Raw genomic sequence first — 57671 nt, 5'->3', positions numbered from 1 at the left:
TAAACCTTAATGCCATAGTGTAGCATTACGGCAATTGTTATATTTTGTACTTGTTTTAAAAGGTGCTTTTTAATACTTCATTAATAAATTTTCTTTTTGCCTGAGTAAAAAACATTACTTGTAGTAATAAGTAAAATATCATGCTAATTGTTAAACATAGTAGTATTTTAGTCATATATAAAAAGCTATGATATGTAGCGAAAGTAAATGCTATAGCCATTATTCCACCTAAAAATACTGGCAATAAAAACACTAAAATCAACTCTTTGCTTATGATTTTCTTTAAGGCTTCATTATTCATACCTAATTCATTTAATGTTCTAAATCTTTTTCTACTATGCTCTAAGCTGTTTATAACTCTTAAATAGAGTACTACTCCACTAATCACAAAAAAGATAAGGGCAATGTAAAACATAATAAATATAGTGAATTTACTAGCCACTCTAGAGTTTTTTATGTACTGTTGTTTGCATATAGGGTAACCAAAGTTTTTAGCTGCTTTTGATTGAAATTTTCCTTTTAAGCTTGTTGTCTTAATCTGTTCAAATTTCTGCATGAGATTATTTTGAATTTTAATTGTTTCTTCTAAGTTATAATAATTATAGGTATAATAGGTAACAAGATCTGCATTAGTTTCTTCTATAATTTTATTATAAAAATCATCTGTAACAACAATTGTACATCTTCCTATATTGCTTAGGTTACCAATATAAACTTGCTTTATTAGGGTTACATAGGTTATTGATTTGTCTTTGGTTGTGATTGATAAATTTTCTATAACGTAATAATCTTCAGTTTCCTCAATGTTAATAATACAAATAACTTCATTATTTTGTAATTGAAAGTTTTGATTAAAGTATTTGTTTGCACTACTACGTTTAATTATGTTAATATTGCGTAATTGTAATTTTTTACCTTTACGATTTGCTAATTCATATAGCTTAATAGCCTCACAGCTTTTATATTGCTGCAGCTTTATTTCACTTGGCGTAGCAAGTGAATACAACTGCTGTTCAAACTCTGCTTTATCACGTTCATCAAGGTTATAAGATATATGATAAGGGTACCTATTATTAGCAACATCATCTATGGTAACTGCTGTACCCACACTTAAACCAACTAAAAAAATAACAGCTAAAGCACCAATTGACAATACAAACAAAACCTTTCGCAACTGAAAAAAACGTTTATTTACCTCTTTTAAAGCTACTAAGTGTTTATAAAAATAAGCCTTGTTTTTACTTATTAATCTTATAACCAAATCTCCTCCATAGGCAATAAAAAAGAACAAACCACCTAAACTCAATAGTACATCTATAAATGCAGTGTAGGGTTTAAGTTTTAGGATGTTTCTAACAGTTAAAGACAGTATTATTATTGGTACTACGATAAAAAGCAGACTTATAAAAGCTAATAGAGGCTGTGGTTTACTTAGTTTATTTATAGATTGATCTGCTGTTTTAAGCTCTGATATACTTAATTTTTTAATACTAAACATACTAACTAGTAAAACTAAAATAAACGATCCAGCTAATAATGCTAAGGTTATTAAAAAAGAAGTTATATTTAGGCTAAAGGCTATGTTGGTAATAGCTAATAATTTTGTAATTATTAAATGATATAGATTTGCGAATACACTACCTGTTACTACACCTAAAAGCCATGCAAACAGCATGATAATAATATTTTCCACAACAATTATTTTAATTATATTTTTTACTGTCATGCCAAGGCTTATATATAAAGCAAACTCTTTTCTTCTACTGTTAATAAACTCCTTGTAAGCATAACTAAAAAACACAACTAAAAATACAATTAAAACCATAAAAGACATATTAATAGTGCCTAAATCCACTTTGCTTTTTACACAAAGTAATAACTCATTATTAAAATAAAAGCTACAAAACATAAATAATAAACAGATACCAAATGAGATACTTAAAAATATCGCTTTATAGCGCTTTATGTTAAACCTAATATTTTTAAATGTAATTGTACTAAATCTCATAATTAATATCTCTACTCTCTACTTGTTTTTTGAGTATTTCTTGGCAATTTAAGATTTTTTCAAAAAAACTATCATTGTTACCCTCTTTAACAATCTCAAATAGTATTTTCCCATCGCTTAAAAATATTACTCTATCACAATAGCTAGTAGCAAAAGGATCATGAGAAACCATTAAAATTGTGTCATTATGTTTATCTATTAACTCTCTAAAACAACTCATTACAACATTTGATGACTTTGAATCAAGATTACCAGTTGGCTCATCTGCTAAAATAATTGCTGGATTATTAATCACCGCACGAGCAATAGCCGTTTTTTGCTTTTGACCTCCCGATATTTGAAATGGATATTTATTTATAATGCTGTTTATACCAAAGGTATATGCTAATTTTTTTGCTTTAGATTCTACTAAGTTGCTACCCACTTTATCAATAATTAGAGGCAACATAATATTCTCTAGTACAGTTAAGCTATCTAGTAAATTATAGTCTTGAAATACAAAGCCTAACTTTCTTCTTCTTATAAGTGCTAGTTTACTTTTTCTTAAGCTACTTATCTTTTCATTATCTAATATAACTAACCCAGATGTTGCTAAATCCATGCCTCCTATAATTTTAAGTAGGGTAGATTTTCCACTGCCAGATGCACCCATTATTCCTACAAATTCTCCTTTATTAACTGTAAATGAAACGCCGTTTAAAGCCTTCACTGATGATGTACCATATTTGCCACCATACACTTTTACTAGCTTTTTAGCTTCTAAAATCATTTATGTTACTCCTTTATTCTTGGGGTTTTAATATTACAGTTAAATTTTAGTATCATTATTACTTTAATAAAATTGATTACTCTTTCATAAAACTTACACTTTTGAAAGGATTACAGCAATTTTTGTTAAAATATAATGGTTACTTCTGTTCCTATGTTTTCTTGAGATTCTATATTTAAGTGATGGTTTAGCTTTTCTGCAATACTTTTGCATAGATATAATCCCATACCAGTGGCTCTTTTTTGTTGTTTTCCTATCTCACCGGTAAAAAAAGGATTAAATACACGATGCAAGTCATGTTTGGCAATGCCTATACCAAAGTCTTTAATTTTCAGCTCAGTAGTATTATTGCGACTAGTTATCCTAAACAGGATAGTATTGTTAGTATTACTTGATAACTTGGTGTACTTAAGGGCATTAGATACTACTTGATTAATAATAAACTTGCTCCATTTATAATCCGTTAATACAACACAATTATGAGTTGATATTTCGATTTTTGGAAAAATACCACTATAAATAAATGATTTTTTATTATCGTTTATAATCTCTTTTACTAGTTTATCTAGTGCTACTTTTTGGGGTTTATAGTCTGTGGCAAAATCATCTAATCTAATAAAGTTGAGGCTATCATTAACATATTTAAGTAACTTATTGTTTTCCATAGCTATTTCATTTACTTCACTAACTATGTTTGACTTGTTATTTAACTTTTCAAGGATTAGATTTATTACTGTAATAGGTGTTTTCATTTCGTGAACCCATTTAGAAAAAAAGATGTTCTTCTCTTTGTTTTTTTCATTAATTTCTGATATCTGACCGATGTATTTTATGTGAATATTTGAAATACTATTTAATACTTCGTTATTAAAGCGTAAATTTTCTGCTGCTTCATACAAAGGATTTTCACAAGCTTTGGTAACATTATTTTTAAATGATTTAAACTGTAAGTAGTCTATAATTATTACTAGGGTTAGTATAAATGCTGATATTAAACAAGGGTATAAATATAGAGTGTTACTATCTAAAACTAAGGCAAAAAAAAGCATACTAAGTAAAGTATTTATAAACCATGCTATTATTATTAACTTTCTTTTATTTAGGTATTGCATTAGTGTTAAACACATAACCAACACCCCACTTTGTTTTAATTACATCCTCTAAACCAAGCTTTTTCAATTTCTTCTTAACTCTAGTTACGTTTACAGTTAAGGTATTATCATCTACAAATACATCTGTATCCCATAAACATTCTAAAAGCTCTTCCCGAGTTATCACCTTATTTTTATTCTCAAAAAAATTTTTTAATAGTTTTAGCTCATTTTTAGCTAGTTCCAGCTCTTTTCCTAGATATGAAATACAAAAATTGTTTAGGTCAAGCCCCAGACCGTTAACTCTATAATCGTTTTTAACTTTAGTATTATAGCTATTTGATCTTCTCAATAGAGATTTTATTTTTGCCAACAATATGCTAATACTAAAAGGTTTAGTAATATAATCATCTGCCCCAAGCTCAATACCCAATACCTGTTCCATTTCTTTATTACGGGCAGAAAGAATTATGATAGGAACATGAGACTGTTGCCTTATCATTTTACATAAGTAAAAGCCATCGGTATAAGGTAAATTAAGGTCAATTATTGCTAAATTGTAATCAAGCTGTTTAAGGCAATTTTCTACGTTAGAAAAATCATCTATCTTGTACACAAAATAGCCAGATTGCTCTAAATGATAGCTTAAATTCTTAACTAAAGCTATATCGTCTTCTATTAATAAAATTTTACTCATTTTATCACCTACTAGTTTCTATATACATAATTATATTAGATGATGCCATTAAACAAAAGCATAAAGGTGATTTTGCTTTTGCAAAACCACCTCCAGAATTAGTATCGAATATAAATTATCATCTAAGTTAAATGATTTACCAAATTAGCCATTTCAATGGCAGTTGTAGCTGCCTCAAAACCTTTATTACCTGCTTTTGCACCTACTCTTTCAATAGCTTGTTCAAGTGTATCAGTGGTTAAAACACCAAAAATTATTGGTTTTTGAGTTTGCAATGAAACCTGGGCTATTCCTTTCGACACCTCACTCGCTACCAAGTCATAGTGTGAGGTAGCTCCTCTAATTACAGCACCTAAACAAATTACAGCATCGTAATCTTTTTTTAGGGCAATTTTTTTAGCAATTAGGGGAATTTCAAATGCCCCTGGAACCCAAACTTTTGTTATTTCTTCATCATTAACACCATGCCTTTTTAATGCATCAATTGCTCCTGAAAGCAGTTTGCTACCAATAAACTCATTAAAACGAGCAACGATAATAGCATAACGTTTACCTTTTGATACTAATGTTCCTTGATATTCTTTCATAATTATTACCTCTATAAATGTAAAATGTGACCCATTCTTTGCTTTTTAGTTGTTAAATAACTTAAATTATTCTTGTTAAAGCCTGCTTCTAGCGGTACTCTTTTTGTTATTTTCAAACCATAATCACATAAACCTGATACTTTTTTAGGATTATTGGTCATTAGTTTTATTTTACTTAATCCTAAATCTTTAAGTATTTGAGCACTAATACTGTATTCTCGTAGTTCTGCTGGAAAACCTAATTTTAAGTTTGCATCTACAGTATCTAGACCCTGATCCTGAAGATTGTATGCCTTTAATTTATTTATTAAACCGATACCTCTCCCCTCTTGACGCATATATACAAGTACCCCTCTTCCCTCTTTTGCAATTCTTTTCATTGCCTCATAATATTGGCTACCACAGTCACATCTAATTGAGCCTAATGCATCTCCAGTTAAACATTCGGAATGAACCCTAACTAAAACAGGTTCTTTACCCTTAATATCTCCTTTGACTAAGGCAACATGGTGCTCACTATTTAAGGTATTTATGTAACCATGTATAGTAAACTCACCGAACTTAGTCGGCATTTTTGCAGAGGTAACTCTTTCAACAAAGCTCTCATGCTGTTTACGATATTTAATTAGGTCAGCAATGGTGATTAACAATAAGTTATGTTTTCTTTTTATCTTCTCTAAATCTTTGACTCTAGCCATTGATCCGTCTTCATTCATTATTTCGCAAACTACACCTACTGGTTTAAAACCTGCTAGTTTAGCTAAATCAACTGCTGCCTCGGTATGTCCTTCACGAACTAAAACTCCACCTTGTCTACTTATTAAAGGAAAAATATGACCCGGTTTAGTAAAACTTTTACTGGTTGCATTATCACTAACTAAGCACTTAATAGTATCAGCTCTATCTTTAGCTGAAACACCAGTGGCGTTACTTATACAATCTACTGACACTGTAAAAGCAGTTTTTTTAGGGTCAGAGTTCTTAACTACCATAGGGTGAATATCCAGTTTTTTTAACCTCTCAGCTGTAGTTGGTACACATACTATACCTCTACCATATTTGGTCATAAAATTAATTGACTCAGTTGTTACTTTTTCTGCTACCATTAAAAAATCGCCTTCATTTTCTCTGTTTTCATCATCTACTACAATAATTATTTTTCCATGTTTTAAGGCCACGATTGCTTGTTCAATAGTATCAAAAACCATAATTTTACCTCCTAATAAAAATTATTTTCTTTTAAAAACTGCATGTTTATTTCTTTTTTGTTAAATTGCAAAATTCTCTCAATGTATTTCCCCAATATATCACACTCAATATTCGCTTTATCACCCAGTTTCTTTTGACATAAAGTAGTACTATATTGAGTTGTTGGGATTATTGATACACTAAAATCATACCTATTAACCTCAGTTATAGTTAAACTAACACCATCGATTGCTACAGATCCTTTTTTAACAAGATATTTTATAATACTGTTTGAAGCTGTATATTTTATAATAATGGCATTGTCCTGCCAATATTGACTTGACTTAGTTACTGTTCCATCTATATGACCAGATATTATATAACCACCAATTCGATCTCCAACTTTGGCAGCACGCTCTAAATTTACTACACTGTTGATCTTTAAACTATTCAAGTTAGTTAACCAAAATGTCTCAGGCATAACATCTGTACAAAATGCGCAATTCTCTAACGCTGATACTGTTAAACACACACCATTAACACTAATGCTATCTCCTATTTTTGTACCATTCAGAACTTCATTAGCATTTACTACTAGACTTAAGCTAGAACCCTTTTTTGTAACTGCTCTAATTGTAGCAATTTCTTCAACTATTCCTGTGAACATATACATTACCTCACTTTAAATAACCAATAACAGCTATATTATTATTGAAAAATTGGTATTTAACTGATTTTAGGTTTATAGATTGCTGCATATTACTTATACCTAGATCTTTAATTGGACTATAACATCCACCAATGATTTTAGGTGATATAAAAGCAATAAGTTTATCACAGAGCTTGTTTTTAATTACAGATGTAATAATACGAGATCCTCCCTCAACTAAAATGCTCGCAATACCTAATTTACCTAACTTACTAAATAAGAATTTCAGATCAATACCTCCAAGACAACTAGGGCAAATTATTACTCTTACTCCTTTAGATTTTAATAACTCTAGTTTTAATTTATCTGCCATTACAGTTGTAGCAATTATACAATTTGAGTCTGCTAATACCTGTGAATCTAAAGGTATACTCGCTTTTGTATCAACAATAACTCGTTTACATTGTGCTGCCTTTTTATTTTTTAGCCTCGTTGTTAATTTTGGATTATCTGTCTTAACAGTACCTATTCCAATTAAAATAGCATCATTTTTATGCCTTAACTCATGAGCATACTGCCTTGCTTCCTCACTAGAAATCCACTTTGAATCACCTGTTGATGAAGCAATTTTTCCATCTATTGTCATGGCATATTTAATTGTGCAAAAGGGTTGTTTACTAACAATATATTTTAAAAAAACTTCATTTTGCTGCATTATTTCAGTCTCTAATAACCCTAAGCTTACTTTTACTCCAGCTTTTTGTAATTGCTGTATACCTTTACCACTTGTTAGTGGATTAGGGTCGATTATTCCTATATATACCTGCTTTATACCAGCGTTAATGATTGCCTCACAACACGGTGGGGTTTTGCCATAATGAGTACAGGGCTCAACCGTAACATACAAAGTAGCTCCCTTAGTAGGCTTTACAGCACTATTCAAGGCATTTATCTCAGCATGTAAACCCCCATATTTTTGATGGTATCCTTCGCCAATTATGCTATCATTTTTAACAATTACAGCCCCGACTAAAGGATTGGGACTTACAAAACCAGCACCCAGTTCAGCTAATTCAAATGCTCTCTTCATGTATAACTCATGATTCAACATATTACCTCCCATTTAACAATTTTGCTAAAGCAAAGTGTTACCTAATAAATTTATTAATAAAAAAAAACCCTTAAGCAAACGCTTTACAGGGCTTTAAATACTTCTAAAAGTATCTACTTAAACTACTAATATCAATCACAATTTTATCAAAAGTATATTTAGGCAAAAAAATAAAATCCTTAAATATACTTTCAGGATTTTATTGTTTAAAAAATATGATTAATAAACATATTTAAGCAATATAAATTTCTTTCATCCAGACTTTACTGTCGGTCTTGGAATTTCACCAAGTCAGCCATAAGGCTCGTGGACTTTAACCACCGGTCGGGAAACTAACCCTGCCCTGAAATTATTTAATTAACTATAAGATAACTTAAATCTCATGATTTGTCAATTGTATTTTTTGTACACCATTATTTTTACTTTTAGCTTTCATTACAAAAAATAAAATAACAACTAAAGATATTGCCACAGAACTTGTTATAAAGGCAATACTAATGCCATATAGTTCAGCAATTAAACCAACAGCTACTGCACTTATTACTTCTCCAATTGAGCCTGCCATTGCGTAAATTGATAATAGTGTAGCTCTGTATTCACTGCTGATTAAACAATTTAAATAGTCTCTAGTAAGTGGCTCACTTACACCTACAAAAAAGGTATAACAAATATAAGATATAACAGCAAATAAAACACTATTGGTTATTGCCAAACTAACAATTGATATTATAATAAATAAATGTAAAATTACAAGTGACGTTAAGCTGTTGTCTATAATTTTTATAATTTTGTGTACTGGTTTAAGTACAAAAACTATTAGTATATTAGAGATAACAATAATAGAACCTAAATAGTTCTCAGATAAGTGTTTATTCTCTATTAAAAATACACTCCAATATTCACTTATTGGAGATAAAGCAAATTCATAAATTGCAGCAATCAAAAACATTAAAACAACAAGGATTACTGCATTATTTATGTTACTGTTAACAATCGTATTTAAACTATGTTTATGAGTTTGTTTGTTTAGTTTTTTGATATAGCTTTCTTTCATGCTCATTAATACTATCAACAATGAAATAACATTAATGAAAATGAAAATAAACCACACAGTTTTTATTTTTTGTAAGCCTAGTGCACTACCTGCTAAGCTTCCTATTACAATAGCTAATCTTCTTAGTCTACTGCTTATAACAAACATATCTTGGGAGTGTTGCTCTTTACCAAGATGTTTTAATTTATCATATGCCCAGGCTTCAAAAGCTCCAGACATTAAGGTATAACCTATACCTCTTAATATAACTGCTACTAATATTAATTTTAGGTCTTTAGCAAGTAAATAGATAAAGCCTGTTAAAACAAAAAAACTTAAGCTTGCTATAATAGATTTTCTTCTACCAAACTTATCTGCTATGAATCCTGTAGGTATTTCAAAAATTGCCATACTTAGCTCAAATATCATTGAGACAATACCAATTTGTAAAAGCGTTAATCCTAGAACTCGATAATAAATAATTAACAAAGGTAAGATTAATCCTCCACTTAAACTACATAGAAACTTAATCACTGGGTAAACATGAACCTCTTGAGGTAAATCTGAAAAAAGTAGTTTTTTTATTTTACGTATCATTTTATTACTCCTTTAAGATATTATTAAGTTGTTTTTTTACTTGCTCTAATACCAAACTATTTTGCTCTAACACTTCTTTCATTTTTTCTGTATACAAATCATGAATAAACGCTTCAGTTGCTAAATTTACAAAGCTAACATTTGCCGAAAAAACAGCATTAGCAACACTGTTTTCAATATCGCCACTAAAAGCTAGTTTATTGTCAACTATTAGGTTAAAATCACGCTGTTTTTCACTATTCCATTGTTTATCAACATCATGTTCTAAGATGTAATTGACAGCTTCTTTCTCTCTTTTAGTTGAGTTTCCAAGGCAAATCAATACACAGTTTACTGACCTTAATTTAGCCTTTAGCAAAAATGGAGTAATATCACCTAAATCCTGCTGCCAAATATCTAAATAGACTGTACGTTGAGCACTATTTATGAGGCTAATTATTTTGTTTTTGATATTTTTACTACCTTCAACATTAATAAACTGTTTACTTTCACTATTTAGCTGTTTTAAGTTACTACTTAAATAGCTTAACTTTAGCTCTAGTTCTCTTTGAAGTTGTTGTTTAAGTTCGCTAAAATCACGGGCTGAAAATAAAACACTATCTCCTTCTATTTTATAAACATAACCTTTTTGTACTAAGCTATTTAGTGCAGCATAACAGTTTGCCTTTGGAACTGCTGAAAGCTTAGATGCTTTATAACCGGTTACTGCTCCAAACTGAACAAGACATATATAAACTTTGCTTTCATACTCAGTTAAACCCAATTGCTTTAAAAAACCAATGTTTTTATTCATTTCATCACTCCTGTATTGGTAGTTGCTTTAACAACTACCTTAAGTATAGTAATCAAAATCTAATATGTCAATTATAATATCTAGTGCCTACAGCAAAAGAAATAGCTGTAGGCACTATTAAAGTTTTTATAATGGTAAAATCACGCTAGTTAAACCAAAAGTCAGTACAGGCTTTTAGTATTTCACTTGTTGGTGTTAAAGTTGCTTCTACAATACTTTTACCTGTTTTTTTAAGATAGTATTTTACTAAATGATAGCCAACTGCATAACCAGCACAGTAAGGTACAGATACAGGCTCATATCCCTGCATAAGTGCTAATTCATCACCAAACATATAACTAGCTACTTCAGTAAAGTCACTAATATTAAGTGAATTTTTAAATACCTTTTTTATTTCATTAAGATTGTTTACATTAATGTTTTTTACCCATGGACCAATAAGTTCTTCCCCATACATTGAGGCGGCAAAGCTTTCAGCTAAGCCCTCTAAAATAATATACTCTCCCAAGTTAATATTCATTTTCCATGGTTCATAACATAGCCTAATTTGGTGGTTAAATTCATGGGCAATAGCTAATGGTAATCTCATTAAGGTATACTCATTTGGGTCTATTAACACCATAAAATAGCCAGGTATACCACCAAAACCAGTATAACCTTTATTTATTTTAATTTGAGCATTATTAGAATCAGCTATAAATAAACCAAAAGTAAGCTCTGTAATGTTACTCATGGTAAAATTAATGTTTGGAAACTCTGCTATACACTCTTTAATAATTTGTTCTGCTGTTTGCCAAGAATTATGCTGTTTTAATATCTCTACTTTTGTAATGTCTTTTTCACTAATTAAACTTGGTTGGATCATACCAGTCATACTTGATGCCATCACTACATCGTAACCACTTGAATTTGCTGTAAAAGGTACATTTAATGTTTGCCACATTACTTGAAATGGTTTCATGATTTCATATTTAAAATAATTATCTCTTTTATTTAGTGGTAAACTGTACATTTTTTTATACATTTCATAGGTTCTTATATTATTTATTTTCATATTTATTACCTCCTTGTGTACTAGCTTAAGTTATAACGTAGCGTTAATGTCAAAAACTTTTAGAAACATAATAGACATTTTGCTAATATGATTTGAATAAGTGTATTTGCTTTTGAGGAGGAGAGTATTTATAAGTAAAGGTAGGTTTATGTTGCTAACATATAAAGTATAGTCTTAAGACGTTTAAATTTAATACTGGCTATCAGGATAGCCAACTATGAGGGTCATATAGTTAGAAATGAAGATGTAACTCAGTAAGAAAGTTTCACTAAGAAGTGGTTATAAAGCAAAATAGCAATACTCAGAAGTTTTAGATAATATTAATAATCAATTTGGTTAGGTGGTAACACAAGACAATACTGTTTTAAGTCATGATACACACTATCTATTACTTTTACCAATTTGAAACCATACTTTTCATAAATTGCTACATTGTTTTTATTATGAGTTTCGATTGTTACAGGTATATTTTGTTTATGTGCCTGTTTTAAAACAGGAGTAACTAGCTTTTTAAAATAGCCTTTTCCCCTAATAGTTTTGTCTACTACCACTAAATCAATATGTAAATATTCATCTTTATTTACATACTCTCGTACCCAAGAAGAGGTCAGCATATTACTCATTTTTTTAATATTTTTGTACTTATAACTAGGCATATAAAACCTAAAATTAAGTAGATTACCTGCTCTAAATTTTAGGTTATTAATTATTTTGCTTATCTTGCTATATTTAATTTTGGGATTATACACTACTATTACAGCCTTATTATTTTCAAGGCTATTTATATGGGAAAACAACTTTAACCAGCCAACATAGGCTTTAAAGAACTTTTTCATGGTACATAATTTATGTTTATCTTCAACTAAAAGGTACTGATATAAAGGGTCATTATAAAAGTTATCAGCCATTAAATCAGCAATTTGATTTATATTTAAATACTCGCTCATTATCTCACCTATTTAAAATTTAATTTTAATAATTGTTTTATCATCTGTAAAGTTATATTTTTCTTCTAGTTCAGTAACTAAATGTATTAGTTCTCTACATGATAACGACTGTAATTGAGTAATGTAGTTGCTATTAAGTATCTTCTCTAAGCCATCTGTTGCCAAAATAATTGTATCATTATCTTGTAAATCTATATGCCCAAATTTAAGTAATTGCAAAGCTGATTCCTGACCATTTAATACGCCATAACAATACTTATGTCTACTATTATTGCAGATATCATTACGTACTTGCTCTTTTGTGTATTTATCTTTATGTATTCTAATTAATTCTGTCTGTTGCTTTGTGAATTCTAACAAGCTGTTATGACGAATTATTGCTGCAACACAATCTCCTATATAACAATAAAAAAGCCTCTTTTGCTGAATATAAACTAATACTGCTACTGTTCCAGCTAAAAAGCTGTGATTTAATTTTTTGTTAAAGCTTTCAACTGCTAAGTTTCCCATCTTTATAGCCTCTTGTAATACTAACGTAGTATTAACTTGTAGTTGCTCATAGTTATGAGTTAGATATTGATGAACTGTGTCAGCCATTATTTTAGTAGCTTGGGCAGCAGGGCTTGGCTTTGGATAACTGCCATTAACAATGTCTCTTGATACCCCATCTAGTACCATAAATAATTTATTATGCTCATCAACAAAAAACAAATCTTCATTAGGTTTAAAATAGTCTTTATTGTTTTTTATGCTTTCATAATCTATTTTCATTTTTACCTCACTCAAGTCCAGTTTATTTAATTATATCAAAGTTTATAACAGTTTAAATTACTAGTTAGCAAAAAGCGGCAGATATTGAATCTGCCACCACTTAAGCTGTTATTAGTTTATTAGGAAATTTGAGAATATATTTTTTTATAAGCTATTTTTATTATCATATTTAAGCTACTAGCGAATATCTTTTTAATAGGATTGAGCTTTACACTATAATAAAAATTGCTGTTTAACCAGTTACGATCTAGCCAAAATTTATAGTCGGCTTTCGATATATAGGTTTTACTTTTAAATCCTTGAAACATATATAAGTCATAAAACGTTGGTTGTGGTTTAATTTGTTGAGCAATATGCTGGTAAAATTTATTTGTTATATCACTTAACTTTTTATTTATTTTAGTAGCATATTTTTCATTATAGAATTTACTGTTATCAAAGTATATTGGTGACATAACTGACACATCACCAATGTAAGTACAACCCCAACCTTTTGCAACCATTTTTAAGTATTTTTGAGTTGGCTTAAGTCCTCCTCCAAATGTAGTTACCACCGAAATTGCTGGCTTAGCAATTAATTCAGGTCGGTGAAATATATAAGCTAATCTATCAATAACCTTTTTCATAGTTGCTGAAATACTAATAGCATAGACTGGAGAGGCAAATATAATACCATCTGCTTTTACTAGTTTAGTTGCTAATAGTTTTACATCGTCTTTTAAAGGGCAATACTGCTCTCCACTATTAAAACACTTCATACATCCAGTACATTCTTTAATATTGTAGTCATAAATCTTTACATAATCAAAAGTAACTTTACTTTTTTCACTCATTATAGTTTCAATAGTTTTTACAATACTATAGCTATCTCTTTTTCTTGGACTACCACTCAAAACAACAATATTCATTTTATACTCCTTTATTATATATCCAAATTTGGATTATAACTTATTTTTTTTGCATATCCTTAGATATGCAATTTTACTTATTTTAGTTTACTAATATATTGCTTTAATAATTGTTCTGCTTGATCTGGATTATTTAAAATTTGATCTTTTAACTCTGTAATACTTGTATTTTGCTTAGGATTTTGATAATCGCTCATTTCTACTTGAGAGAAATCTACAGATTTTATTAAATCTCTAACTCTATTGCTAAGCTCTATACATTGATCAATTTCATTTACCAAGGCTTCATGCCACTTTATTTGCATTTTAACATTTGTTATCATCATTTCAAAGCTCAGCTTTTCAATTCCTAAGCTTTTTTCGTCTACTTTATGTTTTTGCCATTTATGCAATTGTTTAAGCTTAGTTTGTAGTTCTGTTATGTGTGTATTTACAGTGTTTACAAGCTTATTTTTATTTATTTCATTTATGAAAGGGTATGCTAAAAACTTGTCTGACCCAACAAAGTAAATTGGTTTTTTAAACTGCTTAAGTAACAATTTTTTAAGTTCTTCTTTACCCTTATCTGTTATGTTATATATTTTTCGTGTTCTTGATTCAACCTCTACTTCATTTTGTAGTTCAATTAATTGATCTTTATTTAACTTAGCTAAGGCATAATAAATAGAACCAGATTGAATTCTAGTCCAGTCATCTAAATCATTTAATTGTATATACTTTTGTATTTCATAACCATGTGTTGGTTTTATACTTAAAAAGTAGAGTATTAAAGCCTTTATCATATTCTCACCTCACCATATCCAATATTGTATATATATTATATATAAATTTGGATAATGTCAAGAACTATTTATTTATTTTACTTGCTACATTTTTGATATTTATACACAGCCACCTAAACTCACATATGTTATCAGTTGGTCCTTTTGGTTTTGACCCTGTTACTTTAAACACCCAAACTACGTAATCGAACTCTGTTTTTGTATTTTGTTTAAGTAAGGCCCCGTGTATAGGTTGTAATTTTTGTTTTACATTGTTAGGTATATCACCAAACAAAGGAATATCTTTTCTTTGACCCCTATAAAAATAGGTTTGCATCAGTTCCATATCTTTATATCCCACGGGCTCTATATTTAGTAGTTTAAGATGAGCTTTTTTATCACCTCTAATTATAGAAACAATGTTTACTATTTTTGAGTTATAGCTTTCTTCATAAACACATTTCTTTAGCCTAAATAGAGATACAATTACTTGCCCCCTACAGTAATGTTTTAAAACAACAGTACAAGATATTATAAGAGCTAGTAACAGTAAAAACAAAAACGCCTTATGATATGTAGAAAATTTAATTACACAATGTTGATTATCCATAAAATTATCCTTTCACTATCATGAAAAGTTTTTATATAAATAACATATGCCTCTTTCAATATAGCAACCTTTATTACATTTGTAAACTGTTTTTTAACAATTGATCAAAATATGTACTTCTTTGCTTCTGTTACTTGATTATTATGTGCCTATGTATTTTATTATTCTTATGATAATAAAAATAAATAGTATATCAATTATTAACATGTTATAAATAATAAAGGAAATATATATTAAACACCCCTATCTCTTAATAATACTTTTTTATTTACTCTCTCTTGTTAATATTTTTTTTAGGTAGTTAGATTCAGTTATTTCTGATATTTCATTAAGCCCTAACTGTTTTAATATTTTCATTACATTAAGGTTATCGAAGGGAGTTAATATAAGAGAGTCTTCTGCAAATTCATTTACAAAATCTTTACCCTTTTGTTTATCTATATTGGTTCGTGGACCACCAACACAACCACCAATACAGCCCATACCTTCAATAAAATTAAAATCTATTTTTTCACCAGCTGCAAGTTTATCTAAGATAGCTTTGCATGCTTTTACTCCGTCAAACTTTTTTGCTTTAAGCTTAATTAACCTGCTTGGAGCTATTCGATTAACTACAGTTTTTACTGCAAAACTTACACCACCAGTTCGAGCATATACCCTGCCTCCAAAAGATGCTTGATCTTTCTCTTCACTTGGTAATTCTGCCAAGTCTTTATTTAAAGATTTAAAGATTTCACTTAACTCTCTAAATGTTAAAACATTATCAATGGCACCTACTAACTCAGGTGCTTTGGCTTCTGCTTTTTTGGCAACACATGGACCAATAAAAACTACTTTGCAGTCTGGATAAAGTTCTTTTAAAAATCTACCTGAGGCTATCATTGGAGAGATAGAGGGTGACATATGTTCAAATATTTTAGGATAACTGCGCTTTGTTAAATTAAACCACACAGGACAACAGCAACTTGTTAAAAAGAAATCCTCATCACTAGTAACTAATTCATTAAATTCATACGCTTCTTTAATTGTAAGTATATCCGCAAATAACGCTACCTCTATCATATCTTCGAAGCCCATTAGTTTTAGTGCTGTTCTTAACTGTCCCATAGAAACTTCGTCACCAAATTGACCTACTATAGCAGGTGCTACAGTAGCAAACACCTTAGTTTTTTTATCTTTTAATAAATCTATTAGTGGCAAAAACTCTATTTTATCTGCCAAAGCTCCAAAATCACAATTACTTATGCACTGACCACACGTTAAACATTTATCATTCATAATTTCTGGTCCATTACTTTTTCTATACACATGAGCCTCATATTTACATGCTTCTTGGCATGTACAATCTGTGTTATCACAATACTGACAGGCTCCCTCTATTTTTGTAATGATTGGCTTTTCTACTTTATTCATCTTAATGAGATTTAACTCATCTGTAAATTCACTATTTTCATTAGTAGGATTAAGGCCCATAGCTACTCTAATGTGATCTCTTATAAAAGGCATATCCTCTTCGCCAAAGTTATACTTATGTTTAATATCATTAGCTAGTTCTTTTAAATCCATAGAATTATGTAGTTCATTATTCCAATACTTTGATACTAACTCTGAGAATATTGCCATTCTTTTTTCTTTAAAATTCTTAAACTTATTAACCATTGTTTGCTCCTTTACCATGACTTATATATTTAATACTATTACGTAACAGGGTTTATGGTTATTGTTTACTTTTATGAACGAAGCTATTCTCAATGTTGATTATAAATCATAATAAATTAAAATAATAAATTCTTTTGATAACAGTTACAGTCATGTACTCTTTTATACTTTTGTTTTATCTCAGTTTTGTTTTTTCCTACGTAATGAGCGAATACTGCTTGGGCTTTCATCTTTGGTTTATCAACAAACTTAACATCACAACATTCGGTACCCTCTAAGTAAACATGCAAATAGCTTGAAGTAAGTTTGAATCCCCTTTTTAAGTACCATTCGTTAACAAACTTATCATCTCGTGTCCAGGCTTCAATTAAGCTAATATTTTCATGTTTGAGCAATCGCTCTGCTTTTTGAAGTAATGCAGTAGCTATACCTTGTTTTTGATAACTAGGCAAAACAGCTAAATGCCATAACATAGCAAATTGAACGTTATTATTGTTTTTGAGTATTTCAATATCTAATAAAGCAACTACTTTATTAGCTATTTCTGCCACAAGCTCAATGTTTGGATTTTTATACTGCTCTTTTTTATTATATACATTATCAAAATATGAAGTATTTAAAAAAGACAACACCCTACATTGCAACCATTGTTGTTCATCTTCTTGTTGGTACTTTCGAATATTCATAATACACCTCTATATTTATCATAGCTAGTAAAAAAGGGTTGCAAGAGTAATAGCAACCCAATACTTATATACTATTTTAATACTTCATTAATACTTTGTACACATACATCTATCATAAATTTCATGTCATCTGTAGTTGTAATTAAGGGAGGGTTAAAATATAAAACATCTCCTAATGGCCTTAATAATAACCCTTTCTCAACTGCCTTACGATAAATTTGATAACCTATTCTCTGTTGATAGTTAAAGGGTATTTTTGTTTGTTTATCTTTAACCAGCTCTATAGCATTTATTAACCCTATGGATCTTATTTCGCCCACATATTTATGATTTTGTAAAGCATCAACAATCATGCTATTAAATAATTTTGCTTTTTCTTGGCATTGTTCAATTATATTGTCCTCTTCAAGTATTTTTAGTACTTCTACAGCAACAGCACAACCCATAGCATTACCACTATACGTATGGCTGTGTAAAAAGGCTCTGCCTTCGCTATAATCACCATAAAACATATTATATATTTCCTTTGTGGTTACCGCCAACGCTAAGGGCATGTATCCTCCAGATAAACCCTTAGATAAACACATCATATCAGGGCTTATGCCAGCATGGTCACAGGCAAACATTTTACCTGTTCTACCATAACCAACAGCAATTTCATCAGCTATTAGGTGAATATTATTATTGGTACATATTGTACGTAATTTTTTTAAATAACATGGTGGATATATTTTCATACCCGCAGCTGCCTGCACTAGTGGCTCTACAATAAAAGAGGCAACTTCAGTTCCATGTTCAGCTATAGCTTTCTCTACATGTTCAAAACATTCTGCCTGACAGCTTTCTCGCTTTTTATGGTATTTACATCTATAACAGTCAGGCCCCTGCACTCTAATGACGTCTACCATTAAAGGTTTATACATTTTTGAGTATATATCTAAATCAGTTACAGAAAGTGCCCCAATTGTTTCACCATGATAGGCATTTGTTAATGCCATAAATTTTGTTTTAGTTTTGTTACCTGATAACATATGGTAATGAAAACTCATTTTTAAACAAGCCTCAACTGCAGCTGAGCCATTATCAGTAAAGAAAAACTTTTCTAAGCCAGCTGGCAAAAGCTTGTCCAGTTTTTCACATAATTCAATGGCAGGAACATTTGAGAAGTTAGAAAAAATAACATGTTCAATTTTATTTACCTGCTCAGCTAGAGCTTTATTAATACGCTTGTTTGAGTGTCCTAAAAGGTTACACCACCATGAACTAACAGCGTCTGCATAACTTTTTCCATTAATATCATATAGGTATATACCTTGCCCCCGTTTAATAATAATTGGTTTAAACTCTTCATAATCTTTCATTTGTGAACATGGATGCCAAATATATTTTAAATCCTTATCAACTAAAGTCATTAGTACACATCTCCTATTTCATGAAAGTACTTATCTATTGTTAGGGCTTTTATACTGTTTGGTTCATTGTTGTTTCCTTGAGTTGGAACACAGGCAATCACCTTAATACCTGTTAATTCCTCTATTACCTTTTTATTATCTTGATGAACTAAATTACTACTATCGTAGTTATTTATTATAATTCCATTTATAATTATTTTTTTTTGCTCAGCATAATAAACTGTTAACAGGCTATGATTAATAGTTCCTAAACCTGCATCAATTACTAAAATTGTTTGTAGGTTCAAGAGCTTTATAATATCTTCTTGCAAAACAATATTTTTTTCTGTTATGGATATAGGGCAAATTAGCCCACCACATCCCTCTACCAATACATAGTCATATTGATTTTGGTATTTATAAAAATCCTTAAGAATACAAGATAAATCAACCGCTTTATTTTGCATTTTAAATGCCAAGTGAGGAGATACAGCTGGCTCAAACATATAACTCACAGCTTGCTGATAGTCTCCATGTAAACCACCGGCTTCATAAACCTGCTTAACATCACCAGGAATTAAACCACTATTAGTTTTAATTGCACCACTCAATACTGGTTTGTAATAGCCTATCTTAAAGTTACGCTGTCTTAAAGCCTTAACAATTAATGCACTTATATAGGTTTTGCCTATATCTGTGTTTGTTCCAATTACATATAATGCTTTAGCCACTACTTCACCTCATAACCTAACTCTTTTATTAATGCTATATCTTTAAATGTACTATTACCATAGGTGGTTAGTAAATTACCAGATATAGTACCATTTACACCATATTTAAATGCTAACTGCCCATGCCTAGTTAATAAATTTCTGCCTCCAGCAAGCCTTATAGTTGCTGTAGGATTAATAAATCTAAAAATAGCAGCAGTTTTTAAAAATTGCTCTTCATCTATTGGATTTATATTGGCTAATGGAGTACCTTCTATGGGATTTAAGAGATTTATTGGTATAGACATTATGCCAAGCTTTCTTAACTCAAAGGCTAAATCAATCCTATCACTAAAACTCTCTCCCATACCAATAATTCCTCCACTACAAACCTCAAGTCCAGCACGCTGTGCTTCTTTAATTGTTTTTATTTTTTGATCATAAGTATGGCTTGTGCAAATACTAGTAAAATATTTTCTTGATGTCTCTAGGTTATTATGGTAACGTACTACACCTGCCTGTTTTAGCTTTACAAAGTCCTTATAATCCAGTAAACCTAAAGAGGCACATAACTTAATTTCTGTTTTACTATTTAAATAGTTAAAGGTTTCACACAAACTGTTTAACTCATTTTCACTCAGCTTTTTACCCGAAGTTACCACAGAGTACCTACTTACTCCCTGATTAAAATTACTTAAAGCATCTTGAATAATAGTTTTTTTATTTAGTAACTTATAAATTTTTATATTAGTATTATAATGAGCCGACTGTGCGCAGTATTTGCAATCTTCGCTACATTTACCATTTTTTCCATTTACGATTGTACACATATCAAAGGCATTTCCACAAAAGTGTAGCCTTATTTCATTAGCATACTCTTTTAACTCAAAATAGCTGTAGTTAAGTAGCATATTAGCTTCTGCTCTATTTATTAAGTAGTTATTTTTAATTTTACTTGCTAAATCATTAAGTTGTATCATATTTTAACCTCTTATGTTATATATCCTTGTTTTTGAAGCGCTGGAATTACTCTTAGACTAGCTAATGTAGCAACAATACACAGCAATAAATCTCCAGGGGCACAGATAATTGCACCGCCCCATATTAAAGTCCATATACCATAAGCCTGACCCATATAAAAGTTGAAAATCAGGTACATATAAGGAACTCCTAAGCCATATATCACTAATAAACCTAATAAACAGGCGCTTAAAGATCTTGTAAATGTTAATTTGCCAGTCTCTCTAATTTTTCCTGTGATATAAGCACATAAAATAAATCCTAATAAATATCCAAAGCTAGGCTGAAATATATAACGTATGCCCCCACCTTTTGTAAACACAGGAACACCTGCTAACCCTACTGCAATGTATACCATTTGAGATATTGCACCTTTTTTACTACCTAAAATTAAACCAGCCAAAGCAGCAAATAAAAATTGCAAAGTAAAATCCACCAGAGGAGGTGGTAAGGGTATTTTAATAAATGCCCCTACAGCAGTTAAAGCAGCAAATAACGAACATATTATATAATCATAGATCTTTAACTTGTTTTTTCTGAATGTCATAGTACTTAAGTCTCCACTATAATTTTATTGAAATTTCACCAGATACTAAATTAACAATATCTCCATTGCTACTTTTTTTAACAATTAGCTGCCCAGCATTATTAAACTTTATAACCTCTGCTAGGTAATTATCTTGACGAGTTATAACTTCAATTTTTTTACCTATTACACATAAACGCTCACGATAACGTACCAAAATATCATTAACATCACCAGATTGTAAGTAGTAATTATATTGCTTCTCAAATACATTTAATATCTCAGCAACTAACCTAGATTGTGAAAATCCTTGTTTAATTTGTTTAAGGGCAATAGAATTATGTTTAAATTCTTCAGGAAAATTAAGTGTGTTATCTATATTAATACCTATACCTACAACTAAAAAATCAACAATACCACTTTCCCCTTCTATGGAAGCCTCAGTTAAAATTCCACATACTTTTTTATATTGATACAGCAAATCATTAACCCATTTAATCTCTAGACTAATGCCACAAACCTTTTCGATAGCTTCGGCAACACAAACAGCAGTAATAAATGTAATTAGGTTAATATTACTCACTGCAATATTTGGTTTTAATAAAAGGCTCATATAGATACCATTTTTATTAGGTGAATAAAAAGACTTCTTATTTCTGCCACGCCCAGCTGTTTGTTGCTCTGCTATTAAAACTAAACCTTCTTTAGCACCTTCATGAGCAAGATCTCTTAGAACTTTATTCGTTGAAGTAATAGTTTTAAAATATTGCACATCTTTACCTAAAAATTGAGTATTAAGGTTTTTTTTAATTTTTGTGAGACTTAAAACATCAGTATCTCTACTCAATATATAGCCTTTATTAGTTTTACTGCTTATGTTGTAACCCTCATCTTTAAGGGATTTAATACTTTTCCATATTGCTGATCTGGAGACCCCTAAAGCATCACCTAGATAACTGCCAGATACGTGACTTCCTTTATGTTCTTCTAAAATAGCTAAAATTTTATTTTTTATCTTAAGCCACCTCCTCAGTACAAGTGGTATTATAGTGTTTAAAAAAACAATTGTCAACCACTATAGTAAACAATGGTTGACAATTGACTACCCAAATTTATTAAGCTTAAGTATTAAAATGAAATTATTTTTACTAATTGCTCCATATATTATTGACTAGTTAAAAATATAGTTGCCAGAGGTCTTATTCTAGAGATTTACTTACAGCTGCTACAGCGTGTAATCTTGCTGTATCAAATACAGGTATATTTGTATGCTCTTGTTTTATTAGTAGTGGTATCTCTGTACAGCCTAATATTATACCTTCTGCTCCTCTGTTTACTAGTTTTTGCATTATTTTTAGGTACTCTTCTCTGGAGCTTTTTAAGAATTTTCCAAAGGTTAACTCATTATTAATTACTTTGTATATATAGTCTACATCGCTCTGTTCATTAGGTATTATTACTTCAATATTGTGTTTACGACTTAACCTACCTTTGTAAAAATCCTCTTGCATAGTGAATGGGGTTCCTATTAAGCCTACTTTATTAAATCCCTTCTTTTTTATTTCTTCTGCCACTGTATCTGCAATATGTAATAAAGGAATGTTAATATTTTGCTCTACGTATTCTGCTGTTTTATGCATGGTGTTGGTACAAATAAGTACAAAATCTGCGCCTGCTTTTTGCAACTTAAGGGCTGTATTTGTCATGTGTTCATTTAGTAATTGCCACTCATTAGCGTGTTGATTTTTAAGTACTGAATCTATATCTACTGAGTACATTATGCTTTCACAGGTGTGAAAATCTCCAAGTAGCTTATTACTTGCTTCATTTATTATTCGGTAATACTCTATCGACGACTGCCAACTCATACCGCCTATTAAACCAATTGTTTTCATTTCATATCTACCCCTTATTATTCTGCTTCTTTATTTGAGTGTACCTGATAATTATATAGTTAACAATGGCTTAATTAAAAAAAGAGGCTATAGTTATTAATTTAACTATTGCCCAAGCTATTGAGATTATATTTAAATTGACTTAAGCTCTAAAAGCCATTTATTCGAGTTTTCACTCCACTGTTCAAAATTATAGTTGCCATACTCGGCTGTTATTTTAAAGCCACATTCTATAAGTGTTTGAATTAATAACTCTCTACTATACAGCTGCATTTCAAAATCATGTGTAAAGCACTCGGTTTTATTATGCTTTTCTATAAAAACTTCTTGACATATTTTAACTAGCCTTGTATTAGCGTTATAAGAGGTAGAGCCTTGTTTCCAAACCTTTTGTTTTTCATTTATTACTAGTGGCTCAAATCTTCTTTTTTGGAATTGCCAAGACTTATCACTAGCATACCATAGCTCTAGACCCAAACCACCTTTATCTCTTAAGTGTTTTTTTATTGTTTGTAAAACGCTTTTAACGTCTGCCATATTTAACATATGATGTAAGTCTGTGGATCCTATAAAGGCAAAATCATAACTACAATGTAGGTTATAATTACGTGCATCTGCTTGTATAAAGTTTAGGTTTTGTAAATGAGAAAACCTTTTTTGACCTTCGATTATCATCTCTGCTGTATAATCGAGCGCCGTTACACTTAGACCTCTTTCAGCCAAATAGGCACCAACTTCGCCAATTGCAGACATCACCGATAATACTGAATCACCATAGCTTTTTGCCAGCTTATACCAAAACTCAAACTCTGGGCTTCTATCATAACCTGACCAATCCCAAATAGAGGCATGTTTTGCGTAATTACTCATTTCTTCACCAACTTAATGTTTTTAGCTCTTTAATTATAGCCACTATTAATTAGTATTTGTTAAACCTAAATAGCTATGCTTCATTTTAGCTCATTAATTTCCACTTTCCTCTTTTGTACTCCAGGGTCTTATAGGCTCCTAAACACTGTTTTTTTCTATATAGCGTTTGTTCTACAGCATCATAACCACATAAATCACCTAACTGATATATTTGTACTCTTACATAATTTCTATCTCTGGAAATGTTGGTAAAGTCTATCAACATACCTGTCATAGCTAGCTGATATAGCTCATTGTTTATTTCCTGAGAAATATCTTCCATATGTCTACGACGCCCTTTTAATTCTGCGCATAGCTTAGCTGTTATTACATTTCTATAGTCTTTTAAGTCTTGCATATATATCCTAGTATTATATTCATCATCATGTGCTAAATATAAATACTTATTTTTAAGTTTCAAGAAAAAAGGACTTCCTTATTATTTTAAACTTATGAGCTGCATATAAAAGCTTTGCTATCTCTAGCTCAGTAAGACTTTCAATACAACTATAATCTTCATAGTCTAGCCAGCAAAAATCTCCATAGTTATAAACGTTATCACAATAAAGTTCGTGGAGATGATCACTTGTTACATACTCAAATCTAGTGTGTAAACTAAAGCTACTATTAATAAAGTTACCCTTTAGTAATAAGACATTTTGAGGTTTATCAGATACGGATTCTATAAACTCAGCAAAACTTAATCCTATTGAGTAAATCATATTTGTTTGTTCGTTTATTTTTACGTAGTAAAATTCTTTTTGTTTCATATGTTATCCTTTTGTATTTTCAGTATTAGTTTTATAAATAATTCTACCGCAGGTAACATTGCGTTTTCATCAAAATCGAACAATTCATTGTGATAGCCAGCTGCGATATCTGCTCCCACACCTATATAGGTTGCTAAACCACCGTTACTCTGTACCTTTGATATCATTTCAGAGGCATCATCACTACCACCAACACTGCCTAAGTCATAATATTCTGTAAACCAAGCTATATCATTTGCAATTTCAAATACTAATTTACGAGCCTCATTATCGCTTTTTGCCGAACAAGTACTGCCAATTTTATTTATACTTACCTCAACATCATACATTGTAGCAGCACTATTTAACACTGCATTGACTCGCTTTTCACCATAGTCTGCTACTGTTTTATATTCTCCACGCACCTCAATAATTAGGTTAGCATTAGGTGCAATAGTATTGCGAGATACTCCACCTGCTAACATACCTACATTAACTCGCAACATTCCCTCACTATGGGGTGCTATAGCATGGATGTTTATTGTTGCATTACAGGCAGCCAGTAAAGCGTTTTTGCCATTATGAGGGTCTCCACAAGAGTGAGCTGATTGTCCTTGATACTCGGCATTTATTCTTCTAACATCTAAAAAATCGTTTACTCCACAGATAATTCCATGAGATAAAAGAGGCTTTCCATTGGGTTTTATCAATCCCATATGAGGTGCAAAAAAATAATTTACATCATCAAGTATTCCTTTATTAACAATTCCTATAGCACCACCACCGCCCTCTTCGGCGGGCTGAAAAATAAGTTTTATTTTTCCTGTGAGTTTTTGTTTAACTTGCATAACTATTTCAGCAACCCCTAGGCCAATAGCTGTATGAGCATCGTGACCACAGGAATGACAAAAGCCCTTATTAACAGAAGCAAAACCATTATCATAAGGATAGTGCCCTTTTTTATGTACCTCCTGCATCTCTAAGGCATCAATATCAAAACGCATTGCGATAACGGGACCTTGTTTATCTGTATCTAACTCAGCAACTACTCCAGGTAGACCCTGCATCTGTTTTATTAGATCACTATCTCCGCCTTGTTCTATAGCTCTTTTAATATTCTGTTGAATTATCTGCTCACTTGGATAACTAATTTGCACGCCTTTTACAAACATATCCTCACCAAGCTTTATTTTATAACCCATGTTCACCAGCTCTTTAGCTACTAAAGAGGCAGTTCTAAACTCTGTCCATTTTACCTCTGCATATTTATGAAAATCTCTTCTATAGTTTATTAGTTTATTATTTAGTTGTTTATTGAATCGTTGAATCATTATTACAACTCCTTTTACCTTACATGCATTACATTATTGTGATAATAGCATAAATTTAACCCCATGCATATCCTTAGCATGGGGTCATTATTTATCTTATTTGCAGTTTTTAACTATTACAACTTTACAATTTGGGTAATCAATACAGCGCAGTCCTATCCCACTTTTATTTTTATATTTAACTAGTTTTTTACCACACCGCGGACAAATTTCTAATTTTATTTTTCTTCTTCTTATTTTTGCTTTATTTTTGACGCTTCTTTTATGTTTATTTCTCTCAATTAGTGAGGTAACTCTGTATTTATTAATGGTGTTAACAATGTCTTTAATTTGGTGTTCGTTTATGTAACACTCACCTTTATGCCTTTTTACTGTTGTTAAAAGCTCGTCATCATTTATTATCATGGTCATTGTATTAACTTTTTTGATATTTGCAGTTTTAATAAATACTATTAGCGAATAGTATTTAGTTTGATGTTCTCTTAAGATAGTGCGTAATGCCTCAATATGAGAATTATTTTGCTTTATGGGGCTATAAAACTTATGCTGCTTGGTATATAGCTTTTGAGTCCAATAATCCCAGTTTTCAGCACCATAAATTATGCCCTTACGATTCTTTGTTTCTATAACATATATTCCTTTGGAAGAGATAACAAGATGGTCTATTTCTACAGTTCCTCTTTTGGTTTTTAATAAGATATTATTTAACACCTTATATTTACGTTTATTTAATTTTTTGAGCTGTTTACTTACTCTATACTCTCCTAGCCTTCCTATAAAATAGGACTTTATTCTTTTATGACACATTAATACAATAATTAACGCCAGCACAATTGCTGCTATTATCTTCATGTTAAACCTCTATATTTGTTAGTTAACTTTAATTTTAACTAACAAAAAGAAAATAAGCTAGAGTTATGGTACTTACGCTAGCTTATTTAATGCATTTTTAATATTAGTAAAAAGAGTTATTATTTTTAAATAGCTAACCTTAGATTTTAAGGTAGTCATGTTTTATTACTTTAATTACTTCACCCACTAAGGAATGATTTTGCTCAGTTCCTGGGTCACAATTAATCATAACTACAACACCACATTCCTTATTGGCATCTGCTAAAAGCATACATTGAAAACCTATACCCCAGCCCTGGGACTGAAACATTTTAACCTCTTCACCATATAAAAATACCCCTAACCCAACATAAGGATTGCACCCCTCACCTAAACTGTTAAGCATAAGCTTTGCTAACTTGCTATCTAAAATTGCTGTTTTATCATTGTTCCATGCTTTGATAATTTGCTGTGATATTACAGACATCTCATATGTGGTAGTCCATAATCCTGCACTTGCTAAGTAGGGATAATATGCTCTTTTATGTGCAATAACATTACCAAACTTATCATGACCTACCGCCATTTCATAGGTAAGTGGATACTTTTTAAGCTGATCATATGTTAAAATAAAAGTCTTTTTTAAACCTAAAGGTTGTATTACTAGGTCCTGTATTGCAACTGAAATACTTTTATTCGTTACTGATTCAATAATTTTTTCTACAACACAGTAACCTGCATCAGAATATGAAAATTTACTTTCAGGAACATATTTTATGTTAAATGATTGTCCAGCGTATTTGTTACCTTTTAACAAATCATCTATAGTTGGTAATACATCTTGTGGATTATATGCAGCAAAACTACCCACTGTATCTTCAAAGCCAGCTTGATGTGCTAAAAGATTTCTTAATGTTACTTTTTTCATTTTGGTATAATCTGAATTTTTAATTTCATAGGCTTTAAGATATTCATTAACATTTGTCTCTAAATTTAACAAACCCTGTTGAACTAGTCTTAGTACTGCCATAGCTGTCACCATCTTGCTCATCGAACAAGCATGAAATATTGTACTTTTTGTTACTAGTTTATTTGCTGTTACATCTGCTTTACCTAAACATAAATGAAGTTTATTAGTGTCTTTATTAAAAACATTAACACTCATTCCGGGCACCTGAGATTGTTTAAACTTATCTTTTATTTTATTGACTAATTGTATATCTAAACTCATCATTATATCTTCTTACTAACACTTCTTCACAGGCATTTGAATCTCAGAAATATACTCATCTTCACTATCACAATTCCACTCACCTGCAAGATAAATTTCTCTTGCTACATCTATTATCTCATAATCATTTTTTTCAATCCATTCAGCTAAATAAGCATAGGCATGTTTTAGCTTTGTAAAAGAACCTTTATGAATTACAGAAGCAACTGTTACCTCTGGCATGTCTTTAACAGTAATTAAATTTGATGAGGTAATAGCTTTATCGATAGGCTCAAAGACCTCTATCTCCACCGCATTTTGACTAGTATTATAGTAACTCACAAAACAGCCTGCTCCTATTTTAGCACCGTGTTCTGTAATATAGTCTGTTAAAACCTGCCACATCTCACCTTGATCACTATAGTTTTTTCTCAATTCTTTATATGAAGCCACTTTAAAGCTCTCTACTTTTTTTACTGAAACATCATACATAATATTGCGCTCCTCTTTAAATTGTTTTATTAAATCTTCAACTCTTTTAAGTTTAGTATTGGCATTGCGTATTTCAGACTTAAGTTGTGCCTTTTTTAGGTGTAAAATAGCTGTGATTTCTGGTTCATTAACATTGTTATTAAGTAAGTCAGTAATTTCACTCAGTGAAAATCCCATATCTTTAAAGGCAAAGATTTTATTTAGCTGATATAATTGTTTGGCAGCATAATATCTGTACCCTGTATGTTTATCAATTTTAACTGGGCTTAATATTCCAATGTCATCATAATATCTAAGGGTTTTTACCGACACCTGACTTAAATTAGCAAACTGACCAATTTTAAACACAATACCACCCCATGAGTTTTTTAGAAGCGCTTCTATAACTATAATAACCTAACCCTTAGCTGGAGAGTCAAGTCCTATTTAATAATTAGCAATTTTTTAGTGTGCAATTGTTAATTTAAATTATGGTATAATAATTAGGTAGAAATTTGTCGTAATTTCATTTATTTGTGAGGGAAAAACATGCAAAAGATTTTAGATGATGCAATTCAATTTGGAAAACACTTTATTTCATCTGGTAAACCTGCTATTTATATTCCTGAGCTTAGCAAAGTAAATGCTAATCAGTTAGGTGCTGTTATTGTTACATTGGATGGAAACGTTTATTGTAGCGGAGATTATACTAGCACTTTTTCTATGCAAAGTGTTTCTAAACCTGTGGCATTAATGTTAGCGATTAAAGATCGAGGTGAAGACTTTGTATTTAATAAAGTAGGGATGGAACCTACTGGTGATGCTTTTAATTCTATAATTAAGCTAGAAACAATAAAGCCATCTAAACCCTTAAATCCTATGATTAATGCTGGTGCTATAGCTATAGATTCTTTTATTTTAGGAAACAATGTTCATGAAAGATTTAAAAGATTGATTCAGTTTTTTAGAAAAATTTCTGGCAATGATAGCTTGTGGTATAATCACGATATATATAAATCAGAAAATGAAACAGGCTATCGAAATAGAGCACTAGCTAATTTTATGAAAGATAACGGTATTTTAGAGGGTCATGTTGAAGAAGTTTTAGAGCTTTATTTTAAACAGTGTTCTATTGAAGTGAATTGTGAGGATATAGCAACAATAGGGGCTGTTTTAGCTGCCGATGGGCTAAACCCCCTCAACAATGAAAAAATTGTTAATAAACATATAGCTAATTTAGTAAAAACCTTTATGGTTACCTGTGGTATGTATGATGCCTCAGGAGAGTTTGCTGTTAAAGTAGGTATTCCTGCAAAATCAGGTGTAGGTGGAGGTATTTTGGCTGCAGTACCTGGTAGAATGGGTATTGGAGTATTTAGCCCTGCCTTAGATGAAAAGGGAAATAGTACAGCAGGAGTAAAGGTACTTGAGTATTTATCTAAAGAGCTTGATTTAAGTATTTTTTAATTGAGGCAGGTTTATAAAAATAACAATAAAAAGGATTCTCAGCCAAATCAGTTGAAAATCCTTTTTGTTATTTTTACTACTTAAAATAAGCCTTTAAGCCTTTGATTCCCTCTTCTTTTTTTAGTTTCTCTAAATAATAGGCTCCCATTAATATTAAAGGCAGTTGAGCAGCTAACATAGCTATATTACTACTGGCATAACCTACAACAACTATAGTAATAAAGTCGCGAGCTAAATCTACCACAAAATGACTCCACCCTAACAGTGGTGAGCTTTTAGTTTTAAACCAAATCCAGTTAAAGGCTGCTCCAAAAAATATATTTGAAATCATAAGTTGCAAAGATAACACTAAAGTCATAATTAATACTGTTGTTAATGACTCAGTTCCTTTTATATATTTATATATATGTGGCCCTAATAAAACTGGTAAATGCCATAGACCTCGTATCATTCCAGAGACAACAACTGCTCTGAACTTGCCTATATATGGCTTTAGATAGGTTAGCAAAAAACTACACCAACCTAATTCCTCACCTAAACCAGCAAATGGTACTAAAAATATATATATTACCATATATAGTTTATAATGAGACTCAAGACCTAGTTGTAGATTAAATTTACCCATTATAATACCTACAATTGCAGGTATTAACCAAGCTGTAAAAAAGAATAATACTACATATAAATAGTGTTTTACTCTACCCCATTGCCACTTAGGAAACGGTTTTTTCACATCTGTAAACTGTACTATAAAACCAGCAATAGCGGGACCTAACATAGCTATGCTATGACCAGCTAATAATACTAAGAGGGCCATTTTAAGATTACCTAAAGCAGAGTATTTATAAACTAGCCAGGCATCAACTAAAAACATAAATGGCCATGAAAATACTATAGCTATTAATGTAAATTTTAGTACTGTCTTTTTCCATGCTCCTGTTGTCATTTTGCACACCTCAATTACTTAAATGTACAATTATCATAACTCTATATTACAATCAGTATCTATAAAAGCTGGTGAATAAGGGTTAAATCAGGGCAAACTATCACTATATTAGGGTAAAATGGGCAATTAAATGTTAATTATGTGCTTTAAACTCTCTAGCTTGGCTTTAGATATTGGAACAGTACTTTTTACGGTATCATTAAGCACTAAAGAGTTTGAGCTTTTTGACCATGTTACTACCTCTTTTATTTTTTGCAAATTAACTAAATATGATCTGTGGTTTCTAAAAAATCCATAGGTCTCTAGTCTGTTTTCTAGCTCTGATATATTAAGTGTACAGGTATAGCCTTTGCCACTAACGTAAATACAGGTATTATTATTAAACGCTTCAACATAGTCTATTTCAAACGGATTAAATAAAAGTATTTTATTATCTAATTTAACTGGTATTTTTATAATTTTAAGTTTTGCTTTAGAGGGTTCTTGTTTATCACTATCTAGCTCAAACTCTATTAAACCTTGTTTGCCGACATAATAAGATTTTTCTGCTAACCAAATAGCGTCGTCTTTAAGCATGGTTAGTATCAGCACCCCTATGCCCTTAGACTTAATGAAATCAATAATACGTTTGATAATATTTGGGTTTGCTTTTTGCCAGTTTATGGTAGGTTCATGTACAATTATAATATTAGGATTCTGAACATAAGCAGCAGCAAGTCCTAAAAGAATTTTTACGGTATTAGCTAACTTAGCAAAGCGCTCTTTTTCATATTCTTTTAAACCAAAAATATCTACTACCTCGGTATAGTAAATTGTTTTTTCATTAATGTTAGCATAAAATTGAATGATTTCTTTTACTGTCATTCTTGGGTCATAACCAGTATCAGCAAATACTCTTAATATTTTGGTATTATCCGCTATTGTTATACTACCACTTGAAGGCTTTAAATCCTTTAAAATAAGTTGAATCATAATAGCTGAAACATTAAAATGGCAATGGATTGCTACTGTTTCTGCTCTGTTTATCTCAAAAGTAAAATTTTCAATTTTATTATTATCATTTATATATTTATATACATTACTAAATCTTAAGTCTACCATAACTAACCCCTTTATGCTTCATTGCCTACCTTAGTGTAGTGTTTCTTCATTATCATTATAGGTATCATAAGCCATATTAGTAGTGTTAAAAACAAGTGAATAAAATTCATCTCTACAGGTAAACCAATAGCTGAATCTATGAAAGACTTACTATAATATGTTGGCAATATCTTTACGGTATATTTTATAATCCCGTAAAAATCTTGAAACTCTGGTACCAATAAAAACAGGGTATATATTATAGTTATGGAATTGCCTATAAAGCTCTCATTACTACACCTATAACCTATTAAGGCTATTAATACTTGTACTACTATTGCCACTATAATACTAATAACAATTACTTTAACTATCGTAATCATACTAAGCTGATATATTAATCCCAAAAATACTTGATATAACACTATACAAATGGTAGTAGCTATACACTTAGAAATAACAAGTTGATATACCTTTATTCCGGAATGTATTAAGTGAGTCCCTACATCATTCTCTGTTTCAGTAAGTATGGCCAATGAAAATGAGATTATTGACAAAGTAAGAATATTTAGGTTTGCAAATAATGAAAAAGAGGTAATTTTACTAGCAGATTTGGCTGATAAAATTCCAAAGAATACCATAGTAATTATAAAAGGCATGATTATGGTGATTATATAGGCCATATTTCTAAAATTGCGTTTAAATTCTCTTATCGTAAGTAAATAAATCTTGTAAACTATTGATGCCATAATAAACCCTCCAATAAACTACTATAACATATTGTTATTAACCTAATCTATCTCCTTTTTCAACTGGAAAATCAGGCTGAACTAAAACTACTCCTTGTTGTGCATATACACCCAAAACAAGCACCTCAGACATAAAATCTGCAATTTGTCTGGGTGGGAAATTAACAACAGCTAAAACCTGCTTGCCAATTAAATCGGAAGGATTATAATACTCAGTAATTTGAGCGCTAGACTTTTTTACTCCTAACTCTTCTCCAAAATTAAGCCATAACTTATATGCTGGTTTTCTGGCTTTGGAAAAAGATTCTACCTTTGTAACCTCAGCAACTCTAATATCAATCTTTGCAAAATCATCGAAAGTTACCATTTAATCACCCTCAAAGTATTTTTTTATTTACTTAATTATACCTTTTTATAGATAATTCTCAATTAAAATATGTTTAGTTATTTATTTTATGGCATATATATTTAAAAAGCTATTTGGAGGTTTATATGATTATAACTCCTTCTGTTCCAATATTGCCCTATGTACAAAAGAATAGGATTAAGTATTTTAAGCTAATTGCTCAACCAGTAAAACGTGAAATTTTGCCTAATATTTATATGAATGCTTGGGGTTATAATGGTTGTAGCCCAGGGCCAACTATTATTGTTTATCCTAATGACTATGTCTGTATTAGAGTATACAATCTTTTACCTCAAGCTACTAGCGTACATTGGCATGGTTTAGATATTCCGAATAATATGGACGGAGTTCCTGCTATTGAGCCTTCACCTCAAATTAATACTGGCTGTTATTTCGATTACAAGTTTAAAATCACAAACCCTCCAGGAACCCATATGTATCATGCTCATATGTTTACTGTTAAACAAGATATGATGGGTTTAGAGGGTGGTTTTATTATTGCAGACCCCAATGAAGATAATATAGATAAAGATTACTTTATAATGTTAGGAACCTTTAAGCTCAAAAACATGCCGCCTTTTACCCTAGTAAATGGTGTTTATGATATTAATCCCTTTGCTATGGATCAAAACTTTTTTACTATGAATGGCCGCTGTTTTCCGTATACCAAAGATTTAGTAGTTGACGAAGGAGATCGAGTAAGAATAAGATTTGGTAATATTGGCATGGGAAATCACCCCATTCACCTACATGGGCATCAATTCGAGGTAACTGCTACCGATGGTAATATTATTTGTGAAAATAATAGATTATTAAAGAACACTATCTTAGTTTCCTCGGGCGAGACTTGGGATATTGAGTTTATTGCTAATAATCCGGGTATTTGGCCCTTACATTGTCATTTACCTCACCATGTCAGTAATAACTTAACCCTACCCTTAGGTGGTATGACAACAGCAGTTCGATACCGTTCTTTTGATAAAGAAAAATACCAAAAGTATGAAGTTTGTCCGTATAAGTAGAAATACTTTGTGGAATATAGGCTAGAGATATAAGGGGCTATCACATTAGTGATTTTCTTTAACCTTAAACTTAAGTAATATAAGTAGTTATAAAAATTTAGTTAAAGCTTTAAAAATCAAACTTCATATCAATAATATAATATTTTTAGAGAACCACTAAGCACACTAAGAACACAAAGATGAAAACTTTAAGCCTTGCTATAATTATTTTTGCTTGATTTACTTCTACCATATTTTTTGTAATTAATAAAAACAAAATTACAAACTTTGAGTGAAAACTACAATAGAAGTATCAGTCTAAACAAATGCTGGCATTAAACTTCCTTTAACTAAATCCAATACCGACTCTTTGTGTCCTTAAGTGTACTTTGTGGTAAAAAATTTATTATCTATAAACTATTATCTTAATGCGACAGTTCCCTTAAATATCACTATCATTAACATAAATTATTTTACATAGACTCTGCTCTTAAAGCCTCAATTATATTGTCATTTTTAATCTTTGAGGTGCTATATTTAGTAATTATTATTACTACAAATACAATAAATACTGAGCAAAATGCTACCTCTTTCCATGGTAAGGCATAAAATAAGCCTAGGTTAGTAGTTATAACCTTATGGAAGCTTTTTATAAGAATAGCAGATAACAACATTCCGATCGGCAATGACCAAATTAAAGCCCCTACTCCGTAGAAAACAGACTCCATATTAAGCATCTTGTTAAAACCTCTTTGTGATAAACCTACAGATTTTAGCATAGCAAACTCTCTTCTTCTTAACATAATACTTGTATTTATGGAGTTAAAGATATTTGTTAAACCAATTAAGGTTATTACGGTAATAAAGCCATAACATAATATTGATAACAGTATCGACATTCGTTTAGAAACTTGAACACTTTCATAGTGGTTAATAACAGCTAAGCCTTTACCAAGTTCTGAGTCCACAAAATCATTTTCAAATGATTTGCTATCTTTAACATCAAGACGTATAGAGTAGCTTCCTTTTCTATCTGCAAAGTCGGTAAATATTTTGTCTGCTACTGTTTTACTAACTAATAAAGTTGGGGTATCATCGCTGTATGGTACTGCAAAAGGTGGCTCTTCTACAATTTTACCTATAGCAACCTCTAAATCAATCTCTTCATTGTGTAAATTAATGATTTTGTCTCCCTCGCTTATTTCCAAAACAGGAACCTCATACACTTTACCTGCAATAAATCTAGTCTTTTTAATATAAATACCAATAGGTTTATTAGCATTAAAGTACTCTTGCTGACTTATATTAAGCTCTCTTAAATACTCTCGCATATCTTGATCTGGAATAGCTACTGTTCTAATAGGCATATGGTATAAACCATTAACCTTGGTAATATTATCAAAATCAAAGGTTTCATAGATAAAGTTATTGATTTTATCTTTCTCTAAATAGCTATCTATAGCTAAAGTTTTACTTATTCTAACTCTATTTATGTTTTCATCTTTAAGTAATTCCTGCTGAATATAATCAGCCCTTTGGTAAGTTAAATCTGAACTATAGACAGTTACTTTAACATCAGATACCTCATATACTGAACCAATTGCTCTAAAAGATGAATTAATAAATGTTGAAAATACTAAAAACAAGATGATTGAGATAGCTAAAGAAAATACAGTTGTTCGATAACGCTTTCTATTTCTTTTAATGCTTTTATTAGCTAAATCGGCTTCAAAACCAAATAATTTTGTTAGTAGCTTACTCTTTGTGCCTCTTTTTTTTGTTTTAACTTTAATATCTTGATTTTGGCGGATATTATCTATAGGTGATATTTTACTGGCTCTTTTAGCTGGTATCCATGCTGATATTAATAGGGTTACACCTAAAAATACAATGGATGAGATAATTACAAAAGGCGAAACAACTAGGTTTAAGCGATAACTTGCAGGAAGAACATCTACTAATAAATGATTAGATATAGCTAAAACTATCCAGATAGCAAAAATTCCAGATAATATTCCTATTGGTATCGCAATCATACCTACTAAAGCAGCCTCTTTATAAACTATTTTTCGCAGTTGTCTGGGAGTAGCCCCTATGCTTTTTAACAATCCAAACTGTTTTTTACGTTGTGATACAGATATAGCAAAAGAGTTATAGATTAAAGCCACACTGGCAACAATTATAAGTGAAATAAGAACAGCCATGATAATAATCAAAGCATTTTTCATACCATCATTACCGCTAACACCCAACACAGCTAATAACTGCTTATTGTAACTAATATGACCTTTACTTATTCTTGCTGACTCTGCTAATGATTCACTAACTTTATATACCTTTCGTGGATTCTTCATTAAAGCAAATACACTAACATTTTCACTATAGCTGGTGTCATCTATATTTAGGGTTGTTAATGCAGGGTAGCCAGGAGCTATAGAATTACTAGCTGCAAGTTTCTCCATTATGCCTACAATAGTATATTCTTTGCTCTGAAGTTGCTCAAACACCTCAGTATCTTTACCGTATAGGTGATTCTGACCCAATACATCATTTTCTCTTTTTCTTACACCTAAATTTAATGTTAGTTTTTGACCTACCCTAAAATCCACTTTTCCATTACTAATAACATTCTCAGAGATTATTAGCTCATTTGAGTTTTGGGGCAATCTACCCTCTATTATCTTTACTCCAAACGTATCGAATGCCTGTTCATTAAAAGAATTTACAAATAAGTAGGGACGATAGTCATTGGCATAGTTGCTGAGTTTAGAATAACCAACACTCTTTGTAATAGCAACATTTTTGGTATCTTTTGAGTTAACAATATTGTCTGCCTTACTTAACGGAATTTCATCAAAAACAACATGAAAATTACCAGTGGCATCTATATAGCTTTTTATTAACATTTGCTGAACACTCTCACCTATGATTACTGTTCCACATATTAAAGCGCAGGACAATATCACTCCCACCAATGTTACTATTGTTCTCTTTTTGTTATTTAAAAGAGAATTCCAAGTATATTTATTTAAGATAGACATTATTACCTCACCTCATCCTTAACAATACGTCCATCTTGTACAGTGATAACTCTCTTTGCTTGCATAGCAATCTCCATATCATGGGTTATGATAATGAGGGTTTGTTTATACTTGGCATTTAAGTATTTTAGGTGTTCGATTATTTCTTGAGAGTTTTTACTGTCTAAATTGCCTGTTGGTTCATCTGCTAAAATAATTGCTGGATCATAGATTAATGATCTGCCAATTGACACACGCTGTTGCTGACCACCCGAAAGTTGATTAGGTAAGTGGTTTTTACGTTCTGTTAAACCCAATATATCTAGTAAATTAATTAAACGTTTTTGGTCAACCTTTCTGCCATCTAATAAAACTGGCATAGTAATATTTTCTTCTACATTTAAGATAGGTATTAAATTATAAAATTGATAAATTAAACCAACCTGTCTTCTTCTAAATATTGCTAACTTACTCTCCGGTAAAGAGTAAATATCGGTACCATCTATAATAACCTTGCCTGAAGTTGGAATATCTACCCCTCCTAACATATGCATTAGGGTAGATTTGCCAGATCCTGACATACCTGTTATAGCAATAAACTCACCTTTATTGACAGAAAAGCTAACATCGTTTACAGCCTTAACTTGGGTATGACCTTTACCGTAATATTTACACAAATTTTCTACACGTAATATCTCCATGACTAAACCTCAATCTTTCTCATTATTAACTACTTTATATTTCAATTTAAGTCTTGCAATCTCTTAACAGTTATTATTGTAGTTAAATTTTATGAATAGCTAGTGACTCTTAAGTGACAAATTTGTCATTTAAGTCTTGCAAAAAAAAAGAACCTACATAAAGGTGTAAAAAACCTTTAGTAGGTTACATAAAATCTTATTTCAAACTTTGTTCCTTTACCTACTGTACTGGTTGCTGTTATATACCCACTCTGCTTTTCAATAATTGATTTAGTCATTGCTAAGCCTATACCCACACTATCGGGACTAGAGTTTTTTCCTTTATAAAACCGCTGAAAAATATTACTTAAATCTTCGTTATCAATTCCACAGCCATTGTCCTCTATAAAAATTTGCACATACAAAGGTGTGTTTATGAATTTAATTGTAATTTTACCTTTATTTGGGGTGTGTTCTATACAGTTCTTTAAAATATTTGTTAAGGCTTCTACACTCCAGTTTAAATCACCTTTATAGTTTATGGTGTTATCACCATTTACTGTTATAGTTTGTTGTTTTAACTCAATAATAATACGCAAAGGCTCTAATGCTTTCTGTACTAAAGTAGCTACATTAACATTTTTTTTATCTAGTTCAACAGTATTAGAGTCTAACTTTGCTATTTTTAGTAAGGCTGAGGTAATCCACGTTAGTCTTATTACTTGCTTTTGCATGTTTAATAAAAACTCTTGTTCTTTTTCTTTAGGTATGTCCTGCTTTAATAAGTCAACCATCATACCCATTGAATTTAAGGGTGTTTTTAACTGGTGTGATATCTCGGCTAAGGATTGCGCCAAATATTCTTTTTCTTTTTTTTCGTTTTCTTTATTTTCAATTAACATGCCCGATAATTTGAGGATGTCATTTTTTAAGATACTAACATAACCCTCTTCGTTATCTCGTATATCATAATCTAAATTATTATTTATTATTTCTCTAGTATAATCAGAAAGAATACTAATCTCTTGATATATTTCTTTATACGACTTAAAAACGTAATAGGTAATAAAGCAAAAGCAAGCTATTGCTAATACTATTGTTAGCTCAAAGCTGTATTCCCAACCAGCTAAATTTATTACAATTATCATGCTGATAAAAATACTAGCAATGATTATTACCCTTAATAAAGCTCTCATTAGCTTGGGGTTATTTAAAAACTCAATATTGTTTAGTATCTTAGAAACTAATTTTTGTTCTTTTTTGTTGTTCATTTATGCTTGTCCTTCAACCTTTACCTTAGTTAACTCTGTAGCCCATACCCCTTACAGTTTTAATTATTTGTGGATTATGGGGATTATCTTCTATTTTTTCTCTTAATCTCTTGATATATACTGTTAGCGTATTGTCGTTAACATAGTTTCCTGCTACATCCCAGATAGATGCCAACAGATTTTCTCTGGTAAATATCTTATTTTTGTTGGAGAACATTGTTAATAATAGCCTATACTCTAGAGCAGTTAAAAAAATCTCCGTAGCTCCTTTAAATACTCGTCCCTCATCTGCTCTAATTACAACATCATTAATTTTGATATTATTTTCTATACCTCGCTGAGATCTTCGTAATATGGCCTTTATTCTTGATAAAAGCTCTCTTAATCTAAAGGGTTTAGTAATATAATCATCAGCACCTAAATCTAACCCCATAACTACATTTGTTTCTTCATCAACAGCAGTTAAAAAGATAACAGGAGTATCGCTGTTTTCTCGTACTTTTTTACATACTTCATAACCTGAGCCATCTGGCAAATTCAAGTCTAATAGTATTAAGCTAAATCTGTTATTATTTATTTCTTTAAAAGCTGATCTACAATTAGTTGCAGTGACAACACTATAACCTTCACTCTGTAAGGAGTATTCTATTCCCATGGCAGTTGTTCTATCATCTTCAACAATTAATATTTTGCTCATATTAGTCACCACACATTAAACATATATTAAGATAAAGATACCATAAAACTAGTTATAATGGAAACAGGTCAACATCGAAAACAAATAAAGGCACTTATAAAGTGCCCCTAAAACTTATACCAAAATGATTTGATTAATCTTTGAAAAATAGAGAATATAAAAATACTACATTAAAATCTGTTTACAAAAAGGGGCTGTCGCATTAGCAGAAATAAAAAGAAGCCAATGTAGCAGCCTATTGACAATAAAAAATGACTGTGTTTTCTTATAAATTTAAATAACTTATAGATACAAATTTTAAGAGTCCAAAAATTTATCTTAAACTTTAAGCGATAAACTAGCAAAGTAATTTACTAATTTTAATTGCTTTATCAAAACATTTGTAGATGATTAATGACTTTAATGAAATACAGTTAAATAATCCTTACAACTAAGTTTTTTTTAGTTAATTACTATGTAAAGTCTCATTCTTTAAACCACCAATTATGTTAAATTCTAATATCTCTTTGTGCCCTTTGTGCACTTAGTGTTTAGAATATTTTAACTAAATGGAGAGTAAAATTTATGGAACAACAATATGTAAGGCTTTAAAATCAAGCTTAAGGTAAATATTTAATGTTTTAGAAACCATCAAGTGCACTAAGTGAAATGAAGGTGTGGCAGGTTTATGATAATCCTTACGCCTCAGCACCTTCATCTGTAGTTCTTTTATATATTTATATTAGTTTTGATTAGGTCTTCTTTTTGTTACTATACTTTCTTTTTAACATTAAAATTATCCTCTATTAATAGCCAATTTTGAGGAAAATCATATCCTAATACCCAGTAAAAGAATCCCCTAATACCTAACTCTTTTACTAAGTTGAACTTAGCCTGAATACTACGGGCATCTTCAAACCAAACTATATGTTTTTTACCATTTTCATCATAATAGTTAAAGTAAGGGGCCTGGGAAGTTCTGTCATATTCTATTCTGGCATTGTATTTAGCTGCTGTTTCAATTGCCTGTTGTGGGCTTAGTGATTTAGCCCATTGACCACCTTTTACATAGGGCAGTGTCCAATCGTAACCATATAATGGTATACCCATCATTATCTTTTCTTTTGGTACAACAGATATGGCATAGTCCATAACCTTTTTAACTTCAGTTATAGGCGAGACTGCTAAAGGAGGGCCTCCCGACCAGCCCCATTCATAGGTCATAAAGAAGATAAAATCTACTATTTCTCCTTGGGCTTGATAATCATGTCCTTCATACAGGGTACCTTTTTGATCCCCTGTTATTTTAGGAGCTAAAGCTGTAGATAAGTAGTAGTTCTTTTCTTTTAACTTAGCAGATGCTTTTTTTAAAAATTCATTGTACTTTTCTCTATTTTCAGCTCCAAGATACTCTAAGTCAAAATCTAAGCCTAAGTAGCCTTTTTCTTCCATAATTTTTATTGCTAAATCAAGTATGGCATTTTGCATATTTTCATCATTAAAAAACTTGGTAGCCAGCTCATTACTAAAGGTACCTTCTTCAAAATTTGTAATGACCATTAAAGGAACAACATTTTTACTATACGCAGCGTTTATAGCTGGCTCGTCATTTACTGCAGTTAAGGTTCCATCTCTATTAATTGCATAGCTAAAAACTGTTAAATAAGTTAAATGATCTCCAACCTTAATAACCTCATTGGCTGTATTCTCAGCTGTAAATTTTGGGTCTATGTAGGCACTAACTTCTTTATCTATTTTTGGCTTGGGTGGTATATATAGGCGTAACCCTACAGGCAACTTTCTGGGTCTTTTTATACCATTGATCTCTGCAATTTCTTTTACTGGTATGCCAACTTTTCTACTTATTTTATAAAGGCTATCTCCCGGTTTAACCCAGTAATATGATCCCCAAATGGGTACAACAAGTGCTTGACCAACTACTAAAGTATCGGGGTTTGCTATTTCGTTAGCTGTTATCAATTTATTTAAATTAACACTATATGCCCTAGCTATGTTAAATAACGTATCTCCGGGCCTAACTACATGTATTTGCATGTTCTACTCCTTTTTGAATATTAATATAGCATATTCAAAATAACATTATTATGTGATTACACATAACTAATGTTAATAAAGGTTTATAGCATTATTTTAATATGTTAAAGACACTGCTAAGGAAGAGATTTAATTGACTTGAGAAGTTTTCAATTCAATATTCTGACCTTTAATCTTTTTAGAACATAAAAACATAACCTGTGATAGGGCATTATTACAGGTTAGTGCTTAATATTCTTTAAAACTGAGTCTCTGGTAGAAGCAAAACTAAGTTTAATTTTTAAACTTTTCTAGATTAGCTACTTTAAATATTTTTAGTTAAGATAATTATACCTATTGATTTTTAGCTTTATTTTGTCTCCAACCTGATAATTATATTGACTATTGCCATAGGTTAATAATTTAGTATTATTTACATCAACCAAGTATTTAACTCTATCTAAACTATAAATTGTTTTTGTAATACGACCACTCAAATTGCCGTTTTCTTTAATTAGTATGTCTTCTGGCCTAATGCTTATAGCTGGTGTTTCACAGTGGTAATCTATACTTAAGGATTCATAGTCATTCTTATAAACAATATTGTTTTTGCCTATAAATTTAGCCACAAATAGGCTATTAGGTTTATTATAAAGAGATTTTGGGCTATCAATTTGTTTTATTTCTCCCTGGTTCATTACTGCAATTTTATCTGCTATTTCAAATGCTTCATTTTGATCATGGGTTACATATATCATACTAATTGCTAAGCTCTGCTGAACCATTTTAAGTTCTTTTAGTAACTCAATCTTTAAATTAGCATCTATATTAGCTAAAGGTTCATCTAATAATAATAATTGAGGATTAACTACTAAGGACCTGCCTAAAGCAACTCGTTGTTTTTCTCCCCCACTTAACTGATGGGGATATTTATTTTTATGTTTATTTAGGTTTAGTAAACTAAGAATATTATTTGTTTTTGTTAGGGTTTCAGTCTTTTTATAGCCATTTGCTCGCAACGGAAAAGCAATATTATTAAAAACCGTCATATGAGGCCATAAAGCATAGTTTTGAAATACATAACCAATGTTTCTTTTTTCTACAGCCATATTCACTGCTAACTTACTTGAAAATACCGTAGTATCTCTAACTTTTATTTCACCACTATTTGGTCTAACTAAACCAACAATTGCAGATAATAAGGTGCTTTTACCACAACCACTTGGACCTACTACTGCCAAAATTTCTTTACGATCTAAACTAAGACTAAGGTTGTTTATTACCTCTGTTTTATCATATTTAACTTTAAGATTCTTTATTAATAACTCCATGTCTCTCACTTACCTTTGCATTAAGTTTTTGCACTATAAAACTAGTTATTATGCTTAACAAAATTGTTATAACAGCAACTGTTGAGGTCATTTCTAAGCCATATGAATTAGACTGAATATTAAACAACATTACCCCCAAAGTTTTGCTTGTTTTGGTATGCAATAATAACGATATGGGTATTTCTCTAAAGGATATTAATAAACAAGCTAAAAAACCAGCAATAAGGGTATTTTTAACCTGTGGCATGTATAAATACCAGTATCTTTTCCAAAATGTAATGCCTAATGTTCTGGCTGAATTTTCACAGTTATTGTCCATATTATTTACTATACCTTGGGTTTGTTTTAAGATAATTGGAATAAACAGTACAGTGTAAGTAATAATTATAATCCACTTAGTGCCATAGAACTTTATGGGGTATTTATTCCAGGCAAAAATAGCTGCTATAGCTAATATCATGTTAGGAATAGCTATGGGTAATTGAGCTAATGTTAAGCTCAGCTTTATGGCTTTGTTTTGATAGTTTTTATACATATATAGTATAAAACTAGTTAAAATTACAGCTAATAAGCTTGCAATCATTCCATAACTCAAGCTATTTAACAAAGCCTTACCTAAAGCTACTTCACCGCTAAATACCTTGAGATAGTTATTAAATGTAAAGTTTTTTAGTACTAAATCAACACCCCATCTTTTTGTAAAAGATGAAACTAAAATAGTTACTAAAGGTATCACAATTGTTAAGCTAAAGTAGCTTGTAATTAATAAATGAATGGGTATTTTACGTTTACCCAAGCTAATAGTAGTTGGCTTAACATTTTCGGCATAATCATAAATATATTTTTTATTGTTAGCAATATGCTCCATTATGTGATAAATAGTTAAAGAAATAAACATTAATAACAAAGATAAAATGCAAACCAGCTGAAGATTTTGGTTATGTAATGCGCTAAAAATGCTTATTGTCATAACCTCTTTACCAGCAGGTAAAGCGAGCTGAGCCACTACCCCAAAATTTGCCATACTTCTACTAAAAACCAATAATCCTGTAGAGATTAGTGTTGGTAACATTAGTGGTAAAACTATAGTAAAAATTATTTTCACTTTAGATATTCCACTTACTTTGGCACTATTAATAAAGGTGTCTCCCATTCTTATTAAAGCATTTTTAATACCAAAATAAACTAAAGGAGCTAGATGTACAGCTAAAACAATTACAGAAGCAGTTAATGAATAAGTTTTTATACTCATAGAAAAATTAGGATTAAAGAGTTTTACAAGTCTTACTAAATACCCATTTTTACTTGTTAACTGAATCCAAGAAACACCAAGAATATATGATGGTATAGTAAAGGTCAAAAAAGCAAAAAAATCAACTAGTTTTTTGTATTTGTAGTCAGTTTTTACTACGATAAAGGCCAAACTACCACCAATAACCCAAGTCGTTATTAGCACTGAGCCAGCTAAAACTATTGTATTGGTAATTGATCTTAAAGCCCCCGCATCAAAGGCCTGTAAGATACTTTTAAGATTCAGTTTACCATTAATTAGTAAGGTTTTAATTACTAATACTAATAGAGGATACAAAACAAGGCTTATTAATAATATTAATATAAATAACAAGATTACGTTTTTCATTGAAAAACGTAATCTTGTATTATTCACTTTATTATTTGAAAATGTTTTGGTAGTCTTTTTTAAACTTGCTTTCATTCTCGGTAGCCTTCTCCCAGTCTATATTAAAGACTTTAGCATCTTCTGGTAGATACTTGTTTTCTATATCTGTTCTTACACTTACAAATCCAGCATTATAGGCTATAGTTTGTGCCTTTTTAGATAATATAAAGTTAACAAATTTCTGACACAACTCATCCTTTTCAGTACTTCTACTATCTTTTTTAACAATAGCCATTGGCCTATCAATAGCAATGATGCCCTCGCTTGGCCAAGCTATTTCTACCGGCATGGAAAATTCTTCTTTTTTTGCTTTTTTCTTTAACCTTATAACAGAATCGTGAGGGCCTATACCTAAATCATATTCTCCCTCCATAATTTTAGATGGGACTTGGCCATTTGATTTAGTTAACATAGCTCCATTTCTTTTTAAGTTTTCGAAGTAAGTCATGTCATTGCCCATAATTTGATAAAGAGAAGCAGCAATTCCTAAAGCAGTAGCAGACTGATTTGCATCTGCCATAACTAATGAGTTTTTATATTCTTCTTTTGCTAAATCTGCAAAACTAGTTACTAAGTCTTTGTCTTTAAGTTTGTTTTTATTATAAAGAATAGCTACATATCTTTCACTAGTTAAAACATAATTTTTCTCTACTATGTACTTATCTTGAATTTTGTCTTGTTCTTCAATGGCTATGGGATCAAATAAATCCTCATTATCTAAAAGATTATATACTGCTGGGTCAGATCCCCAAACAATATCTGCCTCTATTTTACCAGCCTCTTTTTCAGTAAAGATTTTACTTTTAACTTGCCCACAACTCATAATTAAAAAGTCGCAAACATCACCATATTCGTTTTCAAACTCTTGCTCAAGCTTGGTTAACATTTGCTCTGGACCAGATAAATAAACCAATATTTTTGAGTTATCTTGGTTAGCTACCTCGCTATTTTTACACCCCGAAAAAGAAAGTAAAACTGCTACTACCATAAACATACAAAATGCTTTTTTCATTATTTCTCCCCACCTATAATATAGATTGAATTTATTGATAATAATTATCAATATCGTTAATTAATTTTACACCACAAATACATTAAAATCAATAATTTTAGGAAAATATTTTACACATATGTTCAATTAATTTAAAAATAAATACTTATTTTAAATCCATAATAAGTTAGTAATAACAACAATATAGAAATAAAATTTGACATTTCTTAAAATACATATTATATTATTTAGCAAATCAATACTTTTATAGGTTATTAAAGAGAAGTAGTAATTATATCTTGGATTTTTAGAGAGGGATAGTTTGGTGCAATATCCTATGAAGAGATTAATGAAGTCGTCTCTTAGCTATGAGAAGAAGCCTTTTAGGTAGTAGAACTCATCGGATTTCTCCGTTATGGATAATTAAGTGCATTTAATTATGAATTAAGGTGGTACCGCGGAATATCTTCGTCCTTTTATAGGATTGAGGATTTTTTTATACTAAAAAAAGGAGTGGTAAAGATGTTAGAAAAGAAATATAAGCCAATGATTACTGAAGTAGCATTAAGAGAATTTTGGGAAAATGAAGACGTCTATAAGTTTAATATTAATGAGAATAACAAAGAAATTTACTCCATAGATACTCCTCCTCCAACAGTCAGCGGTAAACTACACATCGGTCATATCTTCTCTTATACACAAGCTGAAATGATTGCTAGGTACAAACGTATGAGAGGCTTTAATGTTTTTTACCCTTTTGGCTTTGATGACAATGGATTACCTACAGAACGTTTAGTTGAAAATGAACATAAAGTTAAGGCTAGTGAACTAAAACGCAGTGAATTTACTAAGCTATGTTTAAACACAGTAGATTATTATGAAAATGAGTTTAAAGAATTATGGCAGTCTTTAGGCTTTAGTTGTGATTGGAATTTATTGTACAGAACTATTTCACCAGAATGCCAACGTATCTCACAAAAATCATTTATTGATTTATACCATAAAAATAAGGCCTATATTGAGGAAAGTCCAGTTTTATATTGCACTAATTGTCAAACCTCTATTGCCCAAGCCGAACTTGAAACTCAAGAGTTAAGTTCAAGCTTTAATCATGTTAAGTTTATGGTAGAGAGCAAAGCAATAAGTATTGCTACTACTAGACCCGAGCTTTTAAACTCCTGTTTAGCAATATTGATTAATCCAAGTGATAATAAACACTCCTATCTTATAGGAAAAAAAGCACTTGTTCCGTTATATGGTTTTGAGGTTCCTATAATTGCTGATGAAGACGTGGATATCAACAAAGGCTCTGGCATGGTAATGTTTTGCACCTTTGGTGACACACAAGACCTTGAGTGGTTTAAAAAATACGATTTTAGCTATAAAAAAACCATAACTAAAAAAGGTTTTATTGCTGATAATGTTGCTTTTATTGGTGGTTTACATGTTAAAAAAGCCCGTAAAAAAATCATTGAGCTTTTAGAGGAACATGGTTTACTTATTAAAACAGAAAAAATTAAACATAATGTATCAGTACACGAGCGTTGTTCACATGAGATAGAGATTATTCCATCTGAGCAATGGTATATTGATATTATGAGCTCTAAAGACGAGTTTATTAAAATAGCAGATAAAATTAACTGGAACCCTAGCTATATGAAGGCTCGTTATTTATCATGGGTTAACAACCTAAAATGGAACTGGTGTATCTCACGTCAAAGATATTTTGGTGTTCCTTTTCCTGTTTGGTATTGTAAAAACTGCGGTAAAGTAAAGATCGCCAAAAATGAAGAGTTACCTGTAAATCCCCAAGAGACTAATCCTAGTGAGGCATGTGAGTGCGGCTCAACTAGCTTTATTCCAGAAACAGCGGTTTTGGATACTTGGGCCACCTCTTCGGTTACCCCACTCATTAATGCTAAATGGGGTGAGAAAAATAGCATAGTAAATAAACTATTGCCCATGTCTATGCGTACTCAAGCCCATGAAATTATAAGAACATGGGCCTTCTACACCATTGTAAAGAGCTATTATCATTTTGGAGTTATTCCGTGGAAAGATGTAATGATTTGTGGTTTTGTTTTAGCTCGTAAAGGTGAAAAAATAGGGAAATCTAAAAACAACTCTAGTTATAAACCCAAAACTCTAATAGCCACTCACTCTGCTGATTCAGTTAGATATTGGGCGGCATCTGCAAAATTAGGTACTGATACAACCTTTTCGGAGCAGGATTTAAAGCTTTCTAAGAGATTTATAACTAAGCTATGGAATGCAGCTAAGTTTAGTTTAATGCATTTAGGTGATTTTGAGGTTGGTAAAGATGTTCGGCTTTTAAAACAAGATCAATGGATTTTAGATAAACTGAATAAGACATTAAACACAGCTGCAGGTTATTTAGATAATTATGAAATAGGGTTAGCCAGAAATACTCTTGATGAGTTCTTTTGGAAGGATTATTGCGATAATTATTTAGAGTTAGTAAAAGACCGACTCTATAAACCCCAACTATATGGTGCAGAAAACAGAGAATCAGCTCAACAAGCTGTATATTTAACTTTATTGGCTATCTTAAAGTCTTACGCCATATTTACACCTTTTATTACTGAAAAGATATATAAGTCTTATTTTGAGCAATATGAGCAATGTAAGTCTATTCATTTATTACAGTGGAATTTTAGCAACAATGAGAATAATCAAAGTCTCTTATTCGGCGAATGTTTAAAGGAAGTTTTAACAGCAGTTCGTAAGTTTAAATCTGAGAATGTTTTATCCATGAAAGATAAAATAGATTGTCTTACTATAACTATACCTAGTGAAATTAAAGCATTATTTAGGGAGGTATTGCCAGATTTATATTCTACCACTCACGCTCAGCAGATTTATCTAAATGAAGGGACTAGGCTTATTATAGGTATAAAATAGCATATTATTTTTATAGCTGTTTTTATTGTAAAAAGAAAAGACCCCAGCAGTATCTTCTAAAAAAGAATATACTGCTGGGGTCATTTTTTAGTTATTGTTATTAGTTTTAATTTTAGGTTTAAAGATATTTCTTTTTACAGCACAAGGATTAACCTTAAATCTAGCCTTTATTATACCGACTATCTCTAGAGATATGCCTAACCCCATCAAGAATCCATAAATTGACTCAGGTAATGTAAAGAGTTGTTTACTTATTAAAGCAAGAGCAGTAATTAATAAACCTCCAGAAAGCAGCTTATTCATTTTCATTTATTTCACTCCCTATTATTAAACTCCAAACATTATCTTTTCACTATTAAACATCTTTCGTATAGCCCATACTAAAACAGCTGTAAATACAATATTAACTGCACATACTACTCCAAAAGCTAACCAAGTTAGTTCAAAACTCAATAATGATTTAATTGCTACTACACTTCCATAAATGGGTACTGCATACTGCGACATCACAGCTGTACCTGTACTAAACATATTCATAAACGATGCCACCATTACTAACATATATACAGGAACAATATAGGTACCAGCCTCTTTAACATTTTTAGATATAATAGAGGTTAGTGATATTAAACCCACAAATACACCCACCATAGTAAGCATTAGTAAAACTAACTGTAAATACTGAGAACCAGAAAAATTCAAGGCTGCTAAATTTATACCACCTTTAGCTCCACCAAACATTACTGATGAAAATGGCAAAGAAACCAGTACTCCAATAAATGATGATATTGCACTTAAAAAAGAAACTATGCTTAATCCTATTATTTTACCTAAAGCAATTGTTTCACGCTTTACAGGAGTAACCAACAATGTTGCCATTGTTCCTCGTTCTTTTTCTCCTGCAATGATATCCATGCCAATACCCATACCTCCAGCAAAAAGGAAAATAGTAATTAACATTGGCAATAAAGTACCTAAACCTTTACCTGTAGCTTTTTGCTCATCAACTATTACAGACTCTTCACGATTGCGATCTACATCAAAAGCATTAACATATTTCATATTACCTAACCGATCGCCAACAATTCTGTTTTCATAAGTACCAAACACAGAACCAAAGAGATTATAACGAGCAGTACGTGAATATTCTTCACTTGAATTGTAAAAGGTCTTAATTTCTGGAACCTGTTTTTCGACTTTATAGTTGCTAACATTTTGCTCAAAATTATCCTCAAAAACTACTAATAAATCCGCTACTCCATTTTGGATATTCTGCTTAATGCCCTCAAGAGAGTCATCTCCCGGAACTATTGTTAAGGTCATTTTATCACTAAACATATCTTCATTTAGTAAGCTAGTAAAACTAGCTGGTGCATTTTGAACATATACACTAGGTATGTGTTCTTCAATATCATTATTCATTTTGCCTATCATATTACCCATAATAGAGTAAATAAGAGCTATACTAATAGCAGGTAAAATAAAGGTAGTAAAAACTAATCTCCTATCATCAAAAACTCTTTTGAGTTCTTTTTTTATAACAATCCATAAATTACTTTTCATTATCTTACCCCCCTAACGCTCTCAGAATACAGCTTAAAAAACGCATCTTCCAAATCATCTGTATTTGTTTCTTTAAGTATTTCTTGTAACGTGCCAACAATACGAATATTACCACCTAATAAAATGGCAAATCTATCACATAGCTTAGAAGCAACATTCATGATATGGGTTGAAATAATTACTACCTTACCTTCAGCTTTGAGCTTTTGTAAATAATCTGTAACTGCTCTAGCTGTAATAATGTCTAGGCCATTAGTCGGCTCATCAAAAATAACTACATCAGGATCATGAACTAGACTAACTGCAATAGATAGCTTTTGTTTCATACCCGTAGAAAGCTTAGCGATTTTGGTATCACTAAAATCATTAATTCCAAAATGTTCAAATAACATTTTAGTTCTTGTCTCTATTTCCTCTTTACTTAAGCCATATAAACTACCAAAATACATCATTGTATACTCTGGAGTAAAGTTAACATCTAACTTTAGTTCATTGGTTAAAAAGGCTATTTTTCTTCTTACCTCTTGTGATTGATTTTTTACATCATAACCTTGAACTGTGATTTCTCCTGAGCTTGCTTTAATTAAGGTTGAAATACATCTTAAAGTTGTTGTTTTACCTGCTCCATTAGGACCTAACAAACCAAAAATCTCATTCTCTCGAGCCTCAAAACTAATGCCATTTACAGCAATTTTTTTGGGGTCTTTTGTCTTTAGCTTGGCCATTTGCTTTTTACTAAGCTTATAAACCTTGCTTAAATTATTGACTTTAATCATTTTACGCACTCCGTATATTTATTATTTTCTGTCATACTACAATATAAGTGGGTAGCATTCAAAAAACACGATATAGATTCAGCATCAAACTATATCGCACCACGCTATATCGCTTCCTGATATACATATTATAATAATTGAATAGTATTGTCAATAACTATATGCCCAAATGTTGAGGGTAATAAACATTTGCTAAAAGTCCCCTTGATATAATAAAACATCTAACTTTTGTAAACATAATAGCTGATTAAGAGATATTTGGTGAATTATTTATTTCTTTTTAAATATACAAAGGTAGCTATCGTTATAATCATAATACTTAGTGTAATTACAATAACCTTCATACTACTAAAGTTCAGCTTAAACTTAAATCCATTTTTATTTTCTGCTTTATAATCTTTGTATTCATTGGCTAAATACTGCTGTAGTTTTTTATTATATATAGCTGTTTTAATAACACCTTGTTTATTAATTATAGTAACATCACCATTCATTAACCTTAATTCTTTGCTATTAATTAAGTTCGTTTTAACTTGCTTTAAGCCATACTCATTTTTAGCATTTATAAGCAGTAAGTTAGTCTCATTTTTATATGGTAGTATTTGTATAGAGCCCATATAGCTTGTATCATGCAAAGCAATTTTTGCTGTAGACTCATACATTTTATTAGCCTCACTGTACTTTACAAAAGCATATTTATTGCTTTCCTTTACCAAACTGCCGGCATTCTCATTATTATAAATAACAATATTATTTCCACTTAAGGTGCTAGGAATACTGCCTAAAACAACACCTATATTTCCTATGCTCTTTGTATATTTACCCAAGTAATTACTAACCCTTAAAGCTGTGCTAATCTCCTCTGTAGTTGGATTAGTTGGTAAAATGATATTAGTATTATTTAAGCTCTCATTCTCTATAAATAAAGCTTCATATTTACTTATTGTTATATTAGGGTTATTACTGTATGGAAAATTAATAAAGCTATCATTTGCTATATAAGCCCAAACATTTTTATTTTCTCTTGTTTCACAATAAGTATCTTTAATGTATAAAGAGAGTTTAACGTTTATGTTGTACGAACCTAGGCTTGATAATGAATCTTTAGTAATTACAAAGTTCATAAAATTATCATTTGCTTTTTCTTGTTTTAAGGACTTACTACCTATAGGTACACCGTTTACAAGTATTGTTACTACAGACTTACTAAAATCTAAAATATCACTATACCTCAAATGTAAATTTAACTCTACATCACCATTTGGCTGCCAGCTAGCTGGAACTCTAAAATCATACTGCAGATTATGATTAAACAGTCCTTCAACATACGAACTAACATATCCCATTTTATTTAGGCTTATCTTTGAGTCAATATTATCAGTTAACTCATTTGTTACCGTATTTGCACCTACCTCATAGCTTGAAGCTATTATTTGTTTAGTTACATTGCTGTCTTTAAGGTTTATAAGCAGTTTTTCATAACTCTGGCTATTGCCTAATAAAATAATCAATATCTTTTTATGGACATTATATGGAGAATATATCTCTTTAATTAAGCTATTATCACTAGTCTGCAGCTCTTTATTAGTAAAATATTTTTGATATTCATTTGGTAAATTTTCTCTTTTACAAATCAAAACAAGATTATCATTTAGGTTTATATCTTTGTGGTATTTTACAAAATCTATGTTGCTGTCATACTCATTTTCTAACATACCCAATAACACACTAAACATGGCGGCTGCTGATAACTCCTCCTCACTTGCTTTAGGTGGAATCATTAGCTTCATATTTAGAGGTTGATTTACACCTTTTATAATATAAGGGTATGGGAAATCACTAATGCTTGTTTTATCATCTATGTTTAAATAATTAAGATTGACATAAGAAGTGCCTTTAACTTTTAACCAATTTGCTGGATTTAAATCATCTTCACATGGTAAATTACTTATTCTATTAAAACATTTGATTGTTAGGGTGTTATAACCATTTAGTATTTCATCTGGCTCAAAATAAACCCTTATGTTATTAGTATCTTGGGTGATTTCACTATACACAGGTTTGCTGTTAAGCAGTACTGTAATGGTGCTGTTACGATTTTGCGTAATCTGGTTGCGCTGATATTTAAGATCAAAGTAAGGCTTGTTAATAATACTCCAGTTTTTGTTTTTATAAAAAAACATGCTATAACTGCCATATAGACCTTTTAAAACTTGATCTTCTTTTAATATGAAGTTTTTAATTAAGCTCTCACCATTATTTAGTTCTTGCACCTGCCTAAAATCTACAAGTTTGTTTAAATTACCCTCAATAATAGAGCAGTTAAATCCCAGCTTATTTAACTCTAAGGCTTTATTATTAGCCTCATCAATACTATAAAATTGATCAACATAAAGCTCTATAATCTTACTCTTTTTTCTTAGCTTAAAGTCCTGATTATAAGATTTTAACAACTGAAAATCATCTGCAATGTTAGCGCTTAGTTCATAGCTTTTTAATAATACATAATAGGTTTTGGTGCTTTGATGTTTATTAAAAGTTAATTTTGTAGCTTTAACCTCATTATTTATGCCTAATTTTTGCATTTCATTTGCTACATTTACTGCATCATTATATGTTTTATAGTACCCACTAACAACTCTATAAAATTCGCCAAAGCTATCTATATTAATAGCAATATTTTTATTTAATAATTTACTAAACTGATTTAACGCTTTTTCTGGATTTTGATACAAACCTAACTCTACATAATAAACTGACTGTTCAACAGAAAATCCCTGTAAAGCAGGCATAGTAATAGCTAATAAAACTATTATAATAATTAGTTTTTTAGTTCTCATTTTTATCTCCCTAATCAAATCTTTCTGTTTTATACCACGTTGTTTCTCTTTTAAAAATCATATCAGTAAGATATAATACTATGCCTCTACCAGCTACCACCATCCATAGCTGACAATACGTAAAATATATTATTAGTACATATAATATATTACTTTTGCTACTTTCTCCTTTTTCCATAGCTAGGGTAATTAAAATTTGCAAAACAAAAATTATATATGCCAAGACCCATAATAATAAGAAGTTGCCTGCTAAACTTAGTTTAACTGGGGTGAAAATACCTACTAAAAATATAATATTTGATAATACAAGCGATGACAAAAATAAAAAATAAACCGCTACTAAATAAAATATATCAATACCAATATTTTTTACTTGTTTGCTTAATACTTTTGGCAGATATTTAAACACAACATATATGTTTCCTTTAACCCACCGGGTGCGTTGTTTAAACCACACATTAAGAGTTTCGGGCTCCTGCTCCCAGGTAACAGCCAATGGCATCATACCTATTCGGTAACCTTGTTCGAAAAGTTTAAAGCTTATTTCTGTATCTTCAGCTATTGCTTTAGAGTCCCAGCCCCCTATTTTTTCTAGGGCACTACTCCTAATAATAAAATTTGTACCTGGTATAGTACAGATATTAAATATTTTAAACCTACCTGCTTGTGCCATCCATTGAAAACTAAGAGTTTCAATATTAATGAATCTAGTTAATATATTTTTATACTTATTTCTAGTTCGAAATTTGCCAATTACAGCTCCATAAGTTTCATTGTTTAGTAACTCATATACCAAGTATCTTAAAGCAAAGGACTCTGGTGTATTGTCTGCATCATAAACAGCAATAAACTCTCCTTGAGCATGCAGTTTACCAATATTTAAAGCATTAGACTTTCCTTTACCACCATTTTTTTTGGTTGTGGATATAATTTTAATATTACAATAAACAAGCCTACGTTTTAGTGCTTCTAATACTTGCAAAGTATTGTCTTGAGAGTTATCATTAATAATTATTATTTCATACCTATCTTTGGGATAAAACTGTTTTGACATTGCCTCTACAGTTCTAGCTATAACTTTTTCTTCGTTGTGAGCTGGAATTAAGATAGACACATAGGGGTATCTTGTAAAGTTTTTGAGTATATTGATTCTACGTTTTGATAGTTTACTATAAAAAACATACCCACCTAAGGCCAGTATGACATTAAAGATTAATAATAACCAAATTGCAGTAAACGAATAGAGAAATAGGTAATCAATTAGTTTTAGCTTCATCTTCTATTTCCTTTAAAAACCTTAGTTTGTTTTTTTGCCTGAATCGCAATAAGACTATTACTAATACTAAAAGAGTTATAAATAAAATAATTACTAGTAAAACATTTACATAACCAAAGTACTTACTAATATTATTTGAGTTTAAGCTACTATTCACAGTAATGACACCGTTAATAGACTCTATTTTAATGTCTCTTGAGCTTACCCAATTTTCATGCTGCTTCAGGTCATAAAAATTAACATTTTGCTGTTTAAAAAAGTTAATTATCTCTTTTAAATATTTGATGTCTATATTAGGATGATAAAACAAGCCTGCTGAGTAACCTCTAACTCGACTTATACTACTATATTTATCTTTAATTCTGCTAACTGCTTCGCTTTTTAAACCATTTATATAGCCAAGGTTTTCAGGCAATACAGTTTTATAACTATCTGTATTATTTAAAACATAGGGGAAGGTAACTGTTGTAAAATTAGTGTCAGAAACTTGTACCTGACCACAATATGTTGAAAAATACTGACTTACCTGCAGAAAGCCACTAGTACTCATGGCGTAATGAGGTGGCTCAAACGCCAAAGGGTATATTTCATTGTCAACGCAAGTTTTTACGCCTAAATATATTCTATTCTCAATATATTCTGCTTCGTTTACATTAGTAATAACGGTATTGTTAATGCCATCCCAAAACTCAAAGCCCTCACCAGTAACCTCACCATAACCAGCATGAGTGTAACCATGCATTACAATACTTGCACCTTTATCTATCATATATTTTATTGTATTTGCAAAACCATCTATATCTTGAATATGGGTAAGCTTGTTAGTATTTTTATTGTTATAGGCAGGTATTAAAGACACCATAAATGGAACTTTTTGCAAGTATAAGTAGTTAGCTATTTCTCTTAATTTTTGTTGATCTCTAAAGGGATGTACATCTTCAATTCTTATAAATATATTGTTGTTTTGAACTAATTGCTGTTCAAATATTTCGTTTAAAATATCTGCAAATATTAAAAATAAATCATCATAAAAATCTAAAATTGATACAATCCATGTATTACTATATTGCATAATAACAGGATTAAACTCAGTACCATTACTTACACCAGCATAAACCTTTACATCTTTAGACTGCACCTCAATATTCTTAATAGGATAGTAGTAAGAAAGCCCAGAGAAACTTTGTTTAAAATCGTTTATTTCTAAACCATTATTATAAACAATATCTGTAAAGTCATACTTTACTCCTTTAGTGACAATTGGTATGTTTAAATTCTTGCTAAACTCTTTTAGTCCCAAGCCAATATAGCAAATTGTTGTTTTAACTTGTTTTAATTGCATGTAAAGCTTGGGGTTTAAATAGTCACTATTATTTAAAACAAAAATATACTCATTATTCAATAAATCTTGTTTAGTTACTTGAGACTCATGTATAGGAAAAACCTGCACATTAAAATGATATAATAGATTTTTAAGTGCAAAAACACGATCATTTGCAGAGCCTATTTCAGTTTTAGTGTCATAGATTAGTAAAACCTTTTTAACTGGTTGCTCTGCATATGTGCGATTACAAACTAGTACTAAACTACTACTTAACATAAGAAGTAAAACTAAAAACCTTTTAAACATCATAAATTAACTCTTTCTTTGTTAAATTGTAATACTCTGTACTGCTTTTAATGTCGGTTTTAAATTTAAGATAGCCCAGTTTAACTTCTATATGAATTATATCTGTCTCTCCATTAATATTTTTAACATTAGCTTCGTTTAAAGTGCTTTTTATTTTAGTTTTAATGACTTCAATACCACTGTCTTTAATATTTCTAAATACTATTGCAAAGCTATTATCAGTCAATCTATACTTATTATCTTCTAGTCGTGTAGTATCGTTTAAGAGCTTTGCTGCCTGTTTTACTATTTCTTTAATACCCTCTTGTTTATATAACGACTTTAGTTCTTCGTAGTATTTTATTTCAATAATCATCAAATAAAGGTTGCTGT

At 30.6% G+C, this 57671-nt stretch carries 53 protein-coding genes, 1 riboswitch and 1 other annotated feature (1 of these 55 running past the window's edge); of the genes, 3 read left to right on the top strand and 50 right to left on the bottom strand.

Annotated elements, in window-relative coordinates:
- Positions 1-55: 55 nt before the first annotated feature.
- The 31 genes from IMX26_RS01130 to IMX26_RS00980 all read right to left on the bottom strand — a co-directional run bounded on the left by IMX26_RS01130 (position 56) and on the right by IMX26_RS00980 (position 29331).
- A complete protein-coding gene (locus IMX26_RS01130; protein WP_195159893.1) occupies positions 56-2008 on the bottom strand; it encodes an ABC transporter permease in 1953 nt (650 codons plus the stop codon).
- Positions 1998-2777 carry an ABC transporter ATP-binding protein gene (locus IMX26_RS01125; protein ID WP_195159892.1) on the bottom strand — a complete coding sequence of 260 codons (780 nt, stop codon included), beginning with the start codon at positions 2775-2777 and terminating at the stop codon, positions 1998-2000. Before IMX26_RS01125 ends, IMX26_RS01130 begins: the two co-directional genes overlap by 11 nt.
- 125 nt (positions 2778-2902) lie before the next feature.
- Positions 2903-3904: a sensor histidine kinase gene (locus IMX26_RS01120; RefSeq protein WP_195159891.1), complete on the bottom strand. Its 1002-nt coding sequence runs from the start codon at positions 3902-3904 to the stop codon at positions 2903-2905.
- Complete coding sequence (locus IMX26_RS01115) at positions 3873-4565, bottom strand: response regulator transcription factor (protein ID WP_195159890.1); 693 nt, start codon at positions 4563-4565, stop codon at positions 3873-3875. The genes IMX26_RS01120 and IMX26_RS01115 overlap by 32 nt, the downstream gene beginning before the upstream one ends.
- Before the next feature lie 122 nt (positions 4566-4687).
- Positions 4688-5152 (bottom strand): 6,7-dimethyl-8-ribityllumazine synthase, encoded by a 465-nt coding sequence (ribE, locus tag IMX26_RS01110; protein WP_195159889.1) that lies wholly within the window; start codon positions 5150-5152, stop codon positions 4688-4690.
- A gap of 11 nt (positions 5153-5163) precedes the next feature.
- Positions 5164-6360, bottom strand: a complete 1197-nt coding sequence (locus tag IMX26_RS01105) for a bifunctional 3,4-dihydroxy-2-butanone-4-phosphate synthase/GTP cyclohydrolase II (RefSeq protein ID WP_195159888.1) — start codon at positions 6358-6360, stop codon at positions 5164-5166.
- A gap of 11 nt (positions 6361-6371) precedes the next feature.
- Positions 6372-7007 carry a riboflavin synthase gene (gene ribE / locus IMX26_RS01100; protein WP_195159887.1) on the bottom strand — a complete coding sequence of 212 codons (636 nt, stop codon included), beginning with the start codon at positions 7005-7007 and terminating at the stop codon, positions 6372-6374.
- A gap of 10 nt (positions 7008-7017) precedes the next feature.
- Positions 7018-8100, bottom strand: a complete 1083-nt coding sequence (gene ribD, locus IMX26_RS01095; RefSeq protein ID WP_195159886.1) for a bifunctional diaminohydroxyphosphoribosylaminopyrimidine deaminase/5-amino-6-(5-phosphoribosylamino)uracil reductase RibD — start codon at positions 8098-8100, stop codon at positions 7018-7020.
- A 240-nt stretch (positions 8101-8340) separates the two neighbouring features.
- Positions 8341-8455: riboswitch (FMN riboswitch) on the bottom strand.
- A gap of 18 nt (positions 8456-8473) precedes the next feature.
- Complete coding sequence (locus IMX26_RS01090) at positions 8474-9730, bottom strand: MFS transporter (RefSeq protein ID WP_195159885.1); 1257 nt, start codon at positions 9728-9730, stop codon at positions 8474-8476.
- 4 nt (positions 9731-9734) lie between these two features.
- Complete coding sequence (locus tag IMX26_RS01085; protein ID WP_195159884.1) at positions 9735-10523, bottom strand: TrmB family transcriptional regulator; 789 nt, start codon at positions 10521-10523, stop codon at positions 9735-9737.
- Positions 10524-10668: 145 nt separating this feature from the next.
- On the bottom strand, positions 10669-11577 hold the full coding sequence (locus IMX26_RS01080; RefSeq protein WP_195159883.1) for a DUF2268 domain-containing putative Zn-dependent protease: 909 nt from the start codon (positions 11575-11577) through the stop codon (positions 10669-10671).
- Between the two features lie 320 nt (positions 11578-11897).
- Positions 11898-12524, bottom strand: coding sequence for a GNAT family N-acetyltransferase (locus IMX26_RS01075; protein ID WP_195159882.1), 627 nt, complete (start codon positions 12522-12524; stop codon positions 11898-11900).
- 12 nt (positions 12525-12536) lie between these two features.
- The gene (locus tag IMX26_RS01070) at positions 12537-13295 is read right to left on the bottom strand and encodes a protein phosphatase 2C domain-containing protein (RefSeq protein ID WP_195159881.1); all 759 of its coding nucleotides are present in this window, start codon (positions 13293-13295) and stop codon (positions 12537-12539) included.
- Between the two features lie 119 nt (positions 13296-13414).
- Complete coding sequence (locus IMX26_RS01065; RefSeq protein ID WP_195159880.1) at positions 13415-14203, bottom strand: NAD(P)H-dependent oxidoreductase; 789 nt, start codon at positions 14201-14203, stop codon at positions 13415-13417.
- Positions 14204-14280: 77 nt separating this feature from the next.
- Positions 14281-14985 (bottom strand): PadR family transcriptional regulator, encoded by a 705-nt coding sequence (locus IMX26_RS01060; protein WP_195159879.1) that lies wholly within the window; start codon positions 14983-14985, stop codon positions 14281-14283.
- A 64-nt stretch (positions 14986-15049) separates the two neighbouring features.
- Positions 15050-15574 (bottom strand): hypothetical protein, encoded by a 525-nt coding sequence (locus tag IMX26_RS01055; protein WP_195159878.1) that lies wholly within the window; start codon positions 15572-15574, stop codon positions 15050-15052.
- A gap of 264 nt (positions 15575-15838) precedes the next feature.
- Positions 15839-17233 carry a [Fe-Fe] hydrogenase large subunit C-terminal domain-containing protein gene (locus IMX26_RS01050; RefSeq protein WP_195159877.1) on the bottom strand — a complete coding sequence of 465 codons (1395 nt, stop codon included), beginning with the start codon at positions 17231-17233 and terminating at the stop codon, positions 15839-15841.
- Between the two features lie 116 nt (positions 17234-17349).
- Positions 17350-17919, bottom strand: coding sequence for a GNAT family N-acetyltransferase (locus IMX26_RS01045; protein WP_195159876.1), 570 nt, complete (start codon positions 17917-17919; stop codon positions 17350-17352).
- Positions 17920-17990: 71 nt separating this feature from the next.
- Entirely contained in the window at positions 17991-19331 is a 1341-nt protein-coding gene (gene bioA, locus IMX26_RS01040; RefSeq protein ID WP_195159875.1) for an adenosylmethionine--8-amino-7-oxononanoate transaminase, read from the bottom strand.
- Positions 19331-20041 (bottom strand): dethiobiotin synthase, encoded by a 711-nt coding sequence (gene bioD / locus IMX26_RS01035; protein WP_195159874.1) that lies wholly within the window; start codon positions 20039-20041, stop codon positions 19331-19333. The genes bioA and bioD overlap by 1 nt, the downstream gene beginning before the upstream one ends.
- Positions 20041-21000 (bottom strand): biotin synthase BioB, encoded by a 960-nt coding sequence (gene bioB / locus IMX26_RS01030; protein ID WP_195159873.1) that lies wholly within the window; start codon positions 20998-21000, stop codon positions 20041-20043. The genes bioD and bioB overlap by 1 nt, the downstream gene beginning before the upstream one ends.
- An 11-nt stretch (positions 21001-21011) precedes the next feature.
- On the bottom strand, positions 21012-21587 hold the full coding sequence (locus IMX26_RS01025) for a biotin transporter BioY (protein ID WP_195159872.1): 576 nt from the start codon (positions 21585-21587) through the stop codon (positions 21012-21014).
- Between the two features lie 16 nt (positions 21588-21603).
- Positions 21604-22638: a biotin--[acetyl-CoA-carboxylase] ligase gene (locus IMX26_RS01020; protein WP_195159871.1), complete on the bottom strand. Its 1035-nt coding sequence runs from the start codon at positions 22636-22638 to the stop codon at positions 21604-21606.
- Positions 22639-22765: 127 nt separating this feature from the next.
- On the bottom strand, positions 22766-23461 hold the full coding sequence (locus tag IMX26_RS01015; protein WP_195159870.1) for an aspartate/glutamate racemase family protein: 696 nt from the start codon (positions 23459-23461) through the stop codon (positions 22766-22768).
- A gap of 132 nt (positions 23462-23593) precedes the next feature.
- Complete coding sequence (locus IMX26_RS01010) at positions 23594-24331, bottom strand: class I SAM-dependent methyltransferase (RefSeq protein WP_195159869.1); 738 nt, start codon at positions 24329-24331, stop codon at positions 23594-23596.
- Between the two features lie 85 nt (positions 24332-24416).
- A complete protein-coding gene (locus IMX26_RS01005) occupies positions 24417-24791 on the bottom strand; it encodes a hypothetical protein (RefSeq protein WP_195159868.1) in 375 nt (124 codons plus the stop codon).
- Entirely contained in the window at positions 24781-25140 is a 360-nt protein-coding gene (locus IMX26_RS01000; protein ID WP_195159867.1) for a hypothetical protein, read from the bottom strand. The genes IMX26_RS01005 and IMX26_RS01000 overlap by 11 nt, the downstream gene beginning before the upstream one ends.
- Positions 25137-26450: an amidohydrolase gene (locus IMX26_RS00995; RefSeq protein WP_195159866.1), complete on the bottom strand. Its 1314-nt coding sequence runs from the start codon at positions 26448-26450 to the stop codon at positions 25137-25139. Before IMX26_RS00995 ends, IMX26_RS01000 begins: the two co-directional genes overlap by 4 nt.
- A 96-nt stretch (positions 26451-26546) precedes the next feature.
- Positions 26547-27302 carry a nuclease-related domain-containing protein gene (locus tag IMX26_RS00990; protein WP_195159865.1) on the bottom strand — a complete coding sequence of 252 codons (756 nt, stop codon included), beginning with the start codon at positions 27300-27302 and terminating at the stop codon, positions 26547-26549.
- Between the two features lie 139 nt (positions 27303-27441).
- Complete coding sequence (locus IMX26_RS00985) at positions 27442-28512, bottom strand: serine hydrolase domain-containing protein (protein WP_195159864.1); 1071 nt, start codon at positions 28510-28512, stop codon at positions 27442-27444.
- A gap of 15 nt (positions 28513-28527) precedes the next feature.
- Positions 28528-29331 carry a MerR family transcriptional regulator gene (locus tag IMX26_RS00980; protein ID WP_195159863.1) on the bottom strand — a complete coding sequence of 268 codons (804 nt, stop codon included), beginning with the start codon at positions 29329-29331 and terminating at the stop codon, positions 28528-28530.
- A 180-nt stretch (positions 29332-29511) separates the two neighbouring features.
- Between IMX26_RS00980 and glsA the strand changes: the two genes are divergently transcribed.
- The gene (gene glsA, locus IMX26_RS00975) at positions 29512-30429 is read left to right on the top strand and encodes a glutaminase A (protein ID WP_195159862.1); all 918 of its coding nucleotides are present in this window, start codon (positions 29512-29514) and stop codon (positions 30427-30429) included.
- Between the two features lie 76 nt (positions 30430-30505).
- Here glsA and IMX26_RS00970 read toward each other — a convergent pair whose 3' ends face one another.
- From IMX26_RS00970 to IMX26_RS00955, 4 genes are all read right to left on the bottom strand, one after another.
- Positions 30506-31375 carry a CPBP family intramembrane glutamic endopeptidase gene (locus tag IMX26_RS00970; RefSeq protein WP_195159861.1) on the bottom strand — a complete coding sequence of 290 codons (870 nt, stop codon included), beginning with the start codon at positions 31373-31375 and terminating at the stop codon, positions 30506-30508.
- Positions 31376-31501: 126 nt separating this feature from the next.
- A complete protein-coding gene (locus IMX26_RS00965; RefSeq protein WP_195159860.1) occupies positions 31502-32476 on the bottom strand; it encodes a LytTR family transcriptional regulator DNA-binding domain-containing protein in 975 nt (324 codons plus the stop codon).
- 11 nt (positions 32477-32487) lie between these two features.
- Positions 32488-33204, bottom strand: a complete 717-nt coding sequence (locus tag IMX26_RS00960; protein WP_195159859.1) for a hypothetical protein — start codon at positions 33202-33204, stop codon at positions 32488-32490.
- A 37-nt stretch (positions 33205-33241) separates the two neighbouring features.
- A complete protein-coding gene (locus tag IMX26_RS00955) occupies positions 33242-33571 on the bottom strand; it encodes a tRNA-binding protein (RefSeq protein ID WP_195159858.1) in 330 nt (109 codons plus the stop codon).
- A gap of 125 nt (positions 33572-33696) precedes the next feature.
- On the opposite strand from IMX26_RS00955, the gene IMX26_RS00950 reads away from it, so the two are divergent.
- Complete coding sequence (locus tag IMX26_RS00950; RefSeq protein ID WP_195159857.1) at positions 33697-34632, top strand: multicopper oxidase domain-containing protein; 936 nt, start codon at positions 33697-33699, stop codon at positions 34630-34632.
- 452 nt (positions 34633-35084) lie between these two features.
- On the opposite strand, the gene IMX26_RS00945 is transcribed toward IMX26_RS00950, so the two are convergent.
- The 8 genes from IMX26_RS00945 to IMX26_RS00910 form a co-directional block, all read right to left on the bottom strand.
- Positions 35085-37652 (bottom strand): ABC transporter permease, encoded by a 2568-nt coding sequence (locus tag IMX26_RS00945; protein ID WP_195159856.1) that lies wholly within the window; start codon positions 37650-37652, stop codon positions 35085-35087.
- Between the two features lie 2 nt (positions 37653-37654).
- Positions 37655-38332, bottom strand: a complete 678-nt coding sequence (locus tag IMX26_RS00940) for an ABC transporter ATP-binding protein (protein ID WP_195159855.1) — start codon at positions 38330-38332, stop codon at positions 37655-37657.
- Between the two features lie 176 nt (positions 38333-38508).
- Positions 38509-39582, bottom strand: coding sequence for a HAMP domain-containing sensor histidine kinase (locus IMX26_RS00935; RefSeq protein ID WP_195159854.1), 1074 nt, complete (start codon positions 39580-39582; stop codon positions 38509-38511).
- A 25-nt stretch (positions 39583-39607) separates the two neighbouring features.
- Positions 39608-40279 (bottom strand): response regulator transcription factor, encoded by a 672-nt coding sequence (locus tag IMX26_RS00930; RefSeq protein ID WP_195159853.1) that lies wholly within the window; start codon positions 40277-40279, stop codon positions 39608-39610.
- A gap of 750 nt (positions 40280-41029) precedes the next feature.
- A complete protein-coding gene (locus tag IMX26_RS00925) occupies positions 41030-42313 on the bottom strand; it encodes a glycoside hydrolase family 18 protein (RefSeq protein ID WP_195159852.1) in 1284 nt (427 codons plus the stop codon).
- A gap of 314 nt (positions 42314-42627) precedes the next feature.
- Complete coding sequence (locus tag IMX26_RS00920; RefSeq protein ID WP_195159851.1) at positions 42628-43623, bottom strand: ABC transporter ATP-binding protein; 996 nt, start codon at positions 43621-43623, stop codon at positions 42628-42630.
- Positions 43598-45337, bottom strand: a complete 1740-nt coding sequence (locus tag IMX26_RS00915) for an iron ABC transporter permease (protein ID WP_195159850.1) — start codon at positions 45335-45337, stop codon at positions 43598-43600. Before IMX26_RS00915 ends, IMX26_RS00920 begins: the two co-directional genes overlap by 26 nt.
- Positions 45294-46313 (bottom strand): extracellular solute-binding protein, encoded by a 1020-nt coding sequence (locus IMX26_RS00910; protein WP_195159849.1) that lies wholly within the window; start codon positions 46311-46313, stop codon positions 45294-45296. The genes IMX26_RS00915 and IMX26_RS00910 overlap by 44 nt, the downstream gene beginning before the upstream one ends.
- 244 nt (positions 46314-46557) lie before the next feature.
- Positions 46558-46771 (top strand) — a binding site (T-box leader).
- Between the two features lie 43 nt (positions 46772-46814).
- Between IMX26_RS00910 and IMX26_RS00905 the strand changes: the two genes are divergently transcribed.
- A complete protein-coding gene (locus IMX26_RS00905; protein WP_195159848.1) occupies positions 46815-49214 on the top strand; it encodes a valine--tRNA ligase in 2400 nt (799 codons plus the stop codon).
- An 87-nt stretch (positions 49215-49301) separates the two neighbouring features.
- Here IMX26_RS00905 and IMX26_RS00900 read toward each other — a convergent pair whose 3' ends face one another.
- The 7 genes from IMX26_RS00900 to IMX26_RS00870 all read right to left on the bottom strand — a co-directional run.
- Positions 49302-49523, bottom strand: a complete 222-nt coding sequence (locus IMX26_RS00900) for a hypothetical protein (RefSeq protein ID WP_195159847.1) — start codon at positions 49521-49523, stop codon at positions 49302-49304.
- A gap of 18 nt (positions 49524-49541) precedes the next feature.
- Complete coding sequence (locus IMX26_RS00895; RefSeq protein WP_195159846.1) at positions 49542-50777, bottom strand: ABC transporter permease subunit; 1236 nt, start codon at positions 50775-50777, stop codon at positions 49542-49544.
- The gene (locus IMX26_RS00890) at positions 50777-51553 is read right to left on the bottom strand and encodes an ABC transporter ATP-binding protein (RefSeq protein ID WP_195159845.1); all 777 of its coding nucleotides are present in this window, start codon (positions 51551-51553) and stop codon (positions 50777-50779) included. The genes IMX26_RS00895 and IMX26_RS00890 overlap by 1 nt, the downstream gene beginning before the upstream one ends.
- 266 nt (positions 51554-51819) lie before the next feature.
- Positions 51820-54393, bottom strand: a complete 2574-nt coding sequence (locus tag IMX26_RS00885) for a cellulose biosynthesis cyclic di-GMP-binding regulatory protein BcsB (RefSeq protein ID WP_195159844.1) — start codon at positions 54391-54393, stop codon at positions 51820-51822.
- Between the two features lie 10 nt (positions 54394-54403).
- A complete protein-coding gene (locus tag IMX26_RS00880) occupies positions 54404-55669 on the bottom strand; it encodes a glycosyltransferase (RefSeq protein WP_195159843.1) in 1266 nt (421 codons plus the stop codon).
- Complete coding sequence (locus tag IMX26_RS00875; protein ID WP_195159842.1) at positions 55650-57302, bottom strand: DUF2334 domain-containing protein; 1653 nt, start codon at positions 57300-57302, stop codon at positions 55650-55652. Before IMX26_RS00875 ends, IMX26_RS00880 begins: the two co-directional genes overlap by 20 nt.
- On the bottom strand, positions 57292-57671 hold the 3' portion of the coding sequence (locus tag IMX26_RS00870) for a diguanylate cyclase (RefSeq protein ID WP_195159841.1). 463 nt of this gene lie beyond the right edge of the window; the window shows 380 of its 843 coding nt (coding positions 464-843); its start codon lies beyond the right edge, outside the window; its stop codon occupies positions 57292-57294. The genes IMX26_RS00875 and IMX26_RS00870 overlap by 11 nt, the downstream gene beginning before the upstream one ends.

This window comes from Clostridium sp. 'deep sea' (assembly GCF_014931565.1).
Classification (GTDB): Bacteria; Bacillota; UBA994; order PWPR01; family PWPR01.
Note: the sequence above shows the minus strand (reverse complement) of the source record. Positions and strands in the feature narration are given on the sequence as shown.

Coding starts and splice junctions, on each gene's coding strand:
- IMX26_RS01085 (WP_195159884.1), bottom strand. CDS start 10,523: ATGAATAAAAACATTGGTTTTTTAAAGCAATTGGGTTTAACTGAGTAT.
- IMX26_RS00880 (WP_195159843.1), bottom strand. CDS start 55,669: ATGAAGCTAAAACTAATTGATTACCTATTTCTCTATTCGTTTACTGCA.
- ribE (WP_195159887.1), bottom strand. CDS start 7,007: ATGTTCACAGGAATAGTTGAAGAAATTGCTACAATTAGAGCAGTTACA.
- IMX26_RS01000 (WP_195159867.1), bottom strand. CDS start 25,140: ATGAAACAAAAAGAATTTTACTACGTAAAAATAAACGAACAAACAAAT.
- IMX26_RS00925 (WP_195159852.1), bottom strand. CDS start 42,313: ATGCAAATACATGTAGTTAGGCCCGGAGATACGTTATTTAACATAGCT.
- IMX26_RS00950 (WP_195159857.1), top strand. CDS start 33,697: ATGATTATAACTCCTTCTGTTCCAATATTGCCCTATGTACAAAAGAAT.
- IMX26_RS01055 (WP_195159878.1), bottom strand. CDS start 15,574: ATGGATAATCAACATTGTGTAATTAAATTTTCTACATATCATAAGGCG.
- IMX26_RS00910 (WP_195159849.1), bottom strand. CDS start 46,313: ATGAAAAAAGCATTTTGTATGTTTATGGTAGTAGCAGTTTTACTTTCT.
- bioA (WP_195159875.1), bottom strand. CDS start 19,331: ATGACTTTAGTTGATAAGGATTTAAAATATATTTGGCATCCATGTTCA.
- IMX26_RS00945 (WP_195159856.1), bottom strand. CDS start 37,652: ATGTCTATCTTAAATAAATATACTTGGAATTCTCTTTTAAATAACAAA.
- IMX26_RS01090 (WP_195159885.1), bottom strand. CDS start 9,730: ATGATACGTAAAATAAAAAAACTACTTTTTTCAGATTTACCTCAAGAG.
- IMX26_RS01045 (WP_195159876.1), bottom strand. CDS start 17,919: ATGAATATTCGAAAGTACCAACAAGAAGATGAACAACAATGGTTGCAA.
- IMX26_RS01080 (WP_195159883.1), bottom strand. CDS start 11,577: ATGAAAATAAATAATATAAGAACCTATGAAATGTATAAAAAAATGTAC.
- IMX26_RS00995 (WP_195159866.1), bottom strand. CDS start 26,450: ATGATTCAACGATTCAATAAACAACTAAATAATAAACTAATAAACTAT.
- IMX26_RS01070 (WP_195159881.1), bottom strand. CDS start 13,295: ATGAAAATAGATTATGAAAGCATAAAAAACAATAAAGACTATTTTAAA.
- IMX26_RS01060 (WP_195159879.1), bottom strand. CDS start 14,985: ATGATAAAGGCTTTAATACTCTACTTTTTAAGTATAAAACCAACACAT.
- IMX26_RS00990 (WP_195159865.1), bottom strand. CDS start 27,302: ATGAAGATAATAGCAGCAATTGTGCTGGCGTTAATTATTGTATTAATG.
- IMX26_RS01050 (WP_195159877.1), bottom strand. CDS start 17,233: ATGGTTAATAAGTTTAAGAATTTTAAAGAAAAAAGAATGGCAATATTC.
- IMX26_RS00890 (WP_195159845.1), bottom strand. CDS start 51,553: ATGATTAAAGTCAATAATTTAAGCAAGGTTTATAAGCTTAGTAAAAAG.
- IMX26_RS01115 (WP_195159890.1), bottom strand. CDS start 4,565: ATGAGTAAAATTTTATTAATAGAAGACGATATAGCTTTAGTTAAGAAT.
- IMX26_RS01120 (WP_195159891.1), bottom strand. CDS start 3,904: ATGTGTTTAACACTAATGCAATACCTAAATAAAAGAAAGTTAATAATA.
- IMX26_RS00915 (WP_195159850.1), bottom strand. CDS start 45,337: ATGAAAGCAAGTTTAAAAAAGACTACCAAAACATTTTCAAATAATAAA.
- ribE (WP_195159889.1), bottom strand. CDS start 5,152: ATGAAAGAATATCAAGGAACATTAGTATCAAAAGGTAAACGTTATGCT.
- IMX26_RS00965 (WP_195159860.1), bottom strand. CDS start 32,476: ATGGTAGACTTAAGATTTAGTAATGTATATAAATATATAAATGATAAT.
- IMX26_RS01075 (WP_195159882.1), bottom strand. CDS start 12,524: ATGAGCGAGTATTTAAATATAAATCAAATTGCTGATTTAATGGCTGAT.
- IMX26_RS01130 (WP_195159893.1), bottom strand. CDS start 2,008: ATGAGATTTAGTACAATTACATTTAAAAATATTAGGTTTAACATAAAG.
- IMX26_RS00900 (WP_195159847.1), bottom strand. CDS start 49,523: ATGAAAATGAATAAGCTGCTTTCTGGAGGTTTATTAATTACTGCTCTT.
- IMX26_RS00955 (WP_195159858.1), bottom strand. CDS start 33,571: ATGGTAACTTTCGATGATTTTGCAAAGATTGATATTAGAGTTGCTGAG.
- IMX26_RS01025 (WP_195159872.1), bottom strand. CDS start 21,587: ATGACATTCAGAAAAAACAAGTTAAAGATCTATGATTATATAATATGT.
- IMX26_RS00895 (WP_195159846.1), bottom strand. CDS start 50,777: ATGAAAAGTAATTTATGGATTGTTATAAAAAAAGAACTCAAAAGAGTT.
- IMX26_RS01105 (WP_195159888.1), bottom strand. CDS start 6,360: ATGGTTTTTGATACTATTGAACAAGCAATCGTGGCCTTAAAACATGGA.
- IMX26_RS00930 (WP_195159853.1), bottom strand. CDS start 40,279: ATGAGCAAAATATTAATTGTTGAAGATGATAGAACAACTGCCATGGGA.
- glsA (WP_195159862.1), top strand. CDS start 29,512: ATGCAAAAGATTTTAGATGATGCAATTCAATTTGGAAAACACTTTATT.
- IMX26_RS00960 (WP_195159859.1), bottom strand. CDS start 33,204: ATGGCATCAATAGTTTACAAGATTTATTTACTTACGATAAGAGAATTT.
- ribD (WP_195159886.1), bottom strand. CDS start 8,100: ATGTTGAATCATGAGTTATACATGAAGAGAGCATTTGAATTAGCTGAA.
- IMX26_RS00875 (WP_195159842.1), bottom strand. CDS start 57,302: ATGATGTTTAAAAGGTTTTTAGTTTTACTTCTTATGTTAAGTAGTAGT.
- IMX26_RS01065 (WP_195159880.1), bottom strand. CDS start 14,203: ATGAATATTGTTGTTTTGAGTGGTAGTCCAAGAAAAAGAGATAGCTAT.
- IMX26_RS00985 (WP_195159864.1), bottom strand. CDS start 28,512: ATGAGTTTAGATATACAATTAGTCAATAAAATAAAAGATAAGTTTAAA.
- bioB (WP_195159873.1), bottom strand. CDS start 21,000: ATGATACAACTTAATGATTTAGCAAGTAAAATTAAAAATAACTACTTA.
- IMX26_RS01125 (WP_195159892.1), bottom strand. CDS start 2,777: ATGATTTTAGAAGCTAAAAAGCTAGTAAAAGTGTATGGTGGCAAATAT.
- IMX26_RS00905 (WP_195159848.1), top strand. CDS start 46,815: ATGTTAGAAAAGAAATATAAGCCAATGATTACTGAAGTAGCATTAAGA.
- IMX26_RS00920 (WP_195159851.1), bottom strand. CDS start 43,623: ATGGAGTTATTAATAAAGAATCTTAAAGTTAAATATGATAAAACAGAG.
- IMX26_RS00970 (WP_195159861.1), bottom strand. CDS start 31,375: ATGACAACAGGAGCATGGAAAAAGACAGTACTAAAATTTACATTAATA.
- IMX26_RS00935 (WP_195159854.1), bottom strand. CDS start 39,582: ATGAACAACAAAAAAGAACAAAAATTAGTTTCTAAGATACTAAACAAT.
- IMX26_RS00885 (WP_195159844.1), bottom strand. CDS start 54,393: ATGAGAACTAAAAAACTAATTATTATAATAGTTTTATTAGCTATTACT.
- IMX26_RS00940 (WP_195159855.1), bottom strand. CDS start 38,332: ATGGAGATATTACGTGTAGAAAATTTGTGTAAATATTACGGTAAAGGT.
- IMX26_RS01015 (WP_195159870.1), bottom strand. CDS start 23,461: ATGAAAACAATTGGTTTAATAGGCGGTATGAGTTGGCAGTCGTCGATA.
- IMX26_RS01010 (WP_195159869.1), bottom strand. CDS start 24,331: ATGAGTAATTACGCAAAACATGCCTCTATTTGGGATTGGTCAGGTTAT.